The following is a 57,671-nucleotide window of genomic DNA, read 5'->3' as shown; positions in this document are numbered from 1 at the left end:
ACGCCGCAGCAGTTCATCGACGGGATGACGAAGAACCAGGAGAAATTTATGGAATGGTATGACAGCTTTGCTTGGCAAAACGAGGACGACAAGGAGTTCTTCGACTCGCTGAATAACCGCGACGACCTTCGCTGTCTGATCCTCATGGCCGACTGGTGCGGCGATGTGGTGCGCAACGTGCCCGTTGTATTCCGCGCGCTAGAAAATTCGGGTATTCCGGTAGAAGTACTTATTAAGGAAGAACATCCGGATGTCATGGCCCAGTTTTTGACCGGCGGCGGCGAAGCGATTCCGATTGTAATTTTCACCGATTTCAGCGGTCATGTGCTCGGACATTGGGGACCTCGTCCTAGCAACGTTCAAGCGGTCATGACGAAGTTCAAGCAAGAGAACCCGGATCGCAACGCGCCGGATTATGATGAGAAAATTAAAATGGCGCGCCAGGAAATGGCACGTGAATATGGGGAAGGCACAGGCTATCATGCCGTTATCGTCAAGGAATTGCGCGACCTTCTTTCAACATTTTAAGGTGGAGTGACGGATGAGCTTAGAAGGATTGAAGATCGAAGCGTTCTCCTTGGGACCCCTTGGCACCAACGCATACTTGCTGTCGAGGCCGGAGGAGGGCAAAGGCATCATTATTGATCCCGGGATGAATCCCAAGCCCCTGATCAAGCGGATTGAAGGCTTGCAGATCGAGGCTATTCTGCTGACACATGCTCATTTTGACCATATCGGCGGCGTGGATGAGATTCGGAAGCTGAAGGGATGTCCGGTTTATTTGCACGATGCCGAGGCGGATTGGCTGACCAATCCGAAGAACAACGGCTCCTCCAGATGGCCAGAGCTTGGCGGCCCGATTGTAACGGAGCCTGCCGAGTATGCGCTGGATGAAGGGCAAGTATTGAAGCTGCTCGGGCTCGAAATCAAGGTTATGCATACCCCTGGCCATTCACCGGGCAGTGTAAGCTTCCTTATCGGACCGCACTTGTTTGGCGGCGACGTGCTGTTTAGGCTGTCCGTAGGCCGTACCGATCTGCCGGGCGGGCGAACGGAGGAGCTGATGGATTCCATCCATCTGAAGCTGTTCGAGCTGCCGGACGATACCATCGTCTACCCGGGCCATGGCGTCAAGACGACGATCGGCTATGAGAAGGAAAACAATCCGTACGTATAAACAAACGATATGCCATACATACAAGCTCCCCGGTTACGCCGTTCGCGGCGGTAGCCGAGGAGCTTTTTCTTGTCCTTGAATAAAATGCTATACAAGCAGTCTTACTCAAGGGAGGGATAGGTATGGGCGGTAAATGGATGACGGACAAGGCGATTTTCCTGGCTGCCGCCGTGTATCAAGCGGTAGAGCAGTACAAAAATAACGGACGCTGCGTAACGCCAAGAGGGTTTCATTTGGCAAAGGTGTTAGGAAGCCGGCAAAATCCGTACGCAGGGATGATTCTTCAATCGAAGAGCACGGTGATCCTAGTATTCCGGGGGACGGAGACGATCTCCGAGCTGCTGGCCGATACGGACACGGCTCAAGTCGCATTCCCCTACATGTCTTCGGGCGGACGGGTCCACCGGGGATTTGCACGAACGTATGGCCGGTCCATAAGAGCACAGGTGCTGGCTCATCTTCGCGGCGTATCGCCGGGCAAAGAAATATGGATCGCTGGCCATAGCCTGGGCGGGGCCATTGCCACGCTGTGTGCCTTGGATGTCGCGGTGAATACCAGGTTCAGCGATCCGCTGCTCCTTACCTTCGGTTCGCCTAAGGTAGGGAACGCTGCCTTCGCTGCCGCATTCTCCCGCCACATTCGCCGCTCCGTCCGAATCGTGAACAGCTCCGATCTCGTTCCGGTGCTGCCCCCTTCGTTGAAGGGAGCGGAATACAGCCATGTCAAAGGGCTGTATCGAATCCGGTTCAACCGTTCCACAATTATGAGCAATCACACGATCCGCAACTATTATGAAGTGCTGTCTGGGAACGATTCCGATTATACCCTCAGGCTGAAAAAGCAAAGTCCGGGATTTGGCCCGGACTAGCTTAGTGTCCCCTTTTGCGGAAGGATTCGCGGTATTGCCCCGGCGTCATGCCTTCGACCTTTCGGAAGGAGCGGATAAAATTTTGCGAATTCATGTAGCGCAGCTTTTCCGATATTTCCTTGATGGTCATATCCGTCTCCGTCAGCCATCTCTTCGCAATGGTAAACCGGTAAGCGGATAAATAGTCGCTGAAGGTCGTGTTGGTCTCCTTGCGGAAAATCCCGCTCAAATAGTTGGCGTTATAGTGCAGCTGCGATGCGCATTCCTCAATCGTCAGATCGGTGTCGTAATGCTTGTGAATCATATCGATAATTTTTTCCGAAATGCTGTGGTATTGTGAATTTTGGCGGTCGCGGTATATCGAAATCAGCGGTGAAATGATGCGGGTCCAGAACCAGTCCTGGATTTCGGTCGTCATTTGCAGCCGATTTAACTCCTCGTAGAGGGAGACGTCCCCGTCTCCTTGCTTCAGCTGATTCAAGGTTACGCCGGATTCCTGCATCGCGACGATCAGGCTGGTGAACAGGCGAACCATGGATATTTGATACTCTTGCGGCGTCATTTCATGCTTGAAGATGGTTCTCATGAACTGGGACAGGTGATGCTTGGCATTCTCCTCGTCGGCCAGCAGGATAGCGTCAAGAAGATCGCTTTCGGTTAAAAAAGGATAGTCCAGATGCAGCTGATGCTTGCCTTCGTTGATGTTGGCGTAAGAAATAATGACCTGGCCGCCCAAGTGGATGCGCTGCTTCAATGCTTCCAAGCCTTCACGATAAGCGACAGACGCCTTTTTCGGATCATCGAACGGCAGGCTGATACCGATGCTGATTTGCAAGCCGAGAACGTGCTGAACCGTCTGCTGAATCGATTCGGTCAAGGAGTACATGAAGCTGTTGAACTCCTCCAGCGACTGGTTCTTGCTTCCGATCATCGTCACCTGGGTCTGTTCGATGAATACCGGCGGAAAGCGGACATCGGCAGGAATGATTTCTTCAATAATGTTGTTGATGGCGAACAAGAGCAGCTCCAGGTCCTCTTTGCCGTAGCGCGTATGCTCCAGCGTATCGATCTGCAGCGTGATGACCGCGGATGCCTGCCATTCATTAAGCTTTTCGCTGAGCCCGAACAGCTCCATTTTTTCCGTAAGCTCCGCCCGGCGCACCTTCCCCTGGAACATTTTGATCAGAAAATAGGCGAGAGCCTGCTGGAGATGCTGCTGCGCTTCTTTTTCAAGCTGTGTTTTGGAGCGGAACAAATCCTGGACCTGGTGGCTGATAATATCGAATTCATTATTGCGGAGCCTGCCGCCGTTCGGAAGCTTGCCTCCTACTTCTCTCATGAGCCGTTCGATAGGGTTATACATCTGTCTCGACAGAAGCCATGCGATGATAAGAAATACGGCAACGATGATAAGACAAACCGCTAGCGTATATCGGCCGATCTGCTTGGAATCCCGCGTCAGGCTGTCGATGGAGATAATGGATAAATAAATCCAGTTATTATAGCTCGAGCGCAGATACGTGGCCGTATATTTTTTGTGGTTCACTTCCGTTTGGAATTGTCCCGAAGGCTGCGAGAATATGGACGGATCCTTGATGAACTCCGTATTAATGGCGTACTTGCCTATCATAGAAGGATCGGAGTGATACAGAATGCGCTCCTGATCATCCAGAATGATAACGGTTTCCGATTCCCTCGGAACATAATTTAACATCTCCGCCAAGCTGCAGGTGGTCAGGTTCGTAAAGGCCAGGCCGAATTTATCCGAGCTTTGGTCCGGAAGCTTTTTGACAAGACTGATTGTATAAGGGCAAGTGGCAGCGTTTGCTTTTTCCTCACTATAAAACCAGATGCTCGGGTTTAACACCCACGAGAAGGAATTGGGAAGCAGCATCTGATTGAGGAGCTGAAAATGATGCAAATAATTGCTGAACGTATAGAAGCCGGAATTTTTAATCATCCAGTTTTGCTTGATATTGATGATGACGACATCTTCGACCTTCGTATAGAACGACTGGGTATTGCTGATTTCCTTGCGTAGATCCTTGTACAGCATGAAATCGTCCGTCGTAAAAGGCTCATTTAATACTTTGGCCATAACGGGGGAGTTCACCAGCTGATCGAAGGCGTGGTTAATAGTTCTTAGTACCTGCTCGACATTGGAATTCATTTGGGTCAGCAGCTGAATTTGCCCGCGGTTGACCTGCTTTTGAATTTCGTTGGAGGATTGCAGATTGGAAACGATGCCAATAAAGATGACGGGAACGGTGCACAAGATGCATCCGAATAAAATGAGTCTGGTTAAATAGCTGAATCTATGCATCCTGCATCCTCCTCCTTTCGACATGGGATGACGATTCTATCTTACCAATGGAACTCCAATGGAGCAATGATTTCATACAAATCGGCAATCGTGTATAATGAAATCAGGAGTAACGCGGGGAGGATAGCATGGTTATGCGTATAAAAAGCAGAACAAAGTCGATTTTAGTTGTAATCGCTTTCGCATTAATGGCTTTCCTATGGAACGGTTGCATGCCGAAGGAACAGCAGCCAGGCACCCAAGACATTAGCACTAAGCCTATAGGCATCATGGTGCCCCTGCATCAGAATCAGGCTCCCCCGCAGGAGATGCTTCGGGTGATAGAGCAGGCCGCCCAGGCGAAGCTCGAATTGGACTGGATTCCTAATGACAATTATAAGGAAAAAATGATAAACGCACTGCAAACGAACTCCTTAAAGCAAGTGACTTATGTGAACCAATCGGACTATATGTACGTCAAAAATGCGATCCGTTCCGGCATGTTCTGGGAAATCGGCCCTTACCTGGAGTTTTATCCGAATTTAAAAACGTTGAGCAAGAGTATCCTTAACGAATCAAGTGTTCAAGGTAAAATCTATGCTTTATATACGGAAAGGCCTGCTTCGCGGCAGGGGGTTATTTTGCGGAAGGATTGGCTTGAGCGGCTGCATCTGAAGGAGCCGGCGACTATCGAGGAGCTGTACCAGGTGCTGAAGCAGTTCACGGATCGGGACCCGGACGGGAACGGGCTCCATGATACGATAGGCATTGCAGATCGTGGAGATCTTACTTACGGAGCATTCAAAACCTTAAGCTCCTATTTTGGAACTCCGAATAATTGGGGACTGCAGGACGGGACCCTGGTTCCGGATTTTCAAACGAAGGAATACCTCGATACGATGAATTTCATGAAAAGGCTTGTCAGCGAAAATATGATCAATAAGGATTTCGCCGTAACCAGCAAGCAAATTCAGCGATATATGCTGATCAACGGGAAAGCGGGAGGCTATATCGGCAGCATGGCGGACGCACCTCGTCTGCAAAATGAGCTGAGGAAGTTTGATCCGAACGCCGAGCTGACCCTGATCAACCGGATTCGCGGTCCGAAGGGCGAAGGAGTATGGTCCAATCCGGGCTACAGCGGGATGTTCCTGTTCTCGAAGAAAGCCATCAAGAACGAGGAGGAGCTGCGGCATATTCTTGCTTTTTTTGATCGCAGCATGGGAGCGGAGATCAGCAGCCTGCTTCAATATGGAGTCGAAGGAAGGCATTATGAACTCGTTCAGGGGCAAATCACGGTAACGGCAGCCATGAATCAGCTTCATGACACGGAGGTGCTGCCTTTAACTTCTCTTGTCATCGGGGGGATGCATAACCCGAATTTGATGAAGGTGAAGGATGAGGAGGATCCTTTGGTGCTCAAAGCGAACCGGTTGATTAAGGATAATGAACAAATGCTGATTCGTGATGCTGCGGAAGGGTTGTCCTCGGAGACGTATGATCTTATGGGAGCCAATTTATCGGACATCATCACCGATGCCACACTGAATTATATCCTTGGCAAGATCGACCTGACGGCTTTTCAAAATGAGCTTCAGACATGGGAGAGCCGCGGCGGGGGGGATATCATTAAGGAATTTAACGAAGCGTACCGGAAAAAACATAATCCCTAGTATTTTTGGCTGTCATCTGTGATGACGGTCTTTTTTTTGCGATATAATGGTTCTCCCCACAAAGCAACTGAATCCGTTTCGCTAAGGCCCTGCTTTGTTGGGTTATTTTGCGCTAGGCAAGGATGAATACCATTCGATATGCCCGAATTACAGCCATATTAGGGGATGTGCAGAATTTAACCTGCCTCGCCCGAGATGCCCAGAAACCTTGATAGAACAAGGATTTCATGCGGGTGTGAGTCAATGATTGTAGTTGTAATGACGGTTCCCGTTATATGATAGCTCCAGCAACGAAAACATACAAAAAAACAAACGAAAAACAAACGGAGGTCGAAGCATTTGAAGATGAATCCGAAGTATGTGAAAAGAACCAGTATGGCCTGCGCCACGGTACTAGCCCTTTCTACTATCCTGGCAGGCTGCGGCGGTGCCAAAACGGACAACAAACAGGCGGCAGATTCAGGAGCTGCTCAAAATGAAGGACCGCTTAAGATTACGATCATGGCCAACTTGTCTACACCTGAAGTCCCTTCCGATAAAATAAAGAAAATATTGGAGGAGAAGACGAACAGCCAAATCGAATTCCAATGGGTTCCGGACGGGTCCTATGACGAGAAATTCCAAGCCGCTTTTGCAACCGGTTCCTTGCCTCAGGCAGCCTACCTGAAAAACCAGTCCTCCTTCGTGCTGCTCCGCGATGCGATCAAGAACGGACAGTTCTGGGAAATCGGGCCGTATCTGAAGGACTATCCTAACTTAAGCAAGTTGAATCCGGACGTTCTTAAAAATACGGCGGTTGAAGGTAAAATCTACTCCTTGTATCAAGAAAGACCGATCGCGCGTCAAGGGGTTATCTACCGGAAAGACTGGGCCGACAAGCTTGGTTTGCCTGAGCCGAAAACAACCGACGACATTTACAATATGCTGAAAAAATTCAAGGAAGCTGACTTTGCGGGCGGCGGTAAAACGTTAGGCCTTGCAGACCGTAACGATCTGGTTTACGGCTCGTTCAAAACATTAGCTTCTTACTTCGGAACTCCGAACGGTTGGGGCGTTCAAGACGGCAAGCTGGTTCCTGATTTCATGACCAAAGGCTACATGGATACGATGAAGTTCATTAAGAAGCTTCGCGATGAGGGCCTGATAAACCAGGACTTCCCGGTAACGAGTAAAACCGACCAGCAAAACATGATGTATACCGGTAAAGCGGGTATGTACATCGGTTCCATGCAGGACGTGCTGACGATTCAGGATAAAACGTCCAAAAACATAAAAGAAGCTCAATATGATGTATTGAACCAATTTACAAGCCCAAGCAACAGCAAACCGACCACTTGGGGGATTCCAGGCTACGGAACTTTGGTTGTGTTCCCTAAATCCGCTGTAAAAACAGAGAAGGAACTGAAGCAAATCCTGGCGTTCTACGACAAATTCTTCAATCCGGAAATCGCTAACCTGTTGAAATACGGCGTAGAGGGCACACACTACACGCTGAAAGACGGTAAGGTACAGCCAGGCGAGGATGAGAAGCTGAAGGAAAAAGAGCAAAAGCCTTACCTGACGGTAGCTTTGGCGGACACCACCAATATCCTTCCATCGCTGTACACGCTGAAGGCACAAGAGAAAGCCGTCAATCTGTCCAATGAAGCGGTGAAATTCGCTATCCAGGATCCGACGACACCTCTGGATTCCAAAACGTACAACGAAAAAGGCGCGAGACTGCAAGACATCATCAAGGACGCTACGTACAAATTTATGCTTGGCAACATTGACGAAGCCGGCTTCCAGGCAGCCGTCAAAAAATGGCAGGATGACGGCGGAGCCAAAATCATGGAAGAATATAACGCATCCTATAAAGCGAGCGGCGGTAAATAAATAAGTGCTACCAGGGGAGGGCCTCCTGATCATGTCAGGAGCCTCTCTCCGCCATTACGTTACCCCGGAATCCGCTGATCTTGATGATCTTATGGAAGGAAAGGAAGTTAATCACTATGAGCAATACTGTCGCTGAGCCTAAAGTGATGGAGGCTCCCAAAACCAATAGCGATTTAATGAAAAGGCTTGTCCGGAACCGGTACATGTATTTCATGATCATTCCCGGCCTGATCTATTTCATTATCTTCAAATATTTGCCCATGTACGGCTTAATCATTTCTTTCCAGGATTACATGCCATACAAAGGGATTCTGGGGAGCGAATGGGTAGGGCTGAAGCATTTCGAAAAGCTGTTTACCGATAGTGAGTTTTGGACTATTTTCAAAAACACGCTGGTGCTGTTCCTGTACAACATACTCTTTTATTTTCCCGTACCTATCATTTTGGCGATTATGTTGAATGAGGTAGCCGGTCAGTTTTTCAAACGGATCGTTCAAACGATCGTATACATTCCCCACTTTTTGTCCTGGGTTATTATCGTATCCATTACGTACGTCATGTTAACGATGGATGGCGGAATTATTAATGAATTGCTCGTTTTCTTCGGCTTCGCCAAGGTCAACTTTTTGTTAGATGCCGTATGGTTCCACCCCATGTACATTGCCCAGGTTATTTGGAGAGAAGCGGGCTGGGGAACGATTGTCTATCTGGCTGCCATTGCTTCCATTGATCCGCAGCTGTATGAGGCGGCAAGAATGGACGGAGCCGGCCGATTCAAGCAAATATGGCATATTACGCTTCCATCGATCCGGAGTGTCATCATCGTCCTGCTCATTCTTAGAATAGGCAACGTTCTCGATCTCAGCTTCGAACATGTATATTTGCTGCTCAACTCTATGAACCGTCCCGTAGCGGAAATTTTGGATACTTACGTGTATACCGTAGGCTTGAAGCAGGGACAATTCAGCTTCAGTACGGCAGTAGGCTTCTTCAAGTCCTTTGTAGGCTTGTTCCTGGTGGTTCTATCGAATAAATTGGCTAAAAAAATCGGCGAGGAAGGCATTTATTAATTTATTCCCGGAGAAAGAGAGGGCATCTTCATGGTTCAAGATAAAACGTTTGGCGGCAGAATGTTTGATATCGGCAACATCATCCTGCTGTCCATCATTGCGCTAATTACCTTCCTCCCGTTTTTGCATGTGGTCATGGCGTCCTTCACAACGGAAGAGGAGATGGCCAGAAAGCCGTTCGTACTGATTCCAACGGAATTTACGATCAAAGCCTATCAATACATTTTATCCACGAATGCTATCTATAAAGCTCTGGGAGTTTCCATCGGAGTTACGGTAGTCGGTACGCTGGTCAGTATGGTGCTTACCTGCCTGATGGCCTATGGCTTGACACGCAGAGACCTGGACGGGCGCAGAGTGCTGATGTTTCTGGTCGTATTCACCCTGTTGTTCAACGGCGGGCTCATTCCTACATTCCTGGTCGTTAAGGAGCTGGGCTTGGTCGATTCTTACTGGTCCCTTATCCTGCCGAGCGCGGTCAATGCGTTTAACCTGATCATCATGCGAAGCTTCTTTATGAATCTTCCTGAAGGAATAGAAGAGTCGGCCAAAATTGACGGCTGCAACGATTTCGGCATTTTGTTCAAAATCGTCATTCCATTGTCCATGCCGGCTATCGCAACGATTTCCTTGTTTTATGCGGTCAATTACTGGAACACTTATTTTAATGCCATCCTGTACTTGAACGATGCCTCCAAATGGCCGATCCAGGTGCTGCTGCGTCAAATTGTTATTGTGGCCAGTGCCTTCAGCGCCGATACGTCCGGCTTTGGCGACGATTTCGTCAAGCCGCCGGAGCAAACGATCAAAATGGCCGTCATCATGGTGTCCACCATCCCGATCCTGCTCGTATATCCGTTCCTGCAAAAATATTTTGCAAAAGGTGCCCTGGTCGGTTCTGTAAAAGGATAAGAAGCTTCCTGTAAAAAATAAAACATCAGCCTTGGTCCGAACATTCGGGCTAATAAGGCTGATGTTTTTTTGCCGCAGGGGATGATCCTGGCGAAGAGCTATTTCAAAAACTGAATCAACAAACCGACAAGAAGCACCACGGCGGCAGAGGTGAAAAAGAAATAACCGAAGTACCGGATCGGCGAGGGCATGGAGCCTATGTCCGCTTTTTTGGATGAACCTCCGTTCTGTATAGGCTGGGCATCCTGCAGCGGGTTTATATAATCGGCTTTCTCTACCCTGGCCGAGTCCGGCTGGGTTTCGTGAAGCGGCTTAGTCATAAAGCTTCTCCTTTCCGAAGGAAAGATCAGGTAAGGCGATGGGAGCTTCCAGGAGTGGGAAATATTGATATGTATTTTGACGCATGAAATTCCCAAAAGTTGCTTGTTCGAAACAGCATTTGTACGGGTTGTCATACAGGCACCCGTCTAATTTTATATATATAGGTGAATACCGTGCTCCGGCTAGGTGATTCTCCATAGACTGTTGGTGTGTTCGATAGTAACACGCCCTTAAAATTCATGGAGGTGTTCCTAAATGGATAAATTTAAACCAATGCCAATGCCAATGGTATCACCAGCTGAAATGCCAGGACCTATGCCAATGATGAATGCACCTATGCCTTTCCCTTCACCAAATTACGTCTCGCCCAGCTTCGCGGCACCAAGCTACGCTGCCCCAATCAATGTTCATGCCAGCAACGAAATAATCAACATCATCGAACCGAAGAAACATCATCACCATCATGGTCATTGCCATAAAGGGTGTGGATGGACATCAGTCGGTACAATTCTTGTATTGTACATTCTGCTTGTTATCATCCTGCGCGGCGTCGTCAGATGACACAGTAGAGGCGAGGTGAATCATAGGCCATGCCCACTGCCATGATGGGAAGGCTCCTTACTTTTTACGGGTTGGGTAAGGAGCCTCTCGCGGGTGGCTTTCCGATGATTGAGCGAAGTTTCCAGTTGGGAATGTGGGGCGAAATTTCGAGGATACCGGGATGCAAAACGCGGGCTGATGGGAGTGATAAAATAACTCGGGTATTTGAGAACCATCTAGGGATACATAGTTGAGCAGGTGTACCTATCGGAGCATGCGCATTGGTCATTTCCTTGATAGTGCGCCGGACGGTTTGCGAGGGCAAGCACGCGAAGTGCAGGGAAAACGGAGTTTTACTCTTTATATGTCAGGAGTTCCTGATTGGCAGGCCCGGCTATTTAATTAAGTAGGGCTTGAGTCGTTTTTTTTTGGCGTTAAGGGTTGACAGAAGAAGCTATCCTCCGTTATTGTATTAAACAAACGTTTAATTAAAACAGATATTTAATACAAAGGGAGAGGTGCTATGCTTAACGCTTTGCAAGCTTATTTGAAGAAACCGGCTACCATCATCGGTATCGTGACGGCCATGATGTTTCAGGTCATCTTCAGTATCATTTGGATGACGGGGTATGCTGGAGTTACGGATAACACGAAGCATCTTAAGATTGCGATTGTGAACGAAGACAACGGGACGGGAGCGAAGGTCATTGATCAGCTAAAGGAGAATTTGCCTTTTCAGCTTTTGACCGACAACGCTTATGATTCAGCCCGACAGCGGTTGGAGCGGCGGGAGGTGCAGATGGTGCTGCACATTCCGGGTGACTTTACCAAGCAGCTGCAAACCCCGGGACAGAAGGCGCAGATCGAATACACGATTAATGAATCGAATCCGGCCTTAATCAAAACCATGATGCAAGGTGTTGCGAATGGAGTCACCGCGACCGTAAATAAAGAGGCTGTTGCCGCGGGGGCACAAGCGGTTCTGACACAAGCGAATATTCCTGCACAGCAGGCTCAGGGAATGGCTCAAGGACTTGCGGAGAAGGTTACGGGACAACTGGAGTACATCCATCCGGTCAACGGAATGGCGAACCAGATGATCCCTATGATGCTGGTGTTGGCTTCCTTCGTAGGCGCAATGATTATGGGTATGAACATCCAGCAGGCCACCGGGATGATGGGGCACAGCATCGGCAAGTGGAGCAAATTTGCCGCTAGGATGACCATTAATGTGATCTCGGCTGTGTTCATTGCTTTGGTAGGCACTTCGCTGGTGCTGTCCCTGGGCGGCACTTCGGCAGGGGGCTTCCTGTCCATGTGGCTGTTCCAGACCTTGTTCCTGCTTACTTTCATGATATTCTCCCAGATGTTTCTTATTCTGTTCGGCATGGCCGGTATGCTGTTCAATATTACTATGCTGTCGGTGCAGCTCGTATCGTCCGGCGCCATGGTGCCGCGGGAGTTATTGTCCGATTTTTATTTGAAGCTGAGCGAGTATCTTCCGGCCACCTATGCGGTCAGGGGCATCATGAACATTGTGTACGATGGCTCCGGAGCTTCGGCCGAGGCATGGAATCTGGTAATGATTATGCTGGTATGCGGGCTGATAGGCGCTGCTGTGACAGGAATCCGAAGACAGGCCGTCCCGGTGCCTTCTCGAGCGGAAGCAGGTCTTACTCGGGCTTAAGTTGCAAAAGATAGTATGAATCCGTCGATGCTTCCTTCGGCGGATTGTAATACGCGCAAATTGTAACCGCTTGCGATTCTGACTTGAAAGCTCCATAATAAGAATAATTCACGAAGAAAGATCCGGCATTGCTTACTTATTATTGCTTTTAAAGCTGAGGAGATATTATGACACAAACCGAATCGGATATGAAAATACGGATTTTGCTTGCAGCCAAAAAGCTGTTTGCCAAACAAGGCTTTGACGGAACGACCGTACGCCAAATTTGCGAAGAAGCGGGCGCTAATGTAGCGCTGATTTCGTATTATTTCGGGGGAAAAGAAAAAGTATTTCATGCGGTCATCGACTATTTCTTCGTCGGCCATCGGCTGGAGGAGCTGGAACAGCAGCTGAAGGAGCCGGTGTCGGGACTCAAGCTTCTGGTGAAGGAAGTCGTATGGTTCTGCATGAACGAGCCGGAGCTTGCCTCGATTATTCAGCAGGAATTCGCAGCCAATTCCCAGAGGTTGTCCCATATTACCGAGCGTACCTTTCCGATTTGGATCAAGATAAAAGAGCTGCTTGCCAGAGGGAAACAGGAGGGAGTATTTCATTTTGAATCGCTGGATCATACGCTGCTTTTTGTCGTCAGTACGGCGCTCTCCTTCAAAAAATTGGTCACCCTGAGGCCTCTGTTTACTGAGCAGGAGGCCAGTGTGGGAGCAACGGCGGAGCATGCCAGCCTGTTCGTGCTTCGGGCACTCGGGGCGGCAGGATTTGATGAGCAATAGGGCTGCAGCCGAGCAGGTTAAAAACAAAAGGAAATAGGCCGGGGATCCTTACGATCGCTCGGCCTTTTGTCGTTGATGTTGAGATTGAAGTCACGTTTATTTATCAGGGGTCTCTTTAGGGATAAACTGATAAATATCGCCCGTTTCAAACGAGTCGATCAGCTTATCGAGCCACTTATAGTAAGCGATAGCATGCTTGATTTTATCTATATCCCTGCTCAAGCAGGTCTGAAGGAGCTCGTCGTCGGGGAAGCGATTGGATAAATCCTGCAGCTCCGCTAACGATTTACGCATGGATTGCAAATTGATTTCCAGCGCCTTACGCCACTTGATGTCGAAATAATCGGCAAACGTCTGGTACCAGTCCGATTCTACCTCATAAAGATCCTTCCGCGATCCTTTTTCCCATACTTGATTCACCATCTTTAGATCCAGCAGCGAACGAATCCCCGTGCTCATGCTTGTCTTGCTCATCTCCATGGCTTCGCCCATTTCGTCAAGCGTCATCGGTTTGTTTTGAAAAAACATTAATCCGTATAACAGACCATGAGATAGCGTGATTCCATACAAGTCCATATTTTTGCCGATAGATTCGATGACGCGCTTCCGCGCTTTTTGAATCAGTTCTTCCTGCTCGGGCGCGATCCCTTCTAACCCGTTCATTCTTGCACCCACTCCTCTGTCGATGTCCTAGACTTAGATGGCAATCATCATTATCAGAACTCAGGATTATTGTAAGAAACTAAAGGCAGATTGTAAAGCTTTGGATAACGGACGATAAGAAAGGAATCGGGAGGATTTAACGTGTAAAGTTTATAAAGTTTTTTCTGTACGTACAATACAAACGAAAAAAAGTGTTGACTCTGTACAAAGCATTCTTTACACTTAGTTACGAGAGAACTGGAAACGAAATGGAATGGAACGAGGTGAGCCCATGGCCATTATCGAAGTAAAAGAGCTTTCGAAAGTATTTGGCCCAAATCCCGAAAACGTGCTCGGTCTTCTCGATAAAGGCTGGTCCAAGGACCGTATTTACAAGGAGACAAAGCATACCGTCGGGGTTAATAAAGTTAGTTTCTCAATTGAACCGGGGGAAATATTCGTCATTATGGGATTGTCGGGAAGCGGCAAGTCCACGCTGGTCCGGCTCCTGAATCGTCTGATAGAGCCGACGCTCGGAACGATTGCAGTCCACGGTCAAGATATCGTGCGGATGAGTCAAGAGCAGCTGAGGCAGGTTAGACGGAAGCAGATCAGCATGGTGTTTCAAAAATTCGCATTGTTCCCCCATCGAACGGTGCTTGAGAACGTGGAATACGGTCTGGAAGTGCAAGGGATAGAGAAAGCATCCAGACGGAGCAAGGCGGAAGCCGCACTGGAGCTGGTCGGTCTGAAGGGATGGGATACCAGTTATCCCGATCAGCTGAGCGGCGGGATGCAGCAGAGGGTAGGGCTTGCAAGAGCTTTAGCCAATGACCCGGATATTTTATTGATGGATGAAGCGTTTAGCGCCTTGGATCCGCTTATTCGCAAGGATATGCAGGATGAGCTGCTGGAGCTTCAGGAGAAGATGAAGAAAACGATCGTCTTCATTACCCACGATCTGGATGAAGCGCTGCGGATCGGCGACCGGATCGCCCTGATGAAGGACGGGGCGGTTGTCCAGATAGGCACACCGGAAGAAATATTAATGAATCCGGCTAACGAATATGTGGAGCGGTTCGTGGAGGATGTCGATCTATCCAAGGTTCTGACTGCCGCTCATGTCATGCGCAGGCCGGAGACCGTGGGACTCGACAGAGGTCCGCGGGTAGCCCTGCAGCTGATGCGGGATAGCGGCATCTCCAATTTGTTCGTGGTCGATAGATCCAAGAGGCTGATCGGGGTTATCACTGCGGACGATGCCTCCAGAGCGGCTATGGAAGGTCAGTCGTTAGAGGATATCGTCATAGCCGATGTGCCTACCGTAGCCCCAGAAGTGCTGCTTCACGAATTATTCGAAATATGCGGCTCATCCAAATATCCCGTTGCCGTTGTCAATGAGAACGGCCGCATCGTAGGCGTGATTGTCCGCGGTGCCGTTCTGGGAGCTTTGGCTGGACAGCATATGGCAAAGGAGGTGACGGCGAATGATTCCGAAACTGCCTCTTGACGAGTGGGTGGAGAACGGGGTTGATGCGCTTGGGACGCATCTGTCACTGCTCTTCGATGCGGTCGCGGCCATCATTGAAGGGATCGTAAACGGCATCTCTTCCGTACTCCATCTGGTACCGTCCTTATTATTTATCGTATTGCTGGGCGCGGTTGCGTACTGGTTCGCCCGTTGGCCTATGGCCTTATTCACGATCATCGGATTATACCTTATCGATAATTTGGGATATTGGGACCACACGATGGACACGTTGGCCCTGGTGCTGACATCGGCTATCATTTCTATCGTGCTCGGAATCCCGCTCGGCATATGGTGTGCGAAGGACCAGCGCGTGCAAAATGTGCTCACGCCGGCTCTTGATTTCATGCAGACGATGCCTGCCTTCGTCTACTTGATTCCGGCCGTTACCTTTTTCGGCTTGGGAGTCGTGCCCGGAGTTATCGCCTCCGTGATCTTCGCGGTGCCGCCAACGATTCGCCTGACGAATTTGGGCATACGCCAAGTTCCGGCTGATCTGATCGAAGCATCCCATGCCTTCGGCTCTACGTCGGGGCAGATGCTGTTCAAGGTTCAGCTGCCTTTGGCGGTGCCTTCCATCATGGCAGGCGTGAACCAGACGCTGATGCTGGCTTTGTCCATGGTTGTCATTTCGTCCATGATCGGAGCCCAAGGCATTGGGGCCGATGTGTATCGGGCGGTCACACAGATTAAGACCGGCCAAGGCTTCGAAGCCGGCTTAGCGATCGTTATTCTTGCTATTTTTCTGGATCGAATGACGCAGCATCTCGTGAAGCGAAAAAGAACAAAGAGAGGGTAATGAAATGAAAAAAACGATGAAAGCATTTATGTTCGCAGGGCTCTCCGCCCTTGTTATCTTGACCGGCTGTGCCAAGGAAAAGGATGCGGCGCAAACCCAAACGATAGGAGCCCAGGTCAAGCATGAGATTATCGGGATCGATCCCGGGGCCGGGATTATGCAATCGACGGCGCAGGCGCTCAAGGATTACGAGCTTACCGATTGGAAGCTGGTCGAAGGCTCTGGGGCGGCCATGACCGCGGCTTTGGATAAAGCCTACAAGGATAAGAAGCCGATTATCATTACCGGCTGGACCCCGCATTGGATGTTCGGCAAGTATGATTTGAAATATTTGAAGGATCCCAAAAATGTGTATGGCGGGGACGAACAGATTCATACGATTGCTCGCACAGGGTTAAAGAACGATGAGCCATCGGCTTACAGCCTGCTGGATAAGTTCGAATGGACACCTGAAGACATGGCCAAGGTCATGGTAGATATACAAAACGGCAAAAAGCCGGAGGAAGCTGCCGCCGCATGGGTAAAGGATAATGCAGCCAAGGTGGACGAATGGAGCAAGGATATTCCTAAAGCGGAAGGGAAAAAGCTGAAGCTTGCCTATGTTGCCTGGGATTCGGAAATTGCCAGCACCAACGTTGTGAAGAACGTGCTGGAAACAAGGCTGGGGTATAAAGTCGAGCTGCTTCAAGTTGAAGCGGGACCGATGTGGGCCGGTATCTCTAACGGGGATGCGGATGCAATCGTAGCCGCGTGGCTGCCGACAACGCATAAGGATTACTATGAGAAGTATAAAGGGAAGTTTGAAGACTTGGGCGTTAACTTGAACGGGACAAAAATCGGACTTGTCGTTCCGTCCTACATGGATATTGATTCAATCGAGGATTTGAAAACAAAATAACGATGCAGAGCAGGGAGCCGTTTTCGTGGGGAAAGCGGCTCCTTGGTCTGTCGGATGTTCCTGCTGATTAATAAAGAAGGAACCCTCCTTGTGGGGGGAGCTAAAGCTGCGCTTATACGCTCATCCTTACCTTGCGGCTTGGCGTGGGTTACTGTATCGTATCCCCCTGTTTTACGGGACTCAGCTTGCTGTAGGACAGCAGCTCGGAAATCGTAACAAACCGGTAGCCTCTTTTTTTCAGCTCAGGCAGTATGGTTTTCAAGGCAGCGATAGTCTGTGTCTGTCCTTCTACATAATCATGGAACAGGACGATATCACCGTTGCGGGCATTATTCAGCACGGTGGAGGTGATTTTGGAAACCCCTGGCGTATTCCAGTCCATAGTGTTCTGATGCCATGACCACATGACTATGGTAAAGCCTTCCTTTCTGGCGATGCGTACGAGAGTCTCATTGTAGTAGCCGCCCGGGGGCCGGAACAGGTGGGGCCTTTGTCCGCTTGCCTTAAAGATAGCGTCCTGCGTTTTTCGAAGCTCATCCTGCAACCGATTCTCGGATACCCTTTTATTGAAATATAAATGTCTATAGGTGTGATTGGCAAGCTCATGACCTTCGTCCGCTTCCCGTTTGACAAGATCAGGGTACAGCTCGGCTTTATTTCCGATGATAAAAAAGGTTGCCTTGACCCCGTACTCTTTCAGTAAGTCCAAGATTATAGGCGTATCCTCGGGGTCAGGACCGTCATCGAAGCTGAGCGCTATGACCTGTTCCTCGGTTGGGACTTCCCAGACTACCTCACCCCGTTTTTCAAAATACGGTCGTCCCTTGCTGGGTGCGGCCGTTATGGTTGTACTGAATCCAAGCAGCAGTATGCAGCCTGAAAGCGCCAATACTTTGAAGTTGCGACTACGCATGTCATTGAGGCCTCCTATTGCATCCTAAATATGAGAGTGTACCATAGTTTTCCCCCGCGGAGTAAATTTAGACATCCGCTTCCTTCCAATTACAAGGACTGCTTTGGTGTTCATGCTATTATTAGCAAGGATCGAAAACTGTTGCATAATCAAGAAATTTGTGGTAATTTATAGACAACATTGGATATTACGAGCGGAAGAACCGCCTCTATCCTGCGCTGACGCGCCGGGAAAGGGGCGGTTTTTTTGCCGTTGCAGGAAATACGGGTTCCGCTTCAGCATGAACATGATCTGGACAAGAGGTGAAATCTGGAATGAGGGGACAGCAGGGACTAGGCATTGGAGATCTGCTCGGACAGCGTTATCGCATTGAATCCGTCATCGGCAGGGGAGGAATGAGCACCGTTTACCTGGCTCAAGATTTGCGGCTGCCGGGCAAGCGCAGAGCGGTGAAGGAAGCGAGGCTGGAAGAGGATGAGGCGTATGCAGGATTGGCGGAGGCGGACATGCTGGTTCGTCTTAACCATCCGAACTTGCCGGATATTATTGATTATTATGCTGGCGAACGGGGCGGATACAGCTATCTGGTGATGGATTATATAGAAGGGGAAACGCTTCTGCAGCGGTTTGAGCGGAGCGGCCGCCGTCTGGGGCTGGATCAGGTAATGGATTATTCGCTGCAGCTGTGCGATCTGTTTCAGTATTTGCACAGCCGCAGGCCGGAGCCGATTATTTATCGCGATTTGAAGCCATCCAATCTGATGATCGATGTGCAGGAGCGGCTTCGGCTTATCGATTTTGGCATCGCGCGAAGCTACAAGGCAGGGCAAGCTGCCGATACGGTGCGGATCGGCACGGTCGGCTTCGCGGCCCCCGAGCAGTTCGAGGGGAGGCAGACCGATGAGCGCACCGATTTGTACGGGCTCGGGGCGCTTATGTATTTTTTGCTGAGCGGCGGACAGTATTACCACGCCGCCCGCATGCAGCTGAGGGAGCTGGATGCGAAGCTCCCCTCCCAGCTTGCCGCACTCGTAGAGCGGCTGCTGCAGGCGGACCCGGCCGCCCGGTATCAAAGCGCGGCCGAGGTGCGCGAGGAGCTGCTGCGGCTGCAGGCGGAGCGTCGACCGCCGGCCAGGGCCGCAGCGATGCGCGGCGGCGGCACTGCGGCGCAGCCGCCGCGCATCCTTGCCGTAGGCGCGCTGTACAGCGGCGCCGGGGCCACCTTCGCGGCGATTACGCTTGCCCGTGCGCTGCACGGGCTGGGCGTACCGCACGCGGCAGCCGAACCGCCGAAGCAGCAGCCGGAGCTGCACGCGCTGCTGTTCGGCGAGAAGCATGCGCCGCCCGGCTATCGCTGCTACAACGCGGCGGGCGCCGACATGGCGCGGGATGCAGCCTGGACGGACGGCTGCACCCTATGGCTGCCCTCGGCTGCGGAGCCGCCGGGCGGCGAGCCCTCCAGCCGCTGGGTGCGAACGCTTCTGGAGCTGGAGCGCCCCATTGTGCTGGTAGACATTGGGGCGGAGTGGGATCGACCCGATATTCGCGAGCTTCTAACCGGGGAGACGGTCGATATCCTTTATGTCACAGACCCGATTCTTCATAAATTGGACCTTGAAGCGACGCGAAGAAGCCAAATCCAGCTGCAGCAGCTTAAGGAAGCAGGTAAGCGGGTTTACGGAATGGCTAACAAAACGGTAGCCTCCGGTCATACCGCCCATTGGCTGCGGGTTCTGCCCGAGCCGCCGGTCTGTCTTCTCCCTGCGATCGACTACGCGGCGATTGCCGAAGCAAGTTGGCTCGGCCATAGGGTACAGGATCGACCGGTTGTGAGGGAGAAGCTGCTTCGGGCGGTCCAGCCGTGGCTGAGAGATTGGCTGGAGAATCAAGCCGGACTTGCAGGACATACTGCCGCTGGCGGTACGCTCCAGGTGCTTCGCAAGCTTTGGAAAAACGGATAACAGGAGAAGAAGCCCGATGAATTTCTGGTATAAATGCATGTACTATGTGCTGGTTATTGGCTTATGTTTGTCCGGGCCTGCACTGTTGATAGGATGGAAATGGGGGGTTGAGCCGAGATGGGGCACCGTGGAGGTGCTTCAGGCAGCTCGAACCGTAGAGCGCGGCGTACGATTATCGGAGGCAGACCTGAAGAAGGTTAAGCTGAAAAAGGAGCTGCTGGTAGACGGAGCTATAGATAAGCTGCCCCGTGCCCTTGGGCAGGAAACCACGCGTGTCATCCGGGCTAATGAGCAGATCACCGATGCCATGCTGAATACGAATCACCTTCTCCCCGGCCCAGGAGAATGGAATTTGTCGCTCCCTGCGGAATGGATGTTCGGAAAACCACCGGGAAGCCTGCTGCGGGGAGATAGGGTCTCTCTCCTGCTCGTGCAAAAGGAAGAGGCCAAAAAAGCGGAAGATAAAGCGGGCCAGGAGATGACTCGGGATAAGCTGGAGTCGCTGAACATTCCGTTCGAGGAGGAAAAGAGGCTCGCGGAGATCGTTGTCAGCTACGTCAAAGGTACGAACAATCAGGAGATTGCCTCGACGGATGACCGGAAGAAGACGACCGGCGCCGTCAATACGGTGGAGCTGATAGTCAACGATGAGCAGAAGGAGCTCATTCGCAAATACGGCACCAAGGGTTACCGTTTTTTGATCATATATAGATAAGGAATATCAGGGGAGGCGTACGATAATTGAATGCTTATGTAGTGGCAGAGGATCGGCGTTTGATAGAAGCGCTGCGGCTTTCAAACGATTATGGCTCCATATCACCGATCTCTAAGGAAATGATTACCGTTCTGCTAATGGAAGGAGAGGAGCTCCGTGATAACGGCAGCTTCGATACGATCTTGGCGGAATTAGGCTTGGCGGCACCGGTCGGCAAAACGGGATCAGCAGGTGATGCGGAAGTTTGGATTGTCAGCGGAGAAAGTCTGGATATCTATGAAGCTATTGCTTTACGGGAAAGATGTCCCGAGCCTGCCTTTATTTATTTGTTAACCAACGATCCCGATTTTCCCGCGATGAAAACTACCCAAAGCCTATGCGCTGCGCACGGAATCCGGTATGTGATGCCTTATCTGACCCCGGAACAGGCTGCCCGTGAAATCGGAAGACTGTGCTTCGAGAGACAGCCGACTGCAAGCAAAGTGATTACAGCCATTGGCGCGCTGCCGCAATCAGGCCTTACCTCAAGCCTTTTGTTGACGGGGGTACAGCTTGCCAGGCTGTCGGGCAAACGAATCGGAGTTCTAGGCTTGAACGGCTGGAACCCGGGGGATAGCGCTCTTAAGTACGAAGGCAAGTATTTGGATGAGCTTTGGGGCAGTCTTCAAGGACGGCAGCTGCATGGAGAAGAGCTAGTAGGGAAAATGCATCGGGCGGCACCCGGCGTGCATTATTTGGCGGGCAACCGGGATCTGAAAAAGCTGTACTACTACCACACGGACGGGATTTCCTGGCTGATTGAGAAGGCGCGCGAATGCTTTGATCTGGTGCTGATCGATGCAGGCAGTTATCCGGATCATGCGTTGTCTGCACAAAGCATCTATGCTGCGGACCTTCTTTTGGTACAAATGAACCAGAGTCAGGCCGCTAAAGAGCAATGGCGGCGAATGTGCGAGCAGATTCTATCCCCCGTGTTTCATTTGGAAAGCCGGCAGGCGATGCTGCTGTTCAATCGCATGGTTCGCTCCCCCGATATGGAGAACGAGAAGCAGCTGTCCCGTCAGCTGGACATGCCCTACGTCGGAAGTCTTCCTCATGTACCATCGTTTTACCGGTGTGAATCCGAGAAAAGCCTGCTCCATCAGCATTGGCCCGATTATGACAAGGAATTGAACAAGCTGTGCCGGGCCATTCTTCATTACTACAGCATTCCCCTTCAGTCTGCTACGGGGGCATCAGCCTCCCGTATGGCGCCAAAAGCGGCCAAGGGCTCCTGGCTTCGTTGGATGAAGCCGTTGAAGGAGGCGTAAATCCAATGGAGGGTTACTCCAGATTCCATATCGGTCAATTTCATAGGGAAGCATCACCGCCGGAAGCTTCTTCTTCTCTCCGTGCTAGCCAGCCTGCGGCTGAGCCGGGCCCGGCTATTGCCGGGAGGATGACATTTGATCAGGCATGCAAAACCTACAAGGAGCTGGTCGGTGAGCGTTTTGCCGGAACGATGCATCGCAGGGAGGACGATCCCCTGTCTGCCGACGGGACGAGAGTGGATGAGGCTCAGGCCTTCGTTGAGCTGGAGAATAAAGCGATCATCGGTGTTCCCGAGACTGTATCGGCCATTATGGAGCAAATTCAGTCCTATGTGGATCAGAACGGCCTTTACCAGGTGGAGCTGCCGGAATATTACGCCGGACTAAGGCCGTATGCCCGGGAGGAGCAGCAGTGCTACTCCGACATCACCCATGCGATGTTTCACGAAATCTACGGCTTTAAAGCGCTGGCCTGCTGGCAAAAGTACCCGGACAGCTACGCGGCTCAAATTATCGGCACCTCGATTTGGATTCATCATCATGGACGGCATGAGCGGATGCCCTTCCAGTTCGCATCCACCCAGGATGTCGATAAAATCATTCGCGCACTAACCAGGCAGAGGGAGGATGCCATCGTTAATTTATACAACACTACGCTGGAGGTTGATTTGTATACGGGGGAACGGGTGACGCTGACGGTCAAGCCGGATGTAAGGCATGATGTCATTACGTTTCGGCGGTTTCTGATCGGCAGGGTAACGGTGGATGATCTGGCGGACGAACGGCGCAAGACGATTCCGCCTGAAGCGGCTGTGCTTCTGAAGGGCATTTCCAAAACGCATTGCAATCTTTTGATCATCGGTCCGCCAGGGACCGGCAAGTCTACTACCTTGAAGGCGCTGCTCGCCGAAAGGGCTGACGATTACACCGGGGCAATTATTGAGAAGCATTACGAGCTGGCCGCGAGCCGGGATTTTCCCGAGAAAAAATTAATCGAGCGGGTTACTCATGAGAACACGTTCCATCATGCAATGGATCAGGTGCTTCGGTTCGATGTCGATTATGCAATCATCGGTGAAGTAAGAAGGATCGAAGCGGAAGGGGCTATGCTCGCTTGCGAACGGTTGATGAAAGGATTCGGAAGCACGTTCCATACGTGGAAGCCCGAGACAGTCCCGTCCCAATTCGCCCGGCTGTTATGCAGCCTGAACCCGGGGGTGAGGTTCGAGGAGGAGGAGAAGCGGGTTGCTGATAATATAGACATTCTCATCGTTCAGACCCAGGATGTCCGGAGATCGCGCAAAAGAATCAAAAGCGTCATGGAGCTCCGCTATAACCGCTTGAACGGCGAGATTAGCACGCATGAGCTTATGCATTGGAACGAGAAGGACGATACGTGGTCCTACAGGAACGATCTAAGCGAACGCCTGCGCAAGGAAATGCGCGAGCTGCAGCCCGAGTGGGCCGAGATTACCGAACGGACGCTTAAGAGATTAGCGGAGGCGTCGCCTATTCCCGAAGGGGAAGGGGTCGTTGTGTTGAACCCGGCGTATGCGAATCCGCTTCATCGAATCAGCGATACTTTGGCGAGGCTCCAGCCCTATGAACAGAAGCTGCGGCAGGAAGCGGCTATCGGAGTACGTGAGTGTATCGAGGCTTGGGGAGGGCAGACCGGTGGCGCTGTATCCGATCGTTAATGCTGCAGTACTGTTCATCTCCGCTTGGCTGTTCACGGTAGGGCTGTATAAGACCTGTTATCCTGCGCTTCGTTATTGGGGGGAAGCCGTTCGAACCGACCGGCGATACCGCAAAGGAATGAGGCAGCTGCGCAGGCAAAAGGAGCCGGGGGAGGAGGCCTCCTGGCTGGCAGCCTTATGGCAGCGTATGCGGCGTAAGCTGGAGCTGCTGCTAAAGGCTACGCATGGCGACCGTTTTCATGAATCTACGGTTCAGAAATTTGTATTGCTCGCTGTGTCGATGGCGGTTTCCGTTGGTCTTATCATTTATTTTATTACTTTGGATGTCCGTTTCAGCTTTTTTATGGGACTGCTTATTCTGGCGTGCCCGGTCGCTTATCACCGGTTGAAGCTCCGAAGCCTGCAAATTCAGAGTGGCTATGATCTGGCGGAAGCGGTTGGAATTTTATCCTCTAAATATAAAGTAACCAGGGGCAATATGCGAACCGCACTGCAGCTCGCCAGCCAGGAAATTTCGTCGGCGCCCATCCGCCGGCACTTTATGAACTGGATTCGCGAGGAGTTGAATTATGTGGATTCGCGCGAAATGGAGAAGGCGATTGAAGAGTTCATCTACAGCATTCAAACATCCTTTGCCAAGCAGCTGGGGCTGACAGTGCTCAAGGGGCTGCTTCGCAGCGAGAATGTCGAGAGCACGCTCAACGCGATAGATAAAAATATTCATAAGCACATCGATATGCTGCGCGATGAAGGAGATTCGAGCTCGGAGGTGCTGCAGCTTAGCTGGCTGCACGTGATTCTGTTTCCTCTGTTGATCATTATTATGATCGTTTTTATGGGATATAACAGCACGATGCATTATCAGCTCGGGACCGAGCAGGGACGATTCTGGCTGACGGTCACACTTTGCTTTATCGGCGGGTCCCTGCTATTAGCGGTTTGGTTCCGCCGCCCTCCTAACGATTACTGAACAGGATTGGAGATGACGACAGCTTCATGATATGGCAATCCGGAGGCTATGTCCTGGCAAGCTCTTTATTCGCGCTGCTGATCTGCTTGCTTTATGTTTATGCCGCTTATCTGGTACACCGGAGAATGCGCGCGCCTTTATCTTTAAAGTATATGACCCGGCTGCAGTATATGCAGCTGAAACGATGGTTGCAGCATCCGGAGCTGGAGAGGCGTTTGGAGCAAACGGGCTACCCGCTCAGGCTGAACGCCTGGAAGATTCAATCGATCCGATACGGCATAGCTCTGGTATGGATATTGAACAGTCTCTATGATGCTTCCTTCCATTGGGCTGAGCTTACCTGGCCCAGCTTGCTGCTTCGCCTGTGGGGGCCGGTTGTCGTACTGCTAGCCACGAATACAAAAGCTTCCTTGCTGACTTACCTGTTGAGCAAATGGAAGGAAATCGATGATGGTGAAAAAAATCGCGAGCTGTTCATGATCTACAGCATGATTGCAGATGAGCTTAAAGGCAACCCGAAGCGCAGGCTGAATCTTCACACCTTGCTGACCAAGCTTAGGGACTATACAGTGCGCATTAAGCCTTCCTTGAATAAAGGGCTGCGGAGGTTCGACGAGGGAGCCCATTTGGCGTTGCAGACGATTGCCGAGGATATCGGCACCCGGGAGGCGAAGGAGCTGTGCAAGCTGCTGGCGGATTTGGAGCTGACCCCTCCGGAGGACATCTCAGCCTTGGTCGATACCCGGGAGGAGAGCTACACGCAAATGCTGCGTGAAAACCGCCGCCGTCAAAGAAAGTTTTTCGGCAGCATCGCTTATGCGGCCGCATTCAGCCCGCTGCTCATTTATTTATGGAATGCGTTAAATATTGCTCAGCAGTATGTGACGGATTTAGCGCGCAGCACGAACCATTTTGGATAATGAAAAACAAGGAGCGAATAACGAATGAAACCGGCTTTGGAGAAGTTTTTATTAATTGCGGCAACGCTGGCTGCTATCGGGATTTTTATTTTTGTAGCCTTATGGGGATCGATTAAAGAGAAGAAAACGCAAATGGACGACTTGTTCAACAATACCAACGTCCCCACCTCGTATCATTATCAAATCAAAGGAATGCCGCAGACGGACTCCGTAAGGGTGGAGAATCCGCTGGCCGTAAGCTCTGAGTTCTTGACGGTATGAAGGCCGCTTTGGTGGAGATGCTGACGGTTTACATTTTAATGCTTCTGCTGTTCCAGCCGATCCTGCACGACATTTATTCGACACGGGCGAATGCGGTCGAGATGGTGCTGGATAGTGCGATCCAGAAGGCGGCCAATGCCGACAACGGCCGATTTACGCCGGAAATTATCGAGGAGATGCGGGGAACGCTCGTGCATACCTTTTTGCTGGATGCCAGCGATATCCGGTTTACCGGCACGACAGAGCTTACACCGAGGGGAGAATATATTGAAGGGAAGCTATCGGTGAAAAGCACGCCCAGATGGCTCTTTCGCAGCCAGTTCGGCAGTCTCGACCGCGACCCGCCCGAAATCGTTCGTTATGCAAAGCAAATGAGCGAAGCTCTGGTACGGTGAACCGGATATGAATCGGGTGCTGCTTCTCATTTTTGTAATTCTGATGTTTCTATATACGACAAGCTTTGAAGCGGACCGTTACGTGACCGAAACAACGCATAATCGGCTCAAATTCGCGATAAATCGGGGAGCGCACGACGCTGCCTTGCAGGTGAAGAAGGACCGGCTTGCCGAAGGGGAAATCGTATTTGAGCGGAGCGATTCCAGAGCCGCCTTCGAAGCGGGCATGCGGTACAACCTGCAGCTCGACACAACAGGGGAGCCTTATACAGGAACCCTATTGAAGGATCGGCCGATCGTCGTATTCGAGGACTATGTGGATGACAGTACGCCAGGAGTGCGGTTTCCTTACAGCTACGTTCGGGAGAGTGAGCACATATCCAAAGTGCTGAAGGGGCCTGCCGTCATTTACAAGGTCAAGGTGAAGCTCCCCAGAACCAATGGGCTGTCCTATAACGGTGATGTCTATAAGACGGTCATTTACGAATATCCGCTGGATTAAGCAGACTTGTTCAATAAATGAGGTGGATAACATATTGATGAAAAAAGCAACGAAACTGGCGTCAGCCGGACTGCTTGCGTGTGCTGTGTTTTGTTCGCTGCTACCCGTCGGCACGGTACATGCAGCCGCTTCCGTACCGCCAGCCCCAAGCCTAATCCGGGTAGACAATAGACCAGCGGGAACGAGTGATCTCGTGACGGTAAGCGGTTTGTCGCCCGGGGACGTCGTGAAGGTATACGCAGACGGAGGTGCGGCTTCACCTATAGGGAGCTCTACGGTAAGCAGCGGTTCATCCAGCGCTACGGTAATAATCGATCAGTTAGGCTCGGCGGGCGGGCATATATACGTTACGGTAACGCAGCCTTCCTATTCCGAGAGCCGGCGTGTCGTCAAATCATTCCCGGAGGAGCCGGTCTCCGCTGCTCCTGCGGTGACCTCCATACGCATATCCAACCGGTCGGGCGGCGCAGCCGACCAAATTACGGTACGAGGTCTTCACGCTGGGGATATGGTAAAGGTATATAAAGATGCATCCAAAACAAGGCTGATCGGTTCCGGTACCGTAGCATCGAGCACGACCGATGGAACCGTCATTTCGGTCGGTCAGCTTGGCCCGGAGGAAGGCGTTATCTATGTGACTGTAACCGAGCCGGGCAGAAGAGAGAGCCGGGTGGTAGAAAAGGCATATGATGCGGAGCCGAGAACGGGCAGGCTGCAGCTTGATCAAATACGAGTTATCAATGAGCGGGGGTCAAATGATCATGTTATCGTTTCACAAGTGCAACCGGGCGATATTATCAAGCTTTACGCTACCCTTCGGGACTCCTCAGCCTTAGCTCAAGCCGTTGTGGCCGCAGGGGCATCCACTGTTGATATTCCTCTCGCGCTTCCATCTACGGAGGGAGGCCAGGAGAGCATTTATGTTACGGTAACGACCTCACCGCTTTTGGAGAGCGAACGCATTTCGAAGCGATATAGTCCTGAACCTGTGACGACGGCATTAGCTCCAGGAATGATAGTCGTGACTAATGAGCAGGAAGGAACGGACGACCAAATTGAAGTTTTTGGCCTTGCACCGGGGGATATCGTCAAGGTATATCCGTCTTTGGATGCCCCGCATCCTTTGGCTGCGACAACGGTCAGTTCCAATTCCTCTTTAGCGGTCATCAAGCTCGGGCAGTTAGGTAAGCAAGCGGGCTATATCTATTTAACGGTCACTTCGGCATCCGGAAGAGAGAGCGCCAGGACGGTTAAAAGCTACGCGGCTGAGCAGGCGAGCCTTGCTCCATCGCGCTCGGATATTCAAATCCGCAACACGGCGGGGGCTAACGATACGGTTACCGTAATAGGGCTTCAACCAGGCGACAGGGTCAAGGTGTATGCGGAGGAAGCGGCTGCAGTTCCCATCGGTACGGCGATTGCGGACGCAACGGAAACCGCCGTTGTACATACCGCTTTACCGGAAACCGGGTATGGCACCGTGTATGTTACGGTAACCCGATCGCAGGGGGAGGAGAGCCCGCGAACACCTAAAATTTATGCGGCGGAGCCACTAACGCTGCCGCTCTCCCCTAACCACATTTACGTTAAGAATGTTACCGATCCTAACGTTGACGAGGTGACCGTGACCCATCTCAAGCCCGGGGATACAGTGAAGCTATATGCAGATGCCGAGTCCGTTCAGCCTCTGCTCACGGCATGGGGATCACAGGCTGTCTCTACTGTGCCGGAAGGCGGCTCCGTCGTGACGATCCCGCGTTTGCAGCTGAACTCAGAGGGCGGCAGGCTGTTTGTGACGGTGACCTCGCCGGAACGCCGCGAGAGCAGCCGTGTTCTTAAGGTGTATGAGGCAGAATAATTAAGATGAAACGAGGTAAGAGCCATGTCTACGATCAGGAGACAAACCAATAAAATGAAATTGCTGTTTGCGGCTGCATCCATTGTGCTTATTCGCAGGACTGCTTATGTACTTGCGTTGGCAACTCTGCCATTTGCCTTTGCCTCTGGCGGAGGCTCGGCCCAAGCCGGTCCGGATCCTACCGAGTTTAGCGATATGAATGACCACTGGGCAAAAGTGCCCGTCCAGGAAGCTGTAACAGAAGGCATCGTCTCCGGCTACGATGATGGGACATTTCGTCCAGACCGCATGGTTAACCGGGGGGAATTCATCGATATGCTGATTGCCGCTCTGCATATTCCATTGGCAGCTTCGTCTTCGGATCGCAGCAGCAATGAGGCCAGACTTCAGTCGCTGCGTGATATCGGCCTTCTGGAGGATAAAGATGCTCCCGCCGATGAGCTGGGTCAAGAGCTGCAACGTTCGGAGATGATTCGGCTGGCGCTTCGTGCTGTGGACCCTGAAGCGGGAAAGGCCCAGCCTTCTGAACAAAAAGAGCAGGCAATCGCTGCAGGCTTAATTGAAGAGGATGGAGAGGAATCGAATGACTCTCGAACGGTGACACGCGCCGAGGCGGTCGTCGTGCTTCAGCGCTTGAAGCAGCTTGTTCAAGTAAGGTAATCTTTCTGTTTCGGATAGCTTCATAAACTTGCTTTGAAAAAACCAGATGCCGGCATAGGTGGATGCAGGCAGCTGGTTTTTTGTTTACATTTTCTATTTCCAGGCCTCTCCAAAGCTTGTTGAAAGCATGGAGAAGATGGGGTACTCTAACAAAAGAGACAGCAGCCAATTGGTACCTAGGAGTGAATGACATTGAAGGAAAATGTGTTGCGTATTCAACGCTTGCAGGAGCGTTTGCGTCAGAGCCGGATGGACGGCTGCATGATTACTCAAAATGTGGACTTATATTATTTTACCGGCTCGATGCAGACCGGCTATTTGTTTGTCCCGCGTGACGGAGAGGCTGTTTTTTTCGTACGCCGCAGTGTCGTAAGGGCACAGGAGGAATCGGCGATAACGGTAGAGGCGCTGGGCTCATTTCGCAGCTTCGGGAAGCGGCTTGCCGAAGTGTTCAGCCCTTTGTTTCAGCAGGCCGCAGGCTCCCGCAGGCTAAAGCTTGCGGCGGAATTTGACGTGCTGCCGGTGCAGCAGCTGATGAGGCTGCAAAATGTGCTGCCCGATGTCGAATGGGTGGACGGTTCGACAATCGTCCGTGAGCTGCGGATGATCAAGTCCGCTTCAGAGATAGCCTGTATAAAGGAAGCGGCGCGTGTCATCGATCTTGCTTTCGAGCATTCTCTGGGCATCCTTAAGCCAGGGATGACGGAGCTGGAGCTAATGGCCGGTATCGAACAGTTTATTCGCCTTCAAGGCCATATAGGGGTCATGAGGATGCGGGGGTATAATCAGGAGGTCATTACAGGGATGGTTGGGGCCGGAGATGCCGCCGCTACTCCGAGCTATTTTGACGGTCCGGCAGGGGGCAGGGGCTTGAGCGCCGCGGTTCCGCAAAGCGTCAGCCGCCGGCCGATTCAAGCCAACGAGCCGATTTTGCTGGATGTCGGCTGCTGCATCGACGGGTATGTGATCGATCAGACGCGGACTGTAGTGATAGGCGATTTGCCGGAGGACCTCATCCAGGCGTATGATACGTCGGAGCAAATCCTCCGCAGCGTCGAAGAGATGCTGAAGCCGGGGACGGTATGCGAGCGGCTGTATATGCATTCGCTGCTTATGGCGCATGATGCGGGCCTAAGCGATCACTATATGGGCTTTGGCGACGATCAGGTCAAGTTTCTTGGTCATGGGATCGGCCTCGAAATCGATGAGCTTCCCGTACTGGCCAAAGGCTTCAGCTATCCGCTCCAGCAAGGAATGGTCATAGCGATAGAGCCGAAATTTACATTCCCGCAGCGCGGGGTTGTCGGTATTGAGAACAGCTATGCGATTACCGATGCCGGATTTGAGAAGCTGACCGTTACCCGGGAAGGCCTGATCCGGATATAGCCTGCTCTTTATAAGCCAACAGCCGGAAAGGCAGTGAATTCACTGTCTAGCCGGCTGTTTTTCATTGAACCGCTGTTTTTTTCCAAGTAAACGAAAGGGAACTTATTGGTGTTCATTTCAAGTATTCGTTCGAAAAAAGCTTACGACTGTACCCGTTCGATCACTTTGTCGATAATTCCGTATTCCTTGGCCTCAACGGCGCTCATGAAATAATCTCTGTCTGAATCCTTTTCTACTTTTTCGAACGGCTGTCCGGAGGTTTCAGAGATAATTTTGTAGAGCGTATTCCGCGTCTTCATAATATTCGCCGCACGGATTTGGATATCGGACGCTTGCCCTTGAGTACCGCCCCAAGGCTGATGGATCATAATCTCCGAATTCGGAAGCGCGAACCGTTTGCCCTTTGCTCCCCCTGTCAGCAGAACCGCTCCCATCGAAGCGGCGAATCCGACGCAGATCGTCGATACATCCGGCTGAATAAACTGCATGGTATCGTAGATGGCAAGCCCGGCAGTGGTCGAACCGCCCGGAGAGTTGATATACAGATGGATATCTTTCTCGGGATCCGCCGCTGCCAGAAAGAGCAGCTGCGCAATAATGCTGTTCGCTACCTGATCGTTGACCTCGGAGCCAAGAAACACGATGCGATCCTTCAATAACCGGGAATAAATATCGTATGACCGCTCACCGCGGCCCTCTTGCTCAATAACCATAGGAATATAGCTCATGCTCCTACCTCCATTTCATTGTCGAACCTGCCGGTTCCTTGTATTAAGCGGCCTTGCATTGAATATCCGTTTGTCTCGACATATAGCTTCGTTTGCCGCCGAATCCGGAAGATACCATGATGAGCTTGACTGGCGGCGTTTGGTCTTCCGTGTTTAGCTGCCATTCCTGAACCAGAGCCTCTTCAGAAATAACCTGGCTTTGGCCTGACCTGTATTGCTCCAAATCCACAACCTTAGTGAGGGGCTCTGAAGATACCTTCTCTCCCGAATCGGCATTTTGTCTGATAACAAGCAAAGGGGAAGACGGCTTTACAGCCTCCGATGTTCCGGCAGCATTTACGTGCTCCTTTGCTTCACCTTCATGAATCGTATTCTCACTCATTTGGATGGCTCTCCTTCCGCAGCCTTCGGATAGACAGACAAAATCACCTTATAGAGGGGTGAATTTTGACCGTTATCGGCGGCTTTTGCATATTTTCCAACCAGCTGCTTTACCATTTCCACGTAATCGGCAATAAAAGCTTCCCGGTCTTCGCCGTCGAGCAGAGGGACATCCATCTGCAGAGTAGCGCTTGGAATTTCGGTGCCTTTCTCCGAATGCTCCATGAGATAGACCGCGTCCTTCTTCATTTGCTCTGCGGTTGTGATGAGTTGGGCCAATGACCCGTGCTCCTTCAGCCGCTCAATCGTCTCCTCGGACAAGCTTAATGATTCGGCCAAAACGAAAGTTTTGGCGATGGACTGATACAGCACCTCAACAAGATTGCGAACCTGCCTCGTACCGACTCTGCGAATTAGACCGGTTTTCTCCAGCGCCTTCAAATGATAGTTCATCCGTTGAGGCGGCTCGTTGATCATTCTCGCCAGCTCGGCAGCCGAAGCAGGCTCTATAAGCCGTGAAACGATGTCCGCACGGAGCGGATTCAGCAGGGCCATCGCTTGATCGGGCGACTGGATGAGACAGCTTTCCATAATATCCTGCTGCTGCAAGCCTAACCAACCTCCATACAGTATTATACTTACGTAAAAATATTTTATTACGTTGTTTTGTTTTTGTCAAAGGGCTGATGACTCTGCATTTTTTGAGCGAGAAGAGTTTAGGGGGAACAAGGCTTGGGTAGGATGAAGGAGTTGCTTCCTGATTTTTGGTTTATCAGGACTTTTCTACTTTAAACATGGCTGATGGGATCATGGTGGCTGCCTTATATCTTCAGATTTTCTTAAGAAATATCTCCATTGGTTCCTTAGATTTATCCGTTAATATAAAAACTGCATGAGCGAGTCAGTAACTGAAAAAATATGGGAAATGAGGGAGAAGCGAAAGCAGCGATTTCGCGCTCTTTAAATTTCCACCGGCTTTGATATATGCAGATAAAGGAGGGGCTTTAAGTGAATTATGATACGTTGATTCATTGGATTGCACAGTTCGGTTATGCTGCTTTATTCTTTGCGTTATGGCTCGGAATTGTCGGGATGCCTATACCGGATGAGGTTGTCGTTATGACCGGAGGAGCTGTCGGCAAAGCGGGTGTACTCCATTCGACCCCGGCATTTATTGTCACTTATTTAGGGGTTATTTCCGGGTTATCCCTTGGTTATATTCTTGGCAGATTTTTTGGTTCGAGGGTACTGGATAAGCTTCGGCGTAAAAAAAATATGGAGAAGCACATCCAAATGTCAGAACGACTGATAAACAAATATGGCAATTTTGCCTTGAGCTTCAGCTACTTTATTCCAGTGGTCAGGCATATTGTTCCCTACTTAGTCGGCATTAATAAAATGTCCTTTCGCCGTTATATCCTCTATTCTTATACAGCGGGTCTTGTTTGGACGGCTGTCTTTTTTGTAATCGGCCAATTTGCAGGCAGCCATGTAGAGACAATGGGGACCATGCTTTATCACTACGGTTTATACGCCGGCCTTGCCTTGCTTGTAGTGATCTTCATTTTCTTGATTCTAAAAAGCCGGAAAAGGAGCAAAGCCTAATGGTTACAGTGCTTGTCGTCGATGATGATTCGGAAATTCGGGATGTCATTCATGTATATTTGCGGAATGAAGGATACCATGTTATAGAAGCCGCTAATGGCCTGGAAGCCTTAGAACTATTAAAGTCAAACCCTGTTCACCTGATTATATTAGATGTGATGATGCCCCGAATGGATGGCATAAAAACCTGCCTGAAAATCCGGGAAACCTCCATGTTTCCTATTATCATGCTCTCGGCCAAGGAAGAGGACATTGATAAAATTACAGGCCTCACCACAGGTGCCGACGATTATGTTACCAAACCGTTTAATCCGTTGGAATTACTGGCCCGGGTCAAAGCTCAGTTAAGGCGGCAAACGTTCACGGAGAAAGAACCGGACGCTTCCCTAATCCATATTCAGGATCTGATTATAGATAAGGCCAAGCATTCCGTAACTATGAAAGGAAAAGAGATTTCGCTGACGCCGCTTGAGTTCTCCATATTAGAGCTGCTTGCAAGTCACCCCGGTCAAGTATTTAGCGCGGATACAATTTATGAAAGCGTGTGGAAGGAACCGACCGGATACTCAGATAATACGGTGATGGTCCACATTAGGAATTTACGTGAGAAAATAGAGGATGTCCCAAGAGAGCCGCGCTATATTAAAACTGTTTGGGGAGTAGGGTACAAAGTTGAAAAATAACGGGTCCGACCTAATAATAGGCAAAAGAAGCATTCGCTTTGAACTATTTTGGGCATTTGTTTTCAGCTTCATCATCGCATGTATTACTTTCTTCGTTGTAGCATTTTGCGCCGGTCTATTTATTAATCGATTTCAAGCGGGATATTATTTTGTTAATCTTGCCCCTGTTTGTTTTGTAATAGCTTTCGTTTTTTCTTTCTATAAACTAACCCGCCGCATGGTTAAATACATTATAGCTTTGGCTGATGGGCTTCAAACCATCTCCGAAGGCAATTTGAACTATAGAGTTCCCCTTATACGTAAGGATGAACTCGGGCAGGTCGCCTTTAACATCAATTTGATGACAGAACGATTGCAGCAGCAGATCGAAAGGGAACGCAGTATGGAAAGCTCCAAAATGGAGCTGATTACAGGTGTTTCCCACGATTTGCGGACGCCGCTTACTAGCATTATTGGCTATCTGGAGCTGTTAAGATCGGATTCATTTCAAAACAGAGAAGAATATACACGGTTTGTTCAGAATACGTACAACAAAGCCATTCATTTGAAAAAGCTGATCGATGATTTGTTTGAATATACGCGTCTTACCACTTCCGACATCCGATTAGATTTGAGAACGATTGATGTTCGTCAGCTTCTGGATCAGATGCTGTTTGAGTTCGAACCGCTTTCGGAGGAGAACGAAATTCAGGTCATTAAAAAGACAGGTGATTCCCCTGTTATGGCTTTGATAGACAGCGGTAAAATGGCCAGAGCTATCGATAATCTATTGATGAATGCCGTCAAGTATTCCGTTAAGCCGGGAACGATTTGTGCTATTTTGAAGTCGGACGAGCAGCGATTTTATATCGAGGTCGAAAATAAAGGCCAACCCCTCACGCAAGAACAAGAGGATAAATTATTTGATCGATTCTATAAAGTCGATAACTCCCGGAGCAGCGAAGGCATCCAATCGGGTGCCGGATTAGGACTTTCCATCGCCAGAAACATTATCGAGCTGCACGGAGGGGCTTTAAAATTAACCCATTCGAACGGCATTTATATATTTACCATTGCGGTTCCCTTCCGAAATTCATAGATTCTTCCTTATAAGCCCTTAGTTTTGTATAATATTGGAAATAGGGGAGGGAATATGAAAATGAGAATTATTGTGCAGTCATAGAAAATCCAAAGCTGCTGCTCAGCATGAATAAATCCAACAAACCTATCCGCCTTGTATGGGGGTAAGGGACTTCAGCGGATTTCTGCCGCAGGAGCGGGGGGCCAAACTCAACACAAGCTCACCTGCATCTTATCGATCCCGTAAAAATAAGCAAGGGCATCCCAGTGAAACGGCTTCTATTAGCCATTTGGGGTGCCCTTGCTTAATTTAGTAGTTAGCTTGTATGAAGGTCAAACAGGGTCAATCCTGGACTTAAACGACGTGGGGCTATAAGATAAAAGGATTGCAGCGGACGAGGAAGCGCGAAAGTGAATGCTGCAATGGTTAGCTGAAGGCCCAAATAGCATAGACCAGATAGCCGCCTACGATAGTTATAATGTAATAGATAGAGAGCCGCAGGAAGATTTTTCCGGTACTTTTATCGTAGGACGGGTTGCCTTCTTTATTTTTTTGCGATATACCGACGGCTATGGTGGCAATAAGCCCGAACATGCCTACAATGAATATAAGGATGTAAAATACGGTCAGATTCACAGGATCACCTTCTCATGTTCACAAATTCATTAGCCATGATTACTATTTTCATTGTACAAGAAGATCCTGCAAACGAAACCATCCAATTGGATGATCATTAGACCATCCAGTTTCTAAGGATACACCGGCCCCGGTACCAACCGGCGCTTTTTCTTTAGGAGGCTGCATATGAAAATCAACGAGCTCGCCAAGCGGCTGGGCGTAACGCCGAGAGCGATCCGATTTTATGAGGAGAAGGGCTTGCTTCATCCGGAATATGAAGAGAACGGGTACCGCCGATATACGGAGGAGGATATGTGGCGCCTTCAAACGATAGCCGCGTTCCGGGAAATCGGACTTGGCATTGATGTCATCGCCAAGCTTCTCCATTATGCGGACAGCGGGGATAGGGAGACTTACCGGCATTATTTGGAGCTGCAGCGTGCCGTCTTATTTGACCAGTGGGTGGAGTGGAAGCAGGTGCTCGCTGCCATGGACAAGCTGATTGAGAAATCAGGGGATATGGAGCCGCTCCGGCTGGACGATCTGTTTACGCTAGCCGACCAGATCAAGCAATTGAAGCGTACCCGATCCGCCTGGGAGGACCGCTGGGGGTATGATCTGATGGCCGAACGGTTCGATCAGACCAGTGTCAGTACGAGCCCGGTAGGCTTCATCGCCTCTTCGGAAGAGTACGAGAGAGGGCTGTCCTATACCGTACAGTGGCTTGCTCCGCAGCCCGGAGAAACAGGACTGGACATCGGCGCCGGGACGGGCAATTTGGCGGGGAGGTTACAGCAAGAAGGGGCGACGATGTACGCAGTGGAGCAGTCCAGGCAAATGCTTGCCAAATGCCGGAGCAAATACCCGGCTATTTGTGCCAAGCTGGGCAATTTTTTAGCGCTGCCGTTCTTTGAAGGGCAGTTTCATTTTGTTGCGACCCATATGGCCTTCCACCATTTGACCAGAGAGCAGCAACTGCTTGCGCTAGAAGAGATGAATCGGGTATTAAAGCCGCAAGGGAGGATGGTTATCACCAGTCTCATGTTCGAGCATGCCCAAGCGGCTGAGGAGAAGCTGTCCGAGCTTAGGCGGACGGGGAACCCGAAGCTGGTGGCGGAGCTTACCGGGAAGCATCCGGCAGACCGTTCCCAGCTGCTTCAATGGTTTCGGGACCGGGGCTTCATTACGGTTCAGCAGCAGCTGAACGATTGGATTCATATGGTGTATGCCGTCCGCAAGCAGTAATGGCCCCATTTGTTCTCCAAATAAGAACAACTTTAAACCAAAACTGACTTTCAGCCCCATTTTATGCAATAAAATATACTTTTCATTTAAAAGTTAGCTTAAGGATGCAGGGTAATATCTACATTTGTCGAAAGGATAATGGAATGAAATAATCTTGTTGAGAAATTGATTTAGGAGAAGACGGATGGATATCGCTGTAGTTACAGGTGCGGGTCGGGGAATCGGCGCGGCTATCGCGCAGAAGCTGGCCTCGGAAAAGTTAATGGTTATCTTCATTGCTAACAAAAGCGTGGAGTCGGCCGAACAGAAGGCACGAGACATCCGCAAGCATGGAGGACAGGCCGAGGTCGTTCCATGCGACGTCACGAAGAAGGAAGACATTGAACAAGCTCTGCGTACCATTGAACACCGCTGGGGAATTCCCTCCGTGCTGATTAATAACGCAGGAGTAGGCGGTCCCTATCACGCTATCGATCAGGTAAGCGAGGAGGAATGGGATTGGATCATGAACACCAACATCAAGAGCATGTTTCTCTTCTGCAAATATTTGCTTCCCAGAATGAAAGAAGCGGGCTACGGGCGCATTGTGAATCTGTCATCGATCTTCGGCGTTCTCGGCGGAGCTCAGTCCGTCGCTTATTCAACGAGCAAGCACGCAATTATCGGTTTTACGAAGTCTATTGCCGCAGAGTGGGGACCCTACGGGATCACTTGTAATGCCTTGTGTCCGGGTTTTGTCGATACGGATATGGGGGTTCAGGAGCAGCAGGTCAATAATCACCACGCCCGCATCATTGAGAAATCCCCGGTCAAGAGGGTTGGAACCCCCGAGGAAGTGGCGGATTTGGCTTATTATCTTGTCGGGCCGTCGAGCTCGTATGTGAATGGCGCTTCATTTTTTATAGATGGAGGGCTTTCGGCCCATGCCGGAATTTAAACCGTAGGAAGGGGAAGAAGCAGCATTATGGAACAAAAGATCGCTTTAGTAACAGGAGCATCGAGAGGCATTGGCGAAGCTATCAGCAGGGAGCTTTCTAAAAACGGTTACATGACTTATGCAGGAAGCCGCAGTGCTAACGAGCTGCAAAGTTCGGAAAATCTCATCCATCTTCCGTTGGATTTGCGGTCGGAGGACAGTATTCGCGAAGCATTTCGCGTGATCGAACGAAATCATGGGGTCTTGGATGTTCTCGTCAACAATGCGGCGGTAATGATTAACAAGCCGTTCGAGCAATTCGAGCGTGAGGACTGGGAGAATACATACGCTACCAACGTGTTTGGTCCGATGCAGTGCATTCAGCAGGCGTTTCCCTTGATGAAAGACAAAGGCGGCCGGGTGATCAACATTTCCTCCATCATGACGGAGCGGCCTTTGCCGCAATCAGCCATGTATACATCCTCCAAGCAGGCGCTTAACGGATTAGGCGAGGCACTTAGCGAAGAGTGGTACCCGCACCGCGTTTACTTGACCAAGCTGTGCTTGGGAGCGACTTACACAGACTTGTGGAAGGGCGTTGAGGGCTTCTCGAAGGACGATATGCTTCAGGTCGAGGACGTTGCCCGGGCAGCTGTTTTCATCGCGCAAACTCCGCTGCATGTTCGTATGGATGAAATCAAAATGACCCCGCCCAAAGGAGTACTGTAGTACTATTACATAACAACTTCAGACTGCAACGTAAACATTCATTCCAAAGATGGGAGCTAAGCACATGATTTATTTAAGCAGGAAGCTTCATTTTTCCGCGGCCCATGTGTACTGGGTTGATGAGTGGACGGAAGAAGAAAATCAAAGAGTGTTTGGATTATGCAGCAATCGTCATGGTCACGGACACGATTATGTCCTGGAGATTATGGTTCGGGGTGAGCTGGACCCCAAGTCGGGTATCGTCGTCAATATTACCGACATTGATAGAGTAGCCAAAGGCTTGATAGAGTCGGAGCTGGACGGCAAGTTTTTGGACAGGGAGCACCCGTATTTTCAAGAGCATATGCCGACGACGGAAAATATCGTCCGGTATTTGTGGGAGGCACTGGACGGCAAGTTTCCGGATTGCGAGCTGTATCAATTGATTTTAAGAGAAAATCATTATTTGCATGCGGAGAAGGGAAGGGATTCTATGGTTCGTCTGACTAGAAAATATCATTTCAGCGCAGCGCATCGTCTTCACAGCTACTTGTTAAGCGACGAGGAGAATAAGCGGATTTTTGGCAAATGCAACAACCCTAACGGGCACGGCCACAACTATTATCTGGAAGTCACCGTACAAGGAGAGCCGGATTCCGTAACCGGCATGGTCATGAATTTGGCGGATCTGGATCATATCGTAGATGAAGTGGTCATCAAAAAGTTTGACCATAAGCATTTGAATCTGGATACGGAAGAATTTAAGGATTTGAATCCTACATCGGATGTGGTCGTCAAGGTGATTTGCGAAATGCTGGCGCCTCGCATTCCTAAGCTTTTTAAAGTCGGTTTATGGGAAACAGAGAAAAACTACTTCGAATATTACGCATGACATCATAGTCCCGTGACTCGGTCTGGATGGAGGGATTCCTTTGCCTCTTAGAAAAAAACTAGCTTTGACCTTTATTCTTGTTGTAACGCTGATTATGGGCTTGTACAACTGTTTGAACTATTACTTTTCCCGTGACCTGCTGATGAAGGATCAGGAAAAGCAAACGGATATCCTGGCGAAGCAGATCGGGATTTCCATCGAACAGTCCCAATTCGGCGCGCAGTATGTGGAAGATTTGATTGGCAATAAATTACGGGCCGTGGCGATTGCAGCGCAGAATGCTCTGGATCCTGACATTAACAACATATCGAATGAAGAGCTTGTGCGGCTTTCCGAAAAACTAGGGGTTTCCCACATCACGCTTTTACAACGGGAAGGCAACGACATAAAGGGCGGCAAGTCATCGGATGCGAAGGAAATCGATATGAGCACCAAGGACTGGGATTATTGGTTCGATGCATTCAACCAGCTGTTCGATCATCATAATGTAACCATAGCCCAAGGCCAGAAGCTCCCTAACTTCTGGTCGGGGCCGGTAAATATCGCCGCATCGGACCCGGATCATGTCGACAAGTGGGGCTACTATTACGACGGCACAACCAATTACATTATTAATCCCTATATTCGGGATACCCAAATCCTGAAATTCCAGCAGATCCTTGGTCCGGAATCCATCCTGGAGAAAATATTGAAAAACAATACAAGCGTGCTGGAGATTACTGGCTTTAACCCCAGAACGTTTGGCAAACCTCCGCTGTATACCGAGGTGAACGGGCAAAAGTACGTCGATTTGGTAAACCGGGATATTCAGTTTGGACAATATGCGTATAAAGAAGCGAACGATGTTCAGAATGTCCTGGCTTCCTTTCAATCGGGCAAGCTGATCAGTGTCGTAACGGAATCGAACGGGAAAAAGGTACTGAAGACGTTCATTCCGATTCAATCCGACAATCCGTATATCATCGGGGTCGTGACGGATTATCAAATTATTCAGGATATTTTAAATGAGCAGCTGCTGAACAATATTGTTATTTCCTTGATTATTCTGCTGTTCGTGCTGTTCGTAAGCTTCCTGCTTGCGGACTATATCGTACGTCCAATTAACCACATTTTGTATAAGGTGAATGAAATCGCCGAAGGCAATTTCGGCGCCAAGATTGCCATTAATCGAAATGATGAGCTGGGCTGGCTGTCCAAGCGGGTCAATACGATGTCCATGAATCTGGAAGCATATACGCAGGAGCTGAAGGACAAGAATGCGGAGATAGAATTTCGCGCCAATTACGACTTTTTGACAGGTCTGCCCAACATCAGGCTGTTCAACGAGCATTTTACGAAGACGCTGGAATCGGTTAAAAAGGACGGCTCTTCCATTGCGGTACTCTTCCTGGATTTGGACCGTTTTAAATGGATCAACGATACGTTCGGACATTCCAGCGGGGATTATTTGCTGAAGGAGGTCGCTCAGCGAATCCAGGGCATGGCCGGCGGCAACGAGATGGGCTCCCGGATAGGAGGAGACGAATTTGTTCTGCTTCTGCCCGGCTATTCCCGCGAAGCTACCGAACAGAAGGTCGAGCAAATCCTGCAGCTGTTGTCGCGTCCTGCCTTGTATGAAGGCCAGGAGCTGTCCGTCACCCCTAGTATCGGGATCAGCATGTTCCCTTGCGACGGTGAAGATATCGATACGCTGGTGAAAAATGCCGATATCGCAATGTACCGCGCCAAGGAGCAGGGACGGAACAACTACCAGTTTTATGCGTTGGAGATGAAGGACAAGATCGTGCGAAGAGCCGCGCTGGAAAAAGGATTGCGCAAGGCGCTGGAGCGCGAGGAGCTGACGCTGTATTATCAGCCTCAGGTTGATTTGATCACAGGGAAGATCGTCGGAGTCGAAGCATTGGTACGGTGGATTCATCCCGAGAACGGGCTCATTTCCCCGTTGGAATTTATCCCGATGGCAGAGGAGACCGGCTTGATTGCTCCAATGGGAGAATGGATCCTGTACACCGCCTGCAAGCAAATCAAGCTGTGGGAGGAGAAGGGCTTTCCTCCTATGCGCGTATCGGTCAATCTGTCGGCCCGCCAGATTCAACAGCAAAATCTCGTTGACTATGTCCGGCAGGTGCTGAAGGAGACGAGTCTGGATCCGAGACTCTTGGAGCTGGAAATTACCGAGAGCATCGCCATGTATAATGAGGATTATGTAATAGGTAAGCTGAATTCCTTAAAGCTGCTGGGCATCCAGATAGCAATCGATGATTTCGGAACCGGGTATTCCTCTTTGAATTATTTGAATAAATTCCCAATCGATACGCTGAAGATAGACAAATCGTTTATAAGCCAGGTCAAAGATACTACCGATAACAGGGAGATCATTATGACTATTCTGGCTATGGCCCGCAACCTGAATCTGAAGGTGATTGCCGAAGGCGTAGAGACGATAGAGCAGCTTCATTTTTTGCAAAACAACAAGTGCAATGAAGCCCAAGGATATTTTTTCAGCAAGCCGTTATCGGTGGAGGATTTTGAAGAGCTGTTCGAGCAAATTGCGCGTTCCGCTGCGGGAAAGGTCGAAAGCTAGCCGGTGCTCTGCTTCATGCAGGCCTGGCTGGCACAGCCGTCTCTTAAGATTCACACGGGAAATAGCTTGTTCTGCCGTAATCCATAGAGTCTATGGCTGGTCTCCCGCAATACGCTGCAGGCAAACTGTGCCATATTGGCCGGTTCCTTGCATTAAAGAGGGAAAATGTCCGCGGAATTCCGCCGGTGTAAATATAGCAAATCTTCATAGGGGCGTCAGGCTTGTCTATCATTGCTTATGCCCAAAAAAGATGATAAAATTAGTAGAATTAATCATAAACGTATACCAATACTCATGGCTCGACTTAATAAACTTAAATGAGATTGTTTCTTACTAGCTCATCAGGGATCCAATTCGGGCATGAATCAGATAGGCACGTTAGTCTTGGGAGGAATGGCATATGCTGCGTTTGGGACAGAAGGTATATATCGTCGCAGACAGGTTTGAGCAAAATTTGCCCGTTGGAGATTACGGATATATCATCGCGTATGACCGGAATGCGGATAATGTGTTTGATTACGTGGTACGTGTACCTAAAATAAATAAGCATTTCTTCGTCTCGGCCGATGATATCGAGCTGGAGGAAGTGTTGATTCAGCAGGAAGTAGACCGTTTGGAGCGGGAAGCTTTGATCGATTTTGCTTTGGCCACAAGGAATGAAGAGCTGTTCCGGCGGATTATGAACGGGGACGAAGAGCCGGAGGAGCAGGCGGAAGCGGCGAAGGATGTACAGTCGCAGGAAGAATTTATCAAACAAATCAATTTAAAGGCTTGGATCTAATTCAAAGCTCGGGTAATTCCGATGTCCGGCCTTAGTATGCAGTCCGTTCGGAACGTTACGCTCCGTTTACGGGCTGTTTCTTTGTATTTGGGGTTCGCATCAGGGCTGGAATTAGGTAATTGAGTTCAATATTCATCTGGTTTATAATATAAGGATGAGTTTTCGTCCATTTTGTCGAAAATAATGACAGGAAAGACTATGAAGCGGGGGGCAGTCCATGAGTGTTTCAATAAAAGATGTTGAGCATGTCGCCAAATTGGCGCGACTTGAGCTAGGCGATCAGGAGAAGGAACTTTTAACCGTGCAGATGAACGCCATTTTAAAATATGCCGAGAAATTGAACGAGCTGGATACAGACGGCGTAGAGCCGACCAGCCATCCGATGCCGCTTTCCAATGTGATGCGCGAGGACGTGGCAAGACCGTCTCTGCCGATTGAGAAAGTGCTTCTGAACGCGCCGGATGAAGAAGACGGCCAAATCAAAGTACCTGCCGTACTGGAATAACCGCAGCCATTATTGAAGGGAGGATGCAGTTTTGTCTTTATTTGATCTGAAATTACAGGACATACATAACCGGCTTCATGCCAAAGAACTATCCGTCTCCGACTTGGTGAACGAATCCTACAACCGGATCGGACAAGTAGAGGATAAGGTGAAGGCGTTTTTGAAGCTGGATGAAGAGAATGCCCGTGCAGCCGCCAAAACTTTGGACGAGCAGCTCGGCACCGACCAGTCCAGAGGACTGCTGTTCGGCCTGCCGGTCGGAATCAAGGACAACATTGTCACCGAAGGGGTTACGACGACATGCGCGAGTCAATTTTTGCGCAATTTCGAGCCGGTTTATGATGCTACGGTAGTCCGTAAGCTGAAGGAAGCGCAAGCGGTTTCGATCGGCAAGCTGAACATGGATGAATTCGCGATGGGGGGCTCTAACGAGAACTCGAGCTTCCATACGACGTATAACCCATGGAACCTGGAGCATGTTCCGGGAGGCTCCAGCGGCGGCTCCGCTGCAGCTGTTGCAGCGGGAGAGGTTTATTTCTCCCTAGGCTCTGACACAGGTGGTTCCATCCGTCAGCCGGCTGCTTATTGCGGCATTGTAGGGCTGAAGCCGACTTACGGATTAGTATCGCGCTTCGGTCTGGTGGCCTTCGCCTCCTCCTTGGACCAAATCGGTCCATTGAGTAAAAATGTCGAGGACAGTGCTTACCTGCTGCAAGCTATTGCAGGCCATGACCCGCAGGACTCCACTTCAGCGAAAGTAGACATTCCGGATTATTTGAGTGCTCTGACAGGGGACGTGAAGGGCTTGCGGATTGCCGTGCCTAAGGAATATATGGGCGAAGGCATCGATCCTAAGGTTCGCGAAGCGATTGTTAACGCGCTGAAAGTGCTTGAAGGTCTTGGCGCAATTGTCGAAGAGGTGTCGCTGCCTCATACCGAGTATGCCGTAGCTGCATACTACTTGCTGGCTTCGTCCGAAGCTTCGTCTAATCTCGCGCGCTTTGACGGAGTTCGTTACGGCGTCCGTGCCGACAATCCGAAAAACCTGCTGGATCTGTACCACAAATCCCGCAGCGAGGGCTTCGGTCCGGAAGTAAAGCGCCGGATTATGCTAGGTACCTATGCGCTTAGCTCCGGTTATTACGACGCTTATTATTTGAAGGCGCAAAAGGTGCGCACATTGATTAAACAGGATTTTGATAATGTCTTTGCAAACTATGACGTGGTTATCGGACCTACGGCCCCGACGACGGCCTTTAAAGTCGGTTCCCAGATTGATGATCCGATGACGATGTATTTGAACGATATTATGACGATTCCGGTGAACCTGGCGGGAATCCCTGCGATCAGCGTTCCTTGCGGACTTGCGGACGGCATGCCGGTTGGCTTGCAGATCATCGGGAAAGCGCTGGACGAATCGACGGTTTTGCGTGTGGCGCATGCCTATGAGCAAAATACCGATCACCACAAGCAGCGTCCTCAGCTGTAACAGAATAGAGAAAGGAGCAAGCCAGCATGTCAGCAACCGAAACGAAATACGAAACGGTCATCGGACTGGAAGTTCACGTTGAGCTGCATACGAAGTCCAAAATTTTTTGCGGATGCTCCACGGAATTCGGAGCTCCGCCGAATACTCATACATGCCCGGTCTGCCTTGGCTATCCCGGCGTATTGCCTGTGTTGAACCGGCAGGCGGTGGAATATGCGATGAAAGCGGCTATGGCCTTGAACTGCCAAATCGCGACGGACAGCAAGTTCGACCGTAAAAACTACTTTTATCCGGATTCGCCGAAGGCGTACCAAATTTCCCAATACGACAAGCCGATCGGCGAGCACGGCTGGATTGAAATTGAAGTAAACGGCCAGACGAAGCGAATCGGCGTCACCCGCGTTCATCTTGAAGAGGATGCAGGGAAGCTGACCCACGTGGACGGCGGCTACGCATCGCTCGCCGACTATAACCGCGTAGGTACGCCGCTGATCGAGATCGTATCCGAGCCGGATCTGCGTTCTCCTGAGGAGGCTCGCGCTTACCTGGAGAAGCTGAAGGCGATCATGCAGTATTGCGACGTATCCGACGTGAAGATGGAGGAAGGGTCTCTTCGCTGTGATGCGAACATCAGTATCCGTCCCTTCGGGCAAGAAAAGTTCGGAACGCGCGCGGAGCTGAAGAACATGAACTCGTTCCGGGGTGTTCAAAAGGGGCTCGAGTATGAAGAATGGCGCCAAGCCGATATTTTGGACAGCGGAGGCGAAGTGGTGCAGGAGACGCGCCGCTGGGATGAAGCCCAGGGCAAGACACTGACGATGCGCAGCAAAGAAGAAGCGCATGACTACCGTTACTTCCCGGACCCGGATCTGGTTCGTCTATATATCGACGACGAGTGGAAGGCCCGTGTCCGCGCCAGCATTCCTGAGCTTCCTGACGCCCGTAAAACACGGTACGTCAGCGAGTACAGCTTGCCAAGCTACGACGCGGAGGTTATCACATCCTCGATCAAGCTGGCTGATTTCTTCGAGGAAAGCCTGAAATATACCCAGGATGCCAAAGCCGTGTCCAACTGGATCATGGGCGATTTGCTAGGGTACCTGAACGCGAACAACCTGGAATTCCAGGATGTGAAGGTGACCGGCAAAGGCTTGGGCGAAATGATCGGGTTGATCGAGAAAGGAACGATCAGCAACAAAATCGCCAAAACCGTCTTCAAAGCGATGTTGGAAACCGGTAAAGCTCCGCAAACGATCGTGGAGGAGCAGGGGCTTGTCCAAATCAGCGATGAGGGTGCTATTAAAGCAGTGGTTGAACAAGTCGTTGCGAACAATCCGCAGTCCGTCGCCGATTTCAAGGCTGGTAAGGATAAAGCTGTCGGCTTCCTGGTTGGACAGGTTATGAAGGAAACCAAAGGAAAAGCGAACCCGGGGCTTGTTAACAAGCTCATCGTGGAATGCTTGAATCAATAACGAGATAAGAACAGTTTTCGCTCCTTGCGGAGCGGAGACTGTTTTTTTCATTCATAGAACATTTGCGGGGGTAACACTCGTGATGAGGAATGAAAGTAGCCTCGATATGGAAACGATTGGAATAAGGGGATTTCTGTTGTATACTTACTTTCATCTAGAAGAGCTTGCAAAGGGATAATGACCTGCCTGCGAGGAGAGAGGACGATATGATTCAACCTATTGATATAGAGGACAACCACCAAGTACTGGAGCTATTGATGCTGCAGCAGCTCTCTTACCGGGTGGAAGCGGAACGGATTGGCTTTGATGAAATTCCTCCCTTATTTGATTCGCCCAAGACGATTCGGGAATCCGGCGAGCAGTTTTTCGGTTATTATGAAGGGCAGCAGCTGGCAGGCGCCGTATCGGTCAAGCAAGGCACGAAAGAGCTCACGATATGCCGGCTGATGGTTCACCCGTCGTTTTTTCGCCGTGGCATCGCCACGCAGCTGCTGCAGTATGCCGAGCAATTCGCCATGCCGGGGATGGCCGTGAAAGTATCGACCGGCACGAGCAACGAGCCTGCTGTATTGCTGTACGGAAAGCATGGGTATGAAGCAGGCCAGGTGCTGGAGATTGCTCCTAATGTGACGCTTACTGTGTTTCACAAGAGAATCCCTTATGAAAAAGCAGAAACGTGATACGGTTGGTCCGCATCACGTTTTTTTGAGGCTTGCGCTATTTAAAAGATAGTATAATCATCCCAATGGATGGACTCGCCGTTCACGGCTGCTTCATATCCCGCCGCAGTCCCGAGCTTCAGCTCGTCTTTCCTTCTTGTCTCATACGAGACCTCGATACCGGCGGCATCGGCGGTATTAGCCGCAAATTGGGCTGGGGACAGCCTCATGCGGGATGTGAACTGCTCCAGATCGCGGATTCCCAGCTGCTCCGCTTCCTTGGAGGACATCACCTCCATGACGACACCATTGGCGCCGCCAACGAAGGGACTTGTGATGGATACCCGGTCCGGCTTCTCCTCGGCATGGAAATCGTTCATTAGATGAAATACCGCGTATACGTTGCCGATTCGGCCATAGCCGCTGCGCCCGTCAAACGACCATTCCCCTGTAGGCAGACAGCCGATAAGAGACGGATAAGCCTCCTGATCCTCAGCAGGAACCTCCCACAGCTGCGCCACGGAATCCTGATGGAACAGGACTTGACCGTACCGGCTTTGATGTCTGTCGTCCCCTTCTTTATATTTATTTCCCGGATGGAAGAAGAACGCCTGATTCACCCCGATAGCGGCGGCCGGGTCTGTCAGAGGCAGCGTAACATCCCATCGCTGCTGCTCGTTGTCGAATTCATCCCGGCGTTCCCAAATACCGCCTACAGCGTAGTCCGGTGTTATATAAGTGTATAGATGAGCTTCCTCGGTTACTTCCCCGTCCACCTCAGCGAACTGAATTTTGCGCTTCAGCTCCTTCACGGAGTCACGCTCTACTGCGCGCTTCACAATGTCCTCCGACACCTGGTAAGTATAGAGGCTTGCCCCTTCCAGACGCGTAATGACGGCAGGCATCGGGAAATCCCCGAACTGGATATAATCGAGCAGCGTATTATTGTCCTTCGGTCCGTCATGCGGCCATTGGCGCGATTGGGCGCCGACCCAGGCCCCTTTTAAATACGAGTCCGCACGAAGGTTCCAGAGGTGGTCCAGCATTTCACTCACCGTCTCGCGAACCGCCGCATCATCTACGACTTCCCACACGCAGGCGAACGACTGAATCCAGTGCCAATGCCATGGAAGAGCCCCGTACTCCTTGAAGCCGAACGTTTTCACATGCCGAAGCTGCTGCTTGGCGAATCGAAGTCCCTGCTCTAGCAGTTCTTGATCGTCGAATTGATGACCGAGCAAGAGCTTCAAGGAAGTATGCTTGGCTTCATGGTGATGAATTTGCTTGATCGGCTGGCAATACACGCTGCTTTGGTAAATATGAAGAATCGACAGATTCAGCTCGCTCTTCAGGCCGAGAGGAAGCACATGCTGGAATTGGTTATAAAATAAAATAATAAGACAGCCCATCAGCTCTACCGGAAGGAGGTTAGGCTTGGCTAAGGCGGGATCGCTGCCCAAATTAAGCGGCCAATGGCCGTACATCGGGTTTTCAGGGTCCTGCACCTGCAAGCTTAATACCCGGCTTATCATGTTCGAGGCCAAATCGAGGGCGGATTGGCGCTCGGCTTCGCTCATTTCGGAGCTAGCCTGCAGATCTGTGCAATAAGAGAACAGATGAATCGCATAATAAAAATTATCGCGCACGTCGCTATGAAACCAGAAGCCGCTGGGCAGAACAGGCAGCTCGAGCGCTTTGCGGGCTGCCAGACGGCGAATGGCTTGTTTTCTTTCCGTCAATGCTGAGTAAGATGCAGTCAATGGAGTTCCTCCGTTCATTCTTTTTGCATGGAATGGCTTTAAACGTTTCATTCTCTACATTCTAAGTGTAGCGTCACAGGAAGGGAAGTCAACTCCAAGACCCAAACATTTTCGTCCGATGAGAGGAAACCGTGGTAAAATAGGCTCATGTGAAAAAGTTCTCCTTCCTGCCAGGACGCGATCATACATGCTGTTCTTATGGAACGAAAAAATATTTACGATTTTTGAAGGGGTCCGACAGCTTCTGCCGTCCAATAGTGTATAACAACATAACCGAAGGCGGTGAAACGATGGAACAATTGACGGATGAGCAATTGGTTGAACAGATCCGTCAAGGCGATGAGGAGGCTTACCGTCTCTTGATTGAGCGTCATAAGAATTACATTTATACGCTCGTGTATCGCATGGTTGAGCATCGCGAAACCGCCGAAGATTTGACGCAGGAAATTTTTATCAAGCTGTATCGGTCGTTGGTTCATTTTCGTGGCGATGCCAAATTTACGACCTGGGTTTACCGGCTGACAGTCAACCTGGTCACCGATTACCGCCGCTCCCAGCGGCGCAGGCCTTATGAGGCTTTACTGGATAAGATGAAGAACTGGTTCGGCAATCGTCAGGAAGAGCCGGAAGCTGCAGCCCTGCAAAAGGAAGAGCAGCAGACTATCCTGAAGCTTTTATCGGAGCTGCCCGACAAGTACAGACTTATCCTGTATTTGTATCATTACAAACAGCTGTCCTATCAAGAAATTGCCGAAGCGACACAGCTTCCTATGAAAACGATAGAGACAAGATTATATCGGGGAAAAGCGCTGCTCAAACAAAAATGGCAGGAGGTACGCAATCATGAACAAAAGCTATCTGCATCCGGACGATCATCATCTGCTACGATTTCTAAATAGCGCCTGTTCTGAGCTGGAATTGAAGAAGATCGGACGGCACATCCAAGGCTGCCCCGACTGCCGGACACGGCTCCGCGCTTATCTTGACATGGAGTCTCTATTGGATCAAGTGCCTCTGCTCCAGGCGCCGGAGGAATTGACGGACAAAGTCATGGGGGCCATTGGGAGAGAGTCCCGGGAGCAAACCCTTCGAGCAGCCGCTGCTGCCCGTCATGCTTCCAAAGCCAAAGGAAGATGGCATAATGAATTGGTGCACGGATTGGTGGCTACGGCAGCGACCTACGTGTTCATCTCCTCAGGGGTCCTGGGTAAAATCATGTCCATTAATGCGGAGCAGTGGGGGGACGACGTCCAAAGCAAGGTTGCCGCATTGGGATGGATCGTACATCAACTTTCCGTCCAGTTATTATTTTCTTAGCAAGTCCATTGGAGAGCTTAACAATATGAGCATCGAATCAGTTCATTTGAACGAATGGAGGTTAATCGTATATGGAGGAGCAGCGCAAGCAGCCGTTTTTAAATGAAGAAGAAAAGGAAGACGCGTTTTTGAGGGAGCGAATGGAGCGATGGAACCAGGTGCCTCCTAATCAGCCTCCTTACGACCCGTTTCGCGCGGCCCCGCGAAAAAGCAAGCTTGTAGCCTGCCTGCTCTCATTTTTGATTCCAGGCACGGGCCAACTGTATCTTGGGTTGATGCAGCGGGGTATGATGCTGATGCTTCTACTGATTGCAGATATTTTCGCCATTGTGTTTTTTGCGACCAATGCAAGTGCAAGCATTCCGTTGATCGTATTATTTTCCTTGTTCATCCCGGTCATTTATTTCTACAACATTTTTGATGCGCTTCAACAGACCGACAAAGTCAATTCCGGGTGGGGCGGGCTTTATTCCGATACGATGGATACCGTGGGCAGCAAAAGGTCATCCAAAGGTCCAAAAGGCAGCACGATCGGCTACTTGTTGATTATCGGGGGCGTATTCCTGTTTCTTGTAAGCAGTAAGCCGGCCTGGCTGAACCGGATTTTTGAGCTGCTCGGGTCCTCTATCGGTGCTGTTGTGCTTATTGTTGTAGGCGTCGTGATGTTTTTGAAGGAATCTACGAAAAAATAAAGACAAGAAGGAGAACGTACGATGCGAAAAGCAGGACGTTACACGGCTGCGCTGCTTCTGGTTTTAGTCGGGGCGGCGGTAATTGCCGATCAGTACATGGGATCGCAGTGGACAGCGCTTCTTGTTAACTGGTGGCCCGTATTGTTTGTAGCTTTGGGCGTTGAGTATATTTTATTTAATATGAAATACGGAGACAGCGACAAGCAGCTGAAGCTGGATCTAGGCGGCGTCATTATTGCGGTTATCCTCTCCGCTATTGTCATTGGCAGCACGCAGTCCGCCGCGCTGTTCCGCAATTGGTCGGCCAATCTCAATTTGGGAGATGCGGTGCTTTCCTTCACCCAAGGGGATGGACACAAATTTGAACAGGGAACGACTGAAATCGTGTTGGCCAGCGGGGTGGATAAGGTAACGGTTAATAACCCTTCGGGCAATGTCGTTCTAAAGCAGGGAACTACGGATAAGCTTCAAATTGAAACGACCGTGTACGTGGCCGTGGATGACGAGCAGGAGGCCAAGCGAATTGCTTCCGAGGCGCGGTTGGAGCAGCGGGTTCAAGGACATGAGCTGACGTTAACCTCCACAGGAGCAGAGTACGGAGGCGGGTTCTGGCAGCAGCGCAAGGCGCGCACTGATCTGGTGATCAGCCTGCCGCAGCAAATCAAGCTCGACATGGATCTGGAGACAAGTAACGGCTCCATCACCGCGGAACAATTGGCTTTCAAGCGGGAGCTGAAGGCCAGGACGACCAATGGAGAAATCCAGGCTGCTTCCATCCGGGCCGATAACATAGAGCTTCGATCCACCAATGCCCGCATCGCAGCTGTAAAGACCCAAGGAAGCATGAAGCTGGATTCAACCAACGGCGTGCTGGAGGTGCAGGATCATCAGGGGGATGTGAAGCTGACATCGACCAACGGCAGCCTTACCTTGAATCAGGTTAACGGTACCATAGCTGCCAAAACAACGAACGGAAATATTCAGATCCAGGATGTACCCGGCGGATTAAAGGCAGACACAACGAATGGCTCCGTACAAGTTGCGAGCCGCGTTATTAACGGGGATTGGGATATCGAGACGACTCATGGCGGCATCAAGCTGGTACTGCCCCCTAACGGAGACTACACTCTCAAAGGAGAAGGGGAGAGAGACAGTATTCATTCGGCGATTCCGATGCAAATTAATAAGAAGTCGATCGAAGGAGTTGTCGGTACGGGAAAACATAAAATACATTTGGATACGAGTGGAACTATCGATATTCAAAAAACGGAGTAGCACGTTCTTTTTTTCAGCTATCCTGTAACTTCATTGACAAATGTAAATAAAGCCGCGTAAAATAAATCGATACCCTTTTATCGGATTAGGCGGTGAGACAGCATGGATTCACGATTGGAGCAAGCGTTGCACAAATTGAAATCGACAGGCGTACGCATGACCCCGCAAAGACATGCTATTCTGGCCTATTTATTAAATACGATGACGCATCCGACGGCTGACGAGATCTATAAGGCGCTGGCGCCCCGGTTTCCTAGCATGAGTGTTGCAACGGTATACAACAATCTCAAAGTATTTATCGAGGTCGGACTGGTTCGTGAGATGACCTACGGCGATCATTCAAGCCGGTTTGATGCGGATATGTCGGATCATTACCATGCGCTCTGTGAGGAATGCGGCAAGCTCGTCGACTTTTCCTACAAGCCGCTGGATGATTTGGAGAAAACGGCCGGGATAGAGACAGGGTTTTTGGTGAAAAGCCACCGTGTCGAAGTTTATGGGATCTGCTCGGATTGTGCCGGAGCCCGGCAACTGTCGTAAATTGGAACATTCTACTAATATAAGGTATAATGGACGTGCTTAAAGCCTGCTTGGCAATCAAGTGGCTTTCAGTGCGTCTTTTTTGTTAAACTAGTACTAGATTTGAGCGATGACTAGAGTCGCCATGGGAGTGAAGCAATGGAACCGGATTTGATGATGAATCATAGAACGACGAGAAAAAGGTCGAAAAAATGGCGCATATGGACGCTATTGTTCGCCGTATTACTCGGAGCCGCGGCTGTAGTGTACTGGGACAAATATGTTCCGACCAGCCGGCATGAGGAACCCTCCTTCGAGGGAATCGCGAAGCCGATCTTCTATAAAGGCGTTTTATATGATGAGCCGGCCTCGGGGAAGGAAGAGAGCTTGAAGCTGCCCTTTGCCTTAGCCAAGGAATTAATAGATCCGATGATGCTGTACGAGGAATCGAGTGATTCGACCATTATCACGACGCAGGACAAGGTAGTTCGCTTGAGGACAAGCCAGTTGACCGGAACGATTAATGAGAAGCCCTTCAACCTGAAGTTTCCTCTGGAAAAAGTAAACGGAACCCTGTATCTGCCCATGGAGCCTTTAAAGCAGCTTTACGGGATAGAATTGCGGGAGTCCCAGGACACCGGCGCTGTGATCCTTGTGAAGGAAGGGGACGAACTCAACTGGGGCAAGACGGTATCGTATCCGAACAAGCCGGACAAAACGATTCCGATGCGCAAGGAGATGTCCATTAAATCTCCGATTCTTGCTGATTTAAAGCAGGGAGAGGACGTTATGATCTGGGGCGAGGAGGAAGAGTGGTACCATGTGCAGCTGAAGAACGGGTATATGGGCTACGTCAAAAAGGACCATTTGTTGTCCGATCATGTGGAAAAGGTCCCTAAGCAGGAGCAGCCTCCAAGCTTTGTAGCGCCGAAGTTGGAGGGCGGGAAGATCAATATGACCTGGGAGCAGGTAACGACACCAAAAAGCCCGGATACGTCCAAATTTCCGCCTATGCCCGGCTTGAATGTGGTTAGCCCTACCTGGTTTCATATCGATGACGGTCAGGGCAACTTGAAGAACATTGTTGATCCGGCCTATGTCAAGTGGGCGCACAGCCAAAACTATCATATTTGGGCGCTGTTCAGCAATGGATTTGATCCGAAACGCACGACAGAAGCATTGTCGACCTACGATAAAAGAATGAAGATGATCAAGCAGCTTCTAAGCTTTGCGCAATTATATTCCTTACAGGGCATTAATATCGATTTTGAAAATGTAAATACTAAGGATAAAGAAAACCTGGTCCAATTCGTCCGCGAAATGGTGCCGTTAATGCATGAACAGGGACTCGTCGTATCGATGGATGTTACGCCGAAGTCTTCAAGCGAGATGTGGTCGGCCTTTTATGACCGGAAAGCTCTTATAGATTCTTTGGACTACATGATGATTATGGCCTATGACGAATACTGGGCCAGCAGCCCTACCGCAGGTTCTGTCTCCTCGCTTCCTTGGGTGGAGAAGAACGTAGTGAAGCTGATGAAGGAGGACCAGATTCCGGCCTCTAAGCTAGTGCTGGGCGTTCCCTTCTATACCCGGATCTGGACGGAGGAGGTCGTTGACGGCAAGAAGAAGGTAAGTTCGAGATCGGTCTATATGGATAATCCGCAAAGAACGATCAAAGAGAAAAATCTGACGCCTGTGTTCCTGCCGGAGGTCGGTCAAAACTATGTCGAGTACAAGGAAGGCGACAAGCTGAACCGTATATGGCTGGAGGATGAGGTATCCATGAAAGCGCGGATGGATATCGTTAATAAATACCAGCTTGCCGGAGTGGCCACTTGGCGCAGAGGCTACGAGAACCCGGCTATATGGGAGCTTATAAAGACAGAGCTTAACAAAAAGCCATAACCGGACAAAAAAACTGGCTTCCTTTCTCACCTCATGCAGGTAGGGAAAGGAGCCAGTTTTCTTTGTTTCGGCTGTTAGAGATTGGCTTTGGCATTCGGGTCGTGCTGGGGATCCAGAGACAGGATCGTTTTGCAGAACATGCAGCGGTCCGTTTTACCGAGAATTTTGGTAGCCTTGCCGCATTCGGGGCATTCGACAACGGTGGTGCTGGTAGACATCATACCGGCCCAGAAATACACTCCCATGCTGGCCAGCATGGAGATAGCTCCGATGACCATACATATACCGGCGATAATCTTGCCTGCTACGCCCCAGTTAAAAACAATGCCTGCCAACCCCACGATCATCAGCAGCATGCCTCCCATGGTCAGCAGCAGTCCCCATAACCGGAATTCATTAACTTTACTGGATTTTAATATCACGGGTGTCACTTCTTTCTTTAGATAAAATGTGAAATTTGTCACTGAAATGATGCAGGAAACCGCCTACTAATGTAGAAATAAGAAGTATCATGGAATGTTATGTAGGAGGCTGCGGCGATGAACGCCCTAAAGAAACAAAGGATTGCCAGGCTCCGGGAAGATGATGCAGTCATGAGTATATTGGCGGTCGATAATCCGTCAATGTTTTCTGCAATCACGGACGGATTCGATCTCCTGTTGCTAGTCATTGTAAAAGAGGGCCTGCAAACTGATCAACAGTATCATTATATAAAAGACGACTGCCGTATACAAGAAAGATGGTTTACTCCGTCTGCAATTCATCAGCTTATGCTGCACGGAGAGCACCGCAACCTCATTTACTGGATCTTAAAGGGAGAGATTCTTCTGGATCGGAATACGTATTTAGAAGGTTTGCGGCATCGGATGCTGGAATTTCCGTCGGAAATGAGAGAGCACAAGCTGTTAATAGAATTCTCCAGATTTTTGCGCAAATATATGGAGAGTAAAGAATATATTTTGGAGGACCATCTGCTGGATGCGTACAATAACATTCTCGAGGCGCTCCATCATTGGGCGAGAATTGTTATTATCGAAGCGGGAAGCCATCCCGAAATTACCGTCTGGCGTCAGGTAAAAACGATTAATCCCGGAGTATACAAGTTGTATGAGGAGCTTACGCTAAGCAATGAAACGCTCAAGCAGCGCGTCCAGCTAGTGCTTCTTGCTTGCGAATTTTCCGTCATGTCCAAGATGGAGAGATGCTGCGGCCTCTTGCTCTCCCTATTGTCCGGCCGTGAAGAAGCCTAGAGCCTAGCCGAGCTTCAGCAGTGTGAGAAGCTGTCCGACATTCGGTTCGAGCTTCCGCTTATCCTGAACAAGCTGGTGAAGAAATCGCTGGCCAAGGAAATTATCTATACATTGGACGAAGAAGTATCCCAGCTGGAATTACGGTACACAACGAAATAAGGAATCCAAGCGACAAAAACAGCAGTTTCTGCTATACTTATACTCAATTGAATAACCACTAGGGGAGCCTTTTATCGCGAGGCTGAGATAAGAAAGCTTTTTCTTGACCCTTGGAACCTGATTATGGCATGTCTTGTGCGGCATGCTTCTGGATGATACCAGCGTAGGGAAGTGGACGAACGTAAGATGCTGTTTTCGGCATATTTACACCAAGTCAACCTCTTGTGCGCGGTTGGCTTTTTTTGTTGTCAATTTTACCTGGAAAGCGTGGTGTGGTGGTGTGAGACTGATCATTAACGGGGAAGCGAGAGAAGTAGATCAGGTAACGAATGTTGCCGAGCTGCTTACTGTTTTCAAACTTGAGCAAAAAATACTGGTCATCGAGCTGAATCGGGACATTATCGAGCGCAGCGAGTATGCCAATACGGCTCTCAAGGAAGGCGACTCTCTTGAAATTGTTCACTTTGTAGGCGGGGGTTAAGGATTGATTTGCCCGTTATACTTGCTTGCACATTCATATTAATGGAGGTTTGTACAAATGAATGACGTGTTAAAAATCGGCCCCTATGAATTCAAATCCAGATTGCTGCTAGGTACAGGCAAATTCACTTCGCTGGATATTCAAAACCAAGCCGTTCAGGCTTCCGAAGCGGATGTTCTTACCTTCGCTATTCGCCGTCTGCCTATCGATAACCCGGAAGCTCCTAATTTCCTGGAGACGCTGGATTTAAAAAAGTTTACGCTTCTCCCTAACACGGCGGGCGCTTATACTGTAGAAGAAGCCGTTCGTATTGCAAAGCTGGCCAAGGCATCGGGCCTGTGCGACATGATTAAGGTGGAAGTCATCGGTGATCCGAAGACTCTGCTGCCGGACCCTATCGGAACGCTAGAAGCTACGAAAATACTGGTGGACCTTGGCTTCATCGTGCTGCCGTATACCTCGGACGATCCAATTCTGGCGCGCAAGCTGCAGGAAGCGGGAGCCGCTGCAGTTATGCCTGGAGCTTCACCTATCGGTTCGGGACAGGGCATTGCCAATCCGAATCAGCTTCGCTTTATTATCGAAGAAGCGAAAGTTCCTGTAATCGTTGACGCGGGTATAGGCGGTCCGGCAGATGCTGCATTGGCAATGGAGCTGGGTGCCGATGGCGTACTTCTGAACACGGCTGTCGCCGGCGCTCAGGATCCGGTTCTCATGGCGGAAGCATTCAAACTGGCTGTCATTGCGGGACGTAAAGGATTTATGGCGGGGCGCATTCCTAAAAAGAGATATGCCTCTGCAAGCAGCCCGGTCGAAGGAATGATCGAATAGCTTGAGCTTGTATTCGAAGCCTGAAGGGAGTACGTCTGGTTTAGACAGGCGTGCTTCTTTTTTTCTGTAAGCTATCGAAAAGAAAGCATCTGCCTTGGAAGATGATTCGCTGAATATTTTTTCAAAATAACGCTTGACTTTATATATAAGCCTATGATACATTAACTCTCGCCGCTAAAAACGGCAAACACATCCGAAACAAATCAAGCTTAATAAGAAAAATAAATTTCAAAAAAAGCTTGCATTAAGATGGGTGAATGTGATATATTAAGAAAGTCGCTGCTAAACAAAGCGACACGAAATGACAAGATGAAAATTACAAAAGTAATGAAGTTTTGTCGAGACATTGTCCTTTGAAAACTGAACAACGAGTGAATGTTTGAACAGAGAATGAAAATTCTCGCTAGCATTGAATTTTGAGCTTAAGACAAGCTCTATTATAGATCACTTCGGTGATCACTTTAATGGAGAGTTTGATCCTGGCTCAGGACGAACGCTGGCGGCGTGCCTAATACATGCAAGTCGAGCGGTCCCTTCGGGGA

At 50.1% G+C, this 57,671-nt stretch carries 57 protein-coding genes, 1 rRNA gene and 1 riboswitch (1 of these 59 running past the window's edge); of the genes, 48 read left to right on the top strand and 10 right to left on the bottom strand.

Annotated elements, in window-relative coordinates; genetic code table 11:
- The 3 genes from B1728_RS26420 to B1728_RS26410 form a co-directional block, all read left to right on the top strand.
- Positions 1-528, top strand: partial view of a thioredoxin family protein gene (locus B1728_RS26420; protein ID WP_079913423.1) — the 3' portion only. 39 nt of this gene lie to the left of the window's left edge; the window shows 528 of its 567 coding nt (coding positions 40-567); the start codon falls outside the window, past its left edge; its stop codon occupies positions 526-528.
- A 13-nt stretch (positions 529-541) separates the two neighbouring features.
- Positions 542-1,177 (top strand): MBL fold metallo-hydrolase, encoded by a 636-nt coding sequence (locus B1728_RS26415; RefSeq protein ID WP_079913422.1) that lies wholly within the window; start codon positions 542-544, stop codon positions 1,175-1,177.
- A 122-nt stretch (positions 1,178-1,299) separates the two neighbouring features.
- Positions 1,300-2,046 carry a lipase family protein gene (locus B1728_RS26410; protein WP_079913421.1) on the top strand — a complete coding sequence of 249 codons (747 nt, stop codon included), beginning with the start codon at positions 1,300-1,302 and terminating at the stop codon, positions 2,044-2,046.
- 1 nt (position 2,047) lies between these two features.
- On the opposite strand, the gene B1728_RS26405 is transcribed toward B1728_RS26410, so the two are convergent.
- Entirely contained in the window at positions 2,048-4,369 is a 2,322-nt protein-coding gene (locus B1728_RS26405) for an AraC family transcriptional regulator (protein WP_079913420.1), read from the bottom strand.
- A gap of 128 nt (positions 4,370-4,497) precedes the next feature.
- Here B1728_RS26405 and B1728_RS26400 point away from each other — a divergent pair, with 128 nt between their 5' ends.
- The 4 genes from B1728_RS26400 (at position 4,498) to B1728_RS26385 (ending at position 9,878) form a co-directional block, all read left to right on the top strand.
- Positions 4,498-6,021: an extracellular solute-binding protein gene (locus B1728_RS26400; protein WP_079913419.1), complete on the top strand. Its 1,524-nt coding sequence runs from the start codon at positions 4,498-4,500 to the stop codon at positions 6,019-6,021.
- Between the two features lie 345 nt (positions 6,022-6,366).
- Positions 6,367-7,896, top strand: coding sequence for an extracellular solute-binding protein (locus tag B1728_RS26395; RefSeq protein ID WP_079913568.1), 1,530 nt, complete (start codon positions 6,367-6,369; stop codon positions 7,894-7,896).
- A gap of 116 nt (positions 7,897-8,012) precedes the next feature.
- Positions 8,013-8,966, top strand: coding sequence for an ABC transporter permease (locus B1728_RS26390; protein WP_079913418.1), 954 nt, complete (start codon positions 8,013-8,015; stop codon positions 8,964-8,966).
- Positions 8,967-8,996: 30 nt separating this feature from the next.
- Complete coding sequence (locus tag B1728_RS26385) at positions 8,997-9,878, top strand: carbohydrate ABC transporter permease (protein WP_079913417.1); 882 nt, start codon at positions 8,997-8,999, stop codon at positions 9,876-9,878.
- 98 nt (positions 9,879-9,976) lie between these two features.
- Here the strand turns inward: B1728_RS26385 and B1728_RS26380 are convergent, their stop codons facing one another.
- A complete protein-coding gene (locus B1728_RS26380; RefSeq protein WP_079913416.1) occupies positions 9,977-10,198 on the bottom strand; it encodes a hypothetical protein in 222 nt (73 codons plus the stop codon).
- Positions 10,199-10,454: 256 nt separating this feature from the next.
- Between B1728_RS26380 and B1728_RS26375 the strand changes: the two genes are divergently transcribed.
- The 3 genes from B1728_RS26375 to B1728_RS26360 all read left to right on the top strand — a co-directional run bounded on the left by B1728_RS26375 (position 10,455) and on the right by B1728_RS26360 (position 13,196).
- Positions 10,455-10,760 carry a hypothetical protein gene (locus B1728_RS26375; protein WP_079913415.1) on the top strand — a complete coding sequence of 102 codons (306 nt, stop codon included), beginning with the start codon at positions 10,455-10,457 and terminating at the stop codon, positions 10,758-10,760.
- Positions 10,761-11,262: 502 nt separating this feature from the next.
- Complete coding sequence (locus tag B1728_RS26365; RefSeq protein ID WP_079913413.1) at positions 11,263-12,426, top strand: YhgE/Pip domain-containing protein; 1,164 nt, start codon at positions 11,263-11,265, stop codon at positions 12,424-12,426.
- A 167-nt stretch (positions 12,427-12,593) separates the two neighbouring features.
- Positions 12,594-13,196 carry a TetR family transcriptional regulator gene (locus B1728_RS26360; protein WP_079913412.1) on the top strand — a complete coding sequence of 201 codons (603 nt, stop codon included), beginning with the start codon at positions 12,594-12,596 and terminating at the stop codon, positions 13,194-13,196.
- Positions 13,197-13,292: 96 nt separating this feature from the next.
- On the opposite strand, the gene B1728_RS26355 is transcribed toward B1728_RS26360, so the two are convergent.
- Entirely contained in the window at positions 13,293-13,859 is a 567-nt protein-coding gene (locus B1728_RS26355; RefSeq protein ID WP_079913411.1) for a GbsR/MarR family transcriptional regulator, read from the bottom strand.
- Positions 13,860-14,130: 271 nt separating this feature from the next.
- Between B1728_RS26355 and B1728_RS26350 the strand changes: the two genes are divergently transcribed.
- From B1728_RS26350 to B1728_RS26340, 3 genes are read left to right on the top strand one after another with little or no spacing between them, the layout of a single operon-like run.
- On the top strand, positions 14,131-15,348 hold the full coding sequence (locus B1728_RS26350; protein ID WP_079913410.1) for a quaternary amine ABC transporter ATP-binding protein: 1,218 nt from the start codon (positions 14,131-14,133) through the stop codon (positions 15,346-15,348).
- On the top strand, positions 15,326-16,165 hold the full coding sequence (locus B1728_RS26345; RefSeq protein ID WP_079913409.1) for an ABC transporter permease: 840 nt from the start codon (positions 15,326-15,328) through the stop codon (positions 16,163-16,165). The genes B1728_RS26350 and B1728_RS26345 overlap by 23 nt, the downstream gene beginning before the upstream one ends.
- Before the next feature lie 4 nt (positions 16,166-16,169).
- The gene (locus B1728_RS26340) at positions 16,170-17,063 is read left to right on the top strand and encodes a glycine betaine ABC transporter substrate-binding protein (RefSeq protein ID WP_079913408.1); all 894 of its coding nucleotides are present in this window, start codon (positions 16,170-16,172) and stop codon (positions 17,061-17,063) included.
- A gap of 148 nt (positions 17,064-17,211) precedes the next feature.
- Here B1728_RS26340 and B1728_RS26335 read toward each other — a convergent pair whose 3' ends face one another.
- A complete protein-coding gene (locus B1728_RS26335; protein WP_079913407.1) occupies positions 17,212-17,976 on the bottom strand; it encodes a polysaccharide deacetylase family protein in 765 nt (254 codons plus the stop codon).
- Positions 17,977-18,290: 314 nt separating this feature from the next.
- Between B1728_RS26335 and B1728_RS26330 the strand changes: the two genes are divergently transcribed.
- From B1728_RS26330 to B1728_RS26275, 12 genes are all read left to right on the top strand, one after another.
- The gene (locus B1728_RS26330; protein ID WP_079913406.1) at positions 18,291-19,937 is read left to right on the top strand and encodes a serine/threonine protein kinase; all 1,647 of its coding nucleotides are present in this window, start codon (positions 18,291-18,293) and stop codon (positions 19,935-19,937) included.
- Between the two features lie 16 nt (positions 19,938-19,953).
- Positions 19,954-20,652 carry an SAF domain-containing protein gene (locus tag B1728_RS26325; RefSeq protein WP_079913405.1) on the top strand — a complete coding sequence of 233 codons (699 nt, stop codon included), beginning with the start codon at positions 19,954-19,956 and terminating at the stop codon, positions 20,650-20,652.
- Between the two features lie 26 nt (positions 20,653-20,678).
- A complete protein-coding gene (locus tag B1728_RS26320) occupies positions 20,679-21,962 on the top strand; it encodes a P-loop NTPase family protein (RefSeq protein ID WP_079913404.1) in 1,284 nt (427 codons plus the stop codon).
- 5 nt (positions 21,963-21,967) lie between these two features.
- Positions 21,968-23,659 carry an ATPase, T2SS/T4P/T4SS family gene (locus tag B1728_RS26315; RefSeq protein WP_079913403.1) on the top strand — a complete coding sequence of 564 codons (1,692 nt, stop codon included), beginning with the start codon at positions 21,968-21,970 and terminating at the stop codon, positions 23,657-23,659.
- Complete coding sequence (locus B1728_RS26310; RefSeq protein ID WP_079913402.1) at positions 23,637-24,629, top strand: hypothetical protein; 993 nt, start codon at positions 23,637-23,639, stop codon at positions 24,627-24,629. The genes B1728_RS26315 and B1728_RS26310 overlap by 23 nt, the downstream gene beginning before the upstream one ends.
- A gap of 26 nt (positions 24,630-24,655) precedes the next feature.
- A complete protein-coding gene (locus tag B1728_RS26305) occupies positions 24,656-25,549 on the top strand; it encodes a hypothetical protein (protein WP_079913401.1) in 894 nt (297 codons plus the stop codon).
- A gap of 24 nt (positions 25,550-25,573) precedes the next feature.
- Entirely contained in the window at positions 25,574-25,810 is a 237-nt protein-coding gene (locus B1728_RS26300; protein WP_079913400.1) for a hypothetical protein, read from the top strand.
- Positions 25,807-26,205 carry a hypothetical protein gene (locus B1728_RS26295; protein ID WP_079913399.1) on the top strand — a complete coding sequence of 133 codons (399 nt, stop codon included), beginning with the start codon at positions 25,807-25,809 and terminating at the stop codon, positions 26,203-26,205. The genes B1728_RS26300 and B1728_RS26295 overlap by 4 nt, the downstream gene beginning before the upstream one ends.
- A 7-nt stretch (positions 26,206-26,212) precedes the next feature.
- Positions 26,213-26,707, top strand: a complete 495-nt coding sequence (locus B1728_RS26290; RefSeq protein ID WP_079913398.1) for a hypothetical protein — start codon at positions 26,213-26,215, stop codon at positions 26,705-26,707.
- Positions 26,708-26,744: 37 nt separating this feature from the next.
- The gene (locus B1728_RS26285; RefSeq protein WP_079913397.1) at positions 26,745-28,565 is read left to right on the top strand and encodes a hypothetical protein; all 1,821 of its coding nucleotides are present in this window, start codon (positions 26,745-26,747) and stop codon (positions 28,563-28,565) included.
- A 24-nt stretch (positions 28,566-28,589) separates the two neighbouring features.
- Positions 28,590-29,225, top strand: a complete 636-nt coding sequence (locus B1728_RS26280; protein WP_079913396.1) for an S-layer homology domain-containing protein — start codon at positions 28,590-28,592, stop codon at positions 29,223-29,225.
- Positions 29,226-29,411: 186 nt separating this feature from the next.
- Entirely contained in the window at positions 29,412-30,611 is a 1,200-nt protein-coding gene (locus B1728_RS26275; protein WP_179136215.1) for a M24 family metallopeptidase, read from the top strand.
- 140 nt (positions 30,612-30,751) lie between these two features.
- On the opposite strand, the gene clpP is transcribed toward B1728_RS26275, so the two are convergent.
- Genes clpP through B1728_RS26260 form a run of 3 tightly spaced genes read right to left on the bottom strand, consistent with a single transcriptional unit; the run spans position 30,752 to position 32,329 of the window.
- Entirely contained in the window at positions 30,752-31,339 is a 588-nt protein-coding gene (gene clpP, locus B1728_RS26270; RefSeq protein WP_079913394.1) for an ATP-dependent Clp endopeptidase proteolytic subunit ClpP, read from the bottom strand.
- Positions 31,340-31,382: 43 nt separating this feature from the next.
- Entirely contained in the window at positions 31,383-31,721 is a 339-nt protein-coding gene (locus B1728_RS26265) for a hypothetical protein (RefSeq protein WP_079913393.1), read from the bottom strand.
- Positions 31,718-32,329, bottom strand: a complete 612-nt coding sequence (locus B1728_RS26260; RefSeq protein WP_256865522.1) for a winged helix-turn-helix domain-containing protein — start codon at positions 32,327-32,329, stop codon at positions 31,718-31,720. The genes B1728_RS26265 and B1728_RS26260 overlap by 4 nt, the downstream gene beginning before the upstream one ends.
- A gap of 399 nt (positions 32,330-32,728) precedes the next feature.
- Here B1728_RS26260 and B1728_RS26255 point away from each other — a divergent pair, with 399 nt between their 5' ends.
- From B1728_RS26255 to B1728_RS26245, 3 genes are all read left to right on the top strand, one after another.
- A complete protein-coding gene (locus B1728_RS26255) occupies positions 32,729-33,325 on the top strand; it encodes a DedA family protein (protein WP_079913392.1) in 597 nt (198 codons plus the stop codon).
- Positions 33,325-34,008 carry a response regulator transcription factor gene (locus B1728_RS26250; protein ID WP_079913391.1) on the top strand — a complete coding sequence of 228 codons (684 nt, stop codon included), beginning with the start codon at positions 33,325-33,327 and terminating at the stop codon, positions 34,006-34,008. The genes B1728_RS26255 and B1728_RS26250 overlap by 1 nt, the downstream gene beginning before the upstream one ends.
- Positions 34,009-34,225: 217 nt before the next feature.
- Entirely contained in the window at positions 34,226-35,086 is an 861-nt protein-coding gene (locus B1728_RS26245) for a sensor histidine kinase (RefSeq protein ID WP_179136214.1), read from the top strand.
- Between the two features lie 408 nt (positions 35,087-35,494).
- Here the strand turns inward: B1728_RS26245 and B1728_RS26240 are convergent, their stop codons facing one another.
- Positions 35,495-35,704 carry a hypothetical protein gene (locus B1728_RS26240; RefSeq protein ID WP_079913389.1) on the bottom strand — a complete coding sequence of 70 codons (210 nt, stop codon included), beginning with the start codon at positions 35,702-35,704 and terminating at the stop codon, positions 35,495-35,497.
- A gap of 168 nt (positions 35,705-35,872) precedes the next feature.
- Here B1728_RS26240 and B1728_RS26235 point away from each other — a divergent pair, with 168 nt between their 5' ends.
- The 10 genes from B1728_RS26235 (at position 35,873) to B1728_RS26190 (ending at position 46,958) form a co-directional block, all read left to right on the top strand.
- A complete protein-coding gene (locus B1728_RS26235; RefSeq protein WP_079913388.1) occupies positions 35,873-36,931 on the top strand; it encodes a MerR family transcriptional regulator in 1,059 nt (352 codons plus the stop codon).
- Positions 36,932-37,115: 184 nt separating this feature from the next.
- Positions 37,116-37,868: an SDR family NAD(P)-dependent oxidoreductase gene (locus B1728_RS26230; protein WP_079913387.1), complete on the top strand. Its 753-nt coding sequence runs from the start codon at positions 37,116-37,118 to the stop codon at positions 37,866-37,868.
- 27 nt (positions 37,869-37,895) lie between these two features.
- On the top strand, positions 37,896-38,576 hold the full coding sequence (locus B1728_RS26225; protein WP_079913386.1) for an SDR family oxidoreductase: 681 nt from the start codon (positions 37,896-37,898) through the stop codon (positions 38,574-38,576).
- A 64-nt stretch (positions 38,577-38,640) separates the two neighbouring features.
- Positions 38,641-39,447, top strand: a complete 807-nt coding sequence (locus B1728_RS26220; protein WP_079913385.1) for a 6-carboxytetrahydropterin synthase — start codon at positions 38,641-38,643, stop codon at positions 39,445-39,447.
- A gap of 40 nt (positions 39,448-39,487) precedes the next feature.
- Positions 39,488-42,031, top strand: a complete 2,544-nt coding sequence (locus tag B1728_RS26215) for an EAL domain-containing protein (protein WP_256865521.1) — start codon at positions 39,488-39,490, stop codon at positions 42,029-42,031.
- Positions 42,032-42,431: 400 nt separating this feature from the next.
- Positions 42,432-42,812 carry an ATPase gene (locus tag B1728_RS26210; protein WP_079913383.1) on the top strand — a complete coding sequence of 127 codons (381 nt, stop codon included), beginning with the start codon at positions 42,432-42,434 and terminating at the stop codon, positions 42,810-42,812.
- A 217-nt stretch (positions 42,813-43,029) separates the two neighbouring features.
- On the top strand, positions 43,030-43,317 hold the full coding sequence (gatC, locus tag B1728_RS26205; RefSeq protein ID WP_079913382.1) for an Asp-tRNA(Asn)/Glu-tRNA(Gln) amidotransferase subunit GatC: 288 nt from the start codon (positions 43,030-43,032) through the stop codon (positions 43,315-43,317).
- 31 nt (positions 43,318-43,348) lie between these two features.
- The gene (gene gatA, locus B1728_RS26200; protein ID WP_079913381.1) at positions 43,349-44,806 is read left to right on the top strand and encodes an Asp-tRNA(Asn)/Glu-tRNA(Gln) amidotransferase subunit GatA; all 1,458 of its coding nucleotides are present in this window, start codon (positions 43,349-43,351) and stop codon (positions 44,804-44,806) included.
- A 26-nt stretch (positions 44,807-44,832) separates the two neighbouring features.
- Positions 44,833-46,278 carry an Asp-tRNA(Asn)/Glu-tRNA(Gln) amidotransferase subunit GatB gene (gene gatB / locus B1728_RS26195; protein WP_079913380.1) on the top strand — a complete coding sequence of 482 codons (1,446 nt, stop codon included), beginning with the start codon at positions 44,833-44,835 and terminating at the stop codon, positions 46,276-46,278.
- A gap of 206 nt (positions 46,279-46,484) precedes the next feature.
- Positions 46,485-46,958, top strand: coding sequence for a GNAT family N-acetyltransferase (locus B1728_RS26190; RefSeq protein WP_079913379.1), 474 nt, complete (start codon positions 46,485-46,487; stop codon positions 46,956-46,958).
- A gap of 41 nt (positions 46,959-46,999) precedes the next feature.
- Here the strand turns inward: B1728_RS26190 and B1728_RS26185 are convergent, their stop codons facing one another.
- Positions 47,000-48,697 carry a hypothetical protein gene (locus B1728_RS26185; protein WP_256865520.1) on the bottom strand — a complete coding sequence of 566 codons (1,698 nt, stop codon included), beginning with the start codon at positions 48,695-48,697 and terminating at the stop codon, positions 47,000-47,002.
- A gap of 290 nt (positions 48,698-48,987) precedes the next feature.
- Here B1728_RS26185 and B1728_RS26180 point away from each other — a divergent pair, with 290 nt between their 5' ends.
- The 6 genes from B1728_RS26180 to B1728_RS26155 all read left to right on the top strand — a co-directional run bounded on the left by B1728_RS26180 (position 48,988) and on the right by B1728_RS26155 (position 54,408).
- On the top strand, positions 48,988-49,596 hold the full coding sequence (locus B1728_RS26180; protein WP_079913378.1) for an RNA polymerase sigma factor: 609 nt from the start codon (positions 48,988-48,990) through the stop codon (positions 49,594-49,596).
- Complete coding sequence (locus B1728_RS26175; RefSeq protein WP_079913377.1) at positions 49,541-50,014, top strand: anti-sigma factor family protein; 474 nt, start codon at positions 49,541-49,543, stop codon at positions 50,012-50,014. The genes B1728_RS26180 and B1728_RS26175 overlap by 56 nt, the downstream gene beginning before the upstream one ends.
- Before the next feature lie 71 nt (positions 50,015-50,085).
- Positions 50,086-50,706: a hypothetical protein gene (locus B1728_RS26170; RefSeq protein WP_079913376.1), complete on the top strand. Its 621-nt coding sequence runs from the start codon at positions 50,086-50,088 to the stop codon at positions 50,704-50,706.
- Positions 50,707-50,727: 21 nt separating this feature from the next.
- Complete coding sequence (locus tag B1728_RS26165; protein WP_079913375.1) at positions 50,728-51,981, top strand: DUF4097 family beta strand repeat-containing protein; 1,254 nt, start codon at positions 50,728-50,730, stop codon at positions 51,979-51,981.
- Between the two features lie 102 nt (positions 51,982-52,083).
- A complete protein-coding gene (gene perR / locus B1728_RS26160; protein ID WP_079913374.1) occupies positions 52,084-52,521 on the top strand; it encodes a peroxide-responsive transcriptional repressor PerR in 438 nt (145 codons plus the stop codon).
- Between the two features lie 138 nt (positions 52,522-52,659).
- Positions 52,660-54,408: a glycosyl hydrolase family 18 protein gene (locus B1728_RS26155; protein ID WP_079913373.1), complete on the top strand. Its 1,749-nt coding sequence runs from the start codon at positions 52,660-52,662 to the stop codon at positions 54,406-54,408.
- Between the two features lie 74 nt (positions 54,409-54,482).
- On the opposite strand, the gene B1728_RS26150 is transcribed toward B1728_RS26155, so the two are convergent.
- On the bottom strand, positions 54,483-54,830 hold the full coding sequence (locus tag B1728_RS26150) for a DUF2614 family zinc ribbon-containing protein (protein ID WP_079913372.1): 348 nt from the start codon (positions 54,828-54,830) through the stop codon (positions 54,483-54,485).
- Between the two features lie 117 nt (positions 54,831-54,947).
- Between B1728_RS26150 and B1728_RS26145 the strand changes: the two genes are divergently transcribed.
- The 4 genes from B1728_RS26145 to B1728_RS26130 all read left to right on the top strand — a co-directional run.
- Positions 54,948-55,658 (top strand): nucleotidyltransferase-like protein, encoded by a 711-nt coding sequence (locus tag B1728_RS26145; RefSeq protein WP_256865519.1) that lies wholly within the window; start codon positions 54,948-54,950, stop codon positions 55,656-55,658.
- A 209-nt stretch (positions 55,659-55,867) separates the two neighbouring features.
- A riboswitch (TPP riboswitch) is annotated at positions 55,868-56,004 on the top strand.
- A gap of 93 nt (positions 56,005-56,097) precedes the next feature.
- The gene (thiS, locus tag B1728_RS26140) at positions 56,098-56,298 is read left to right on the top strand and encodes a sulfur carrier protein ThiS (protein ID WP_079913371.1); all 201 of its coding nucleotides are present in this window, start codon (positions 56,098-56,100) and stop codon (positions 56,296-56,298) included.
- 57 nt (positions 56,299-56,355) lie between these two features.
- The gene (locus B1728_RS26135; protein ID WP_079913370.1) at positions 56,356-57,129 is read left to right on the top strand and encodes a thiazole synthase; all 774 of its coding nucleotides are present in this window, start codon (positions 56,356-56,358) and stop codon (positions 57,127-57,129) included.
- Between the two features lie 461 nt (positions 57,130-57,590).
- Positions 57,591-57,671, top strand: a 16S ribosomal RNA gene (locus B1728_RS26130); the annotation flags it as partial.

Source organism: Paenibacillus sp. 32352 (genome assembly GCF_002042965.1).
GTDB lineage: Bacteria > Bacillota > Bacilli > Paenibacillales > NBRC-103111 > Paenibacillus_S > Paenibacillus_S vulneris.
The sequence above is the reverse complement of the archived record's forward strand: the minus strand, read 5'-3'. Positions and strand labels throughout refer to the sequence as shown.

Excerpts from the sequence above, each read along its gene's own strand:
- B1728_RS26415 (WP_079913422.1), top strand. The coding sequence starts at position 542 with ATGAGCTTAGAAGGATTGAAGATCGAAGCGTTCTCCTTGGGACCCCTT.
- B1728_RS26410 (WP_079913421.1), top strand. The coding sequence starts at position 1,300 with ATGGGCGGTAAATGGATGACGGACAAGGCGATTTTCCTGGCTGCCGCC.
- B1728_RS26405 (WP_079913420.1), bottom strand. The coding sequence starts at position 4,369 with ATGCATAGATTCAGCTATTTAACCAGACTCATTTTATTCGGATGCATC.
- B1728_RS26400 (WP_079913419.1), top strand. The coding sequence starts at position 4,498 with ATGGTTATGCGTATAAAAAGCAGAACAAAGTCGATTTTAGTTGTAATC.
- B1728_RS26395 (WP_079913568.1), top strand. The coding sequence starts at position 6,367 with ATGAATCCGAAGTATGTGAAAAGAACCAGTATGGCCTGCGCCACGGTA.
- B1728_RS26390 (WP_079913418.1), top strand. The coding sequence starts at position 8,013 with ATGAGCAATACTGTCGCTGAGCCTAAAGTGATGGAGGCTCCCAAAACC.
- B1728_RS26385 (WP_079913417.1), top strand. The coding sequence starts at position 8,997 with ATGGTTCAAGATAAAACGTTTGGCGGCAGAATGTTTGATATCGGCAAC.
- B1728_RS26380 (WP_079913416.1), bottom strand. The coding sequence starts at position 10,198 with ATGACTAAGCCGCTTCACGAAACCCAGCCGGACTCGGCCAGGGTAGAG.
- B1728_RS26375 (WP_079913415.1), top strand. The coding sequence starts at position 10,455 with ATGGATAAATTTAAACCAATGCCAATGCCAATGGTATCACCAGCTGAA.
- B1728_RS26365 (WP_079913413.1), top strand. The coding sequence starts at position 11,263 with ATGCTTAACGCTTTGCAAGCTTATTTGAAGAAACCGGCTACCATCATC.
- B1728_RS26360 (WP_079913412.1), top strand. The coding sequence starts at position 12,594 with ATGACACAAACCGAATCGGATATGAAAATACGGATTTTGCTTGCAGCC.
- B1728_RS26355 (WP_079913411.1), bottom strand. The coding sequence starts at position 13,859 with ATGAACGGGTTAGAAGGGATCGCGCCCGAGCAGGAAGAACTGATTCAA.
- B1728_RS26350 (WP_079913410.1), top strand. The coding sequence starts at position 14,131 with ATGGCCATTATCGAAGTAAAAGAGCTTTCGAAAGTATTTGGCCCAAAT.
- B1728_RS26345 (WP_079913409.1), top strand. The coding sequence starts at position 15,326 with ATGATTCCGAAACTGCCTCTTGACGAGTGGGTGGAGAACGGGGTTGAT.
- B1728_RS26340 (WP_079913408.1), top strand. The coding sequence starts at position 16,170 with ATGAAAAAAACGATGAAAGCATTTATGTTCGCAGGGCTCTCCGCCCTT.
- B1728_RS26335 (WP_079913407.1), bottom strand. The coding sequence starts at position 17,976 with ATGCGTAGTCGCAACTTCAAAGTATTGGCGCTTTCAGGCTGCATACTG.
- B1728_RS26330 (WP_079913406.1), top strand. The coding sequence starts at position 18,291 with ATGAGGGGACAGCAGGGACTAGGCATTGGAGATCTGCTCGGACAGCGT.
- B1728_RS26325 (WP_079913405.1), top strand. The coding sequence starts at position 19,954 with ATGAATTTCTGGTATAAATGCATGTACTATGTGCTGGTTATTGGCTTA.
- B1728_RS26315 (WP_079913403.1), top strand. The coding sequence starts at position 21,968 with ATGGAGGGTTACTCCAGATTCCATATCGGTCAATTTCATAGGGAAGCA.
- B1728_RS26305 (WP_079913401.1), top strand. The coding sequence starts at position 24,656 with ATGATATGGCAATCCGGAGGCTATGTCCTGGCAAGCTCTTTATTCGCG.
- B1728_RS26300 (WP_079913400.1), top strand. The coding sequence starts at position 25,574 with ATGAAACCGGCTTTGGAGAAGTTTTTATTAATTGCGGCAACGCTGGCT.
- B1728_RS26295 (WP_079913399.1), top strand. The coding sequence starts at position 25,807 with ATGAAGGCCGCTTTGGTGGAGATGCTGACGGTTTACATTTTAATGCTT.
- B1728_RS26290 (WP_079913398.1), top strand. The coding sequence starts at position 26,213 with ATGAATCGGGTGCTGCTTCTCATTTTTGTAATTCTGATGTTTCTATAT.
- B1728_RS26285 (WP_079913397.1), top strand. The coding sequence starts at position 26,745 with ATGAAAAAAGCAACGAAACTGGCGTCAGCCGGACTGCTTGCGTGTGCT.
- B1728_RS26280 (WP_079913396.1), top strand. The coding sequence starts at position 28,590 with ATGTCTACGATCAGGAGACAAACCAATAAAATGAAATTGCTGTTTGCG.
- B1728_RS26275 (WP_179136215.1), top strand. The coding sequence starts at position 29,412 with ATGACATTGAAGGAAAATGTGTTGCGTATTCAACGCTTGCAGGAGCGT.
- clpP (WP_079913394.1), bottom strand. The coding sequence starts at position 31,339 with ATGAGCTATATTCCTATGGTTATTGAGCAAGAGGGCCGCGGTGAGCGG.
- B1728_RS26265 (WP_079913393.1), bottom strand. The coding sequence starts at position 31,721 with ATGAGTGAGAATACGATTCATGAAGGTGAAGCAAAGGAGCACGTAAAT.
- B1728_RS26250 (WP_079913391.1), top strand. The coding sequence starts at position 33,325 with ATGGTTACAGTGCTTGTCGTCGATGATGATTCGGAAATTCGGGATGTC.
- B1728_RS26245 (WP_179136214.1), top strand. The coding sequence starts at position 34,226 with ATGGTTAAATACATTATAGCTTTGGCTGATGGGCTTCAAACCATCTCC.
- B1728_RS26235 (WP_079913388.1), top strand. The coding sequence starts at position 35,873 with ATGAAAATCAACGAGCTCGCCAAGCGGCTGGGCGTAACGCCGAGAGCG.
- B1728_RS26230 (WP_079913387.1), top strand. The coding sequence starts at position 37,116 with ATGGATATCGCTGTAGTTACAGGTGCGGGTCGGGGAATCGGCGCGGCT.
- B1728_RS26225 (WP_079913386.1), top strand. The coding sequence starts at position 37,896 with ATGGAACAAAAGATCGCTTTAGTAACAGGAGCATCGAGAGGCATTGGC.
- B1728_RS26220 (WP_079913385.1), top strand. The coding sequence starts at position 38,641 with ATGATTTATTTAAGCAGGAAGCTTCATTTTTCCGCGGCCCATGTGTAC.
- B1728_RS26210 (WP_079913383.1), top strand. The coding sequence starts at position 42,432 with ATGCTGCGTTTGGGACAGAAGGTATATATCGTCGCAGACAGGTTTGAG.
- gatC (WP_079913382.1), top strand. The coding sequence starts at position 43,030 with ATGAGTGTTTCAATAAAAGATGTTGAGCATGTCGCCAAATTGGCGCGA.
- gatB (WP_079913380.1), top strand. The coding sequence starts at position 44,833 with ATGTCAGCAACCGAAACGAAATACGAAACGGTCATCGGACTGGAAGTT.
- B1728_RS26190 (WP_079913379.1), top strand. The coding sequence starts at position 46,485 with ATGATTCAACCTATTGATATAGAGGACAACCACCAAGTACTGGAGCTA.
- B1728_RS26180 (WP_079913378.1), top strand. The coding sequence starts at position 48,988 with ATGGAACAATTGACGGATGAGCAATTGGTTGAACAGATCCGTCAAGGC.
- B1728_RS26175 (WP_079913377.1), top strand. The coding sequence starts at position 49,541 with ATGAACAAAAGCTATCTGCATCCGGACGATCATCATCTGCTACGATTT.
- B1728_RS26170 (WP_079913376.1), top strand. The coding sequence starts at position 50,086 with ATGGAGGAGCAGCGCAAGCAGCCGTTTTTAAATGAAGAAGAAAAGGAA.
- B1728_RS26165 (WP_079913375.1), top strand. The coding sequence starts at position 50,728 with ATGCGAAAAGCAGGACGTTACACGGCTGCGCTGCTTCTGGTTTTAGTC.
- perR (WP_079913374.1), top strand. The coding sequence starts at position 52,084 with ATGGATTCACGATTGGAGCAAGCGTTGCACAAATTGAAATCGACAGGC.
- B1728_RS26155 (WP_079913373.1), top strand. The coding sequence starts at position 52,660 with ATGGAACCGGATTTGATGATGAATCATAGAACGACGAGAAAAAGGTCG.
- B1728_RS26145 (WP_256865519.1), top strand. The coding sequence starts at position 54,948 with ATGAACGCCCTAAAGAAACAAAGGATTGCCAGGCTCCGGGAAGATGAT.
- B1728_RS26135 (WP_079913370.1), top strand. The coding sequence starts at position 56,356 with ATGAATGACGTGTTAAAAATCGGCCCCTATGAATTCAAATCCAGATTG.